This is a genomic window from Cellulomonas algicola (assembly GCF_019024305.1).
GTDB classification, from domain to species: Bacteria; Actinomycetota; Actinomycetes; order Actinomycetales; family Cellulomonadaceae; genus Cellulomonas; species Cellulomonas algicola.
Genome location: NZ_JAHKSJ010000012.1, coordinates 1 through 52,732 on the forward strand (window position 1 = coordinate 1; position 52,732 = coordinate 52,732).

The 52,732-nt window shown below is 74.3% G+C and carries 44 protein-coding genes and 1 other RNA gene; 29 read left to right on the top strand and 16 right to left on the bottom strand.

Annotated elements, in window-relative coordinates:
• Positions 1 to 20 precede the first annotated feature (20 nt).
• From KOV94_RS10375 to KOV94_RS10385, 3 genes are all read right to left on the bottom strand, one after another.
• The gene (locus KOV94_RS10375; RefSeq protein ID WP_225916479.1) at positions 21 to 1,340 is read right to left on the bottom strand and encodes an alkaline phosphatase; all 1,320 of its coding nucleotides are present in this window, start codon (positions 1,338 to 1,340) and stop codon (positions 21 to 23) included.
• A 223-nt stretch (positions 1,341 to 1,563) separates the two neighbouring features.
• Positions 1,564 to 4,902 (bottom strand): hypothetical protein, encoded by a 3,339-nt coding sequence (locus tag KOV94_RS10380; protein WP_218051980.1) that lies wholly within the window; start codon positions 4,900 to 4,902, stop codon positions 1,564 to 1,566.
• Positions 4,899 to 6,212, bottom strand: coding sequence for an SWIM zinc finger family protein (locus KOV94_RS10385; protein ID WP_218051981.1), 1,314 nt, complete (start codon positions 6,210 to 6,212; stop codon positions 4,899 to 4,901). Before KOV94_RS10385 ends, KOV94_RS10380 begins: the two co-directional genes overlap by 4 nt.
• 196 nt (positions 6,213 to 6,408) lie before the next feature.
• Between KOV94_RS10385 and KOV94_RS10390 the strand changes: the two genes are divergently transcribed.
• The 4 genes from KOV94_RS10390 (at position 6,409) to KOV94_RS10405 (ending at position 11,040) form a co-directional block, all read left to right on the top strand.
• A complete protein-coding gene (locus tag KOV94_RS10390; RefSeq protein ID WP_218051982.1) occupies positions 6,409 to 7,941 on the top strand; it encodes an MmgE/PrpD family protein in 1,533 nt (510 codons plus the stop codon).
• Positions 7,941 to 8,834: a methylisocitrate lyase gene (prpB, locus tag KOV94_RS10395; protein ID WP_218051983.1), complete on the top strand. Its 894-nt coding sequence runs from the start codon at positions 7,941 to 7,943 to the stop codon at positions 8,832 to 8,834. Before KOV94_RS10390 ends, prpB begins: the two co-directional genes overlap by 1 nt.
• Positions 8,835 to 8,888: 54 nt before the next feature.
• On the top strand, positions 8,889 to 10,019 hold the full coding sequence (locus KOV94_RS10400) for a bifunctional 2-methylcitrate synthase/citrate synthase (RefSeq protein ID WP_218051984.1): 1,131 nt from the start codon (positions 8,889 to 8,891) through the stop codon (positions 10,017 to 10,019).
• Between the two features lie 139 nt (positions 10,020 to 10,158).
• On the top strand, positions 10,159 to 11,040 hold the full coding sequence (locus tag KOV94_RS10405) for an endo alpha-1,4 polygalactosaminidase (protein ID WP_308160482.1): 882 nt from the start codon (positions 10,159 to 10,161) through the stop codon (positions 11,038 to 11,040).
• A gap of 137 nt (positions 11,041 to 11,177) precedes the next feature.
• Here the strand turns inward: KOV94_RS10405 and KOV94_RS10410 are convergent, their stop codons facing one another.
• Entirely contained in the window at positions 11,178 to 11,330 is a 153-nt protein-coding gene (locus KOV94_RS10410) for a hypothetical protein (RefSeq protein ID WP_200829714.1), read from the bottom strand.
• A gap of 217 nt (positions 11,331 to 11,547) precedes the next feature.
• Between KOV94_RS10410 and KOV94_RS10415 the strand changes: the two genes are divergently transcribed.
• On the top strand, positions 11,548 to 13,221 hold the full coding sequence (locus KOV94_RS10415; RefSeq protein WP_218051985.1) for a hypothetical protein: 1,674 nt from the start codon (positions 11,548 to 11,550) through the stop codon (positions 13,219 to 13,221).
• Between the two features lie 172 nt (positions 13,222 to 13,393).
• Here KOV94_RS10415 and KOV94_RS10420 read toward each other — a convergent pair whose 3' ends face one another.
• The 5 genes from KOV94_RS10420 to KOV94_RS10440 form a co-directional block, all read right to left on the bottom strand.
• On the bottom strand, positions 13,394 to 14,230 hold the full coding sequence (locus KOV94_RS10420) for an HpcH/HpaI aldolase/citrate lyase family protein (protein WP_218051986.1): 837 nt from the start codon (positions 14,228 to 14,230) through the stop codon (positions 13,394 to 13,396).
• Positions 14,227 to 14,700 (bottom strand): MaoC family dehydratase, encoded by a 474-nt coding sequence (locus KOV94_RS10425; RefSeq protein ID WP_124343024.1) that lies wholly within the window; start codon positions 14,698 to 14,700, stop codon positions 14,227 to 14,229. The genes KOV94_RS10420 and KOV94_RS10425 overlap by 4 nt, the downstream gene beginning before the upstream one ends.
• The gene (locus KOV94_RS10430) at positions 14,697 to 15,881 is read right to left on the bottom strand and encodes an acyl-CoA dehydrogenase family protein (RefSeq protein ID WP_124343023.1); all 1,185 of its coding nucleotides are present in this window, start codon (positions 15,879 to 15,881) and stop codon (positions 14,697 to 14,699) included. Before KOV94_RS10430 ends, KOV94_RS10425 begins: the two co-directional genes overlap by 4 nt.
• Positions 15,878 to 18,244 (bottom strand): ATP-binding protein, encoded by a 2,367-nt coding sequence (locus KOV94_RS10435; protein ID WP_218052009.1) that lies wholly within the window; start codon positions 18,242 to 18,244, stop codon positions 15,878 to 15,880. The genes KOV94_RS10430 and KOV94_RS10435 overlap by 4 nt, the downstream gene beginning before the upstream one ends.
• A 61-nt stretch (positions 18,245 to 18,305) precedes the next feature.
• Positions 18,306 to 19,913, bottom strand: coding sequence for a carboxyl transferase domain-containing protein (locus KOV94_RS10440; RefSeq protein WP_218051987.1), 1,608 nt, complete (start codon positions 19,911 to 19,913; stop codon positions 18,306 to 18,308).
• 79 nt (positions 19,914 to 19,992) lie between these two features.
• Here KOV94_RS10440 and KOV94_RS10445 point away from each other — a divergent pair, with 79 nt between their 5' ends.
• The 11 genes from KOV94_RS10445 to KOV94_RS10495 all read left to right on the top strand — a co-directional run bounded on the left by KOV94_RS10445 (position 19,993) and on the right by KOV94_RS10495 (position 32,375).
• Complete coding sequence (locus KOV94_RS10445) at positions 19,993 to 20,607, top strand: SACE_7040 family transcriptional regulator (protein WP_218051988.1); 615 nt, start codon at positions 19,993 to 19,995, stop codon at positions 20,605 to 20,607.
• A gap of 126 nt (positions 20,608 to 20,733) precedes the next feature.
• A complete protein-coding gene (gene pdhA / locus KOV94_RS10450) occupies positions 20,734 to 21,924 on the top strand; it encodes a pyruvate dehydrogenase (acetyl-transferring) E1 component subunit alpha (RefSeq protein ID WP_218051989.1) in 1,191 nt (396 codons plus the stop codon).
• A complete protein-coding gene (locus KOV94_RS10455) occupies positions 21,921 to 23,012 on the top strand; it encodes an alpha-ketoacid dehydrogenase subunit beta (RefSeq protein ID WP_162351460.1) in 1,092 nt (363 codons plus the stop codon). The genes pdhA and KOV94_RS10455 overlap by 4 nt, the downstream gene beginning before the upstream one ends.
• The gene (locus KOV94_RS10460; protein ID WP_218051990.1) at positions 23,009 to 24,634 is read left to right on the top strand and encodes a dihydrolipoamide acetyltransferase family protein; all 1,626 of its coding nucleotides are present in this window, start codon (positions 23,009 to 23,011) and stop codon (positions 24,632 to 24,634) included. The genes KOV94_RS10455 and KOV94_RS10460 overlap by 4 nt, the downstream gene beginning before the upstream one ends.
• Positions 24,635 to 24,673: 39 nt before the next feature.
• Positions 24,674 to 25,453: a CoA transferase subunit A gene (locus KOV94_RS10465; protein WP_218051991.1), complete on the top strand. Its 780-nt coding sequence runs from the start codon at positions 24,674 to 24,676 to the stop codon at positions 25,451 to 25,453.
• Positions 25,450 to 26,112 carry a CoA transferase subunit B gene (locus tag KOV94_RS10470; protein ID WP_218051992.1) on the top strand — a complete coding sequence of 221 codons (663 nt, stop codon included), beginning with the start codon at positions 25,450 to 25,452 and terminating at the stop codon, positions 26,110 to 26,112. The genes KOV94_RS10465 and KOV94_RS10470 overlap by 4 nt, the downstream gene beginning before the upstream one ends.
• Positions 26,109 to 27,302, top strand: coding sequence for an acetyl-CoA C-acetyltransferase (locus KOV94_RS10475; RefSeq protein WP_218051993.1), 1,194 nt, complete (start codon positions 26,109 to 26,111; stop codon positions 27,300 to 27,302). The genes KOV94_RS10470 and KOV94_RS10475 overlap by 4 nt, the downstream gene beginning before the upstream one ends.
• A gap of 165 nt (positions 27,303 to 27,467) precedes the next feature.
• Positions 27,468 to 27,872: a hypothetical protein gene (locus tag KOV94_RS10480; protein ID WP_218051994.1), complete on the top strand. Its 405-nt coding sequence runs from the start codon at positions 27,468 to 27,470 to the stop codon at positions 27,870 to 27,872.
• 134 nt (positions 27,873 to 28,006) lie between these two features.
• The gene (locus KOV94_RS21250) at positions 28,007 to 28,975 is read left to right on the top strand and encodes an HNH endonuclease (RefSeq protein ID WP_218051995.1); all 969 of its coding nucleotides are present in this window, start codon (positions 28,007 to 28,009) and stop codon (positions 28,973 to 28,975) included.
• 220 nt (positions 28,976 to 29,195) lie between these two features.
• Positions 29,196 to 31,964, top strand: coding sequence for a GDSL-type esterase/lipase family protein (locus KOV94_RS10490; protein ID WP_218051996.1), 2,769 nt, complete (start codon positions 29,196 to 29,198; stop codon positions 31,962 to 31,964).
• Positions 31,965 to 32,375 (top strand): hypothetical protein, encoded by a 411-nt coding sequence (locus KOV94_RS10495; protein ID WP_218051997.1) that lies wholly within the window; start codon positions 31,965 to 31,967, stop codon positions 32,373 to 32,375.
• 7 nt (positions 32,376 to 32,382) lie between these two features.
• Here KOV94_RS10495 and KOV94_RS10500 read toward each other — a convergent pair whose 3' ends face one another.
• Positions 32,383 to 32,859: a CoA-binding protein gene (locus tag KOV94_RS10500; RefSeq protein WP_218051998.1), complete on the bottom strand. Its 477-nt coding sequence runs from the start codon at positions 32,857 to 32,859 to the stop codon at positions 32,383 to 32,385.
• Between the two features lie 113 nt (positions 32,860 to 32,972).
• Positions 32,973 to 33,401, bottom strand: coding sequence for an NAD(+)--rifampin ADP-ribosyltransferase (arr, locus tag KOV94_RS10505; RefSeq protein WP_218051999.1), 429 nt, complete (start codon positions 33,399 to 33,401; stop codon positions 32,973 to 32,975).
• Between the two features lie 174 nt (positions 33,402 to 33,575).
• On the opposite strand from arr, the gene KOV94_RS10510 reads away from it, so the two are divergent.
• From KOV94_RS10510 to KOV94_RS10525, 4 genes are all read left to right on the top strand, one after another.
• The gene (locus tag KOV94_RS10510; RefSeq protein WP_308160483.1) at positions 33,576 to 34,193 is read left to right on the top strand and encodes a TetR/AcrR family transcriptional regulator; all 618 of its coding nucleotides are present in this window, start codon (positions 33,576 to 33,578) and stop codon (positions 34,191 to 34,193) included.
• Between the two features lie 34 nt (positions 34,194 to 34,227).
• Positions 34,228 to 35,946 carry a ubiquinone-dependent pyruvate dehydrogenase gene (gene poxB, locus KOV94_RS10515; RefSeq protein WP_218052000.1) on the top strand — a complete coding sequence of 573 codons (1,719 nt, stop codon included), beginning with the start codon at positions 34,228 to 34,230 and terminating at the stop codon, positions 35,944 to 35,946.
• A gap of 111 nt (positions 35,947 to 36,057) precedes the next feature.
• Positions 36,058 to 37,065, top strand: coding sequence for a type IV toxin-antitoxin system AbiEi family antitoxin (locus KOV94_RS10520; protein ID WP_218052001.1), 1,008 nt, complete (start codon positions 36,058 to 36,060; stop codon positions 37,063 to 37,065).
• Positions 37,034 to 37,831, top strand: a complete 798-nt coding sequence (locus KOV94_RS10525; protein ID WP_218052002.1) for a nucleotidyl transferase AbiEii/AbiGii toxin family protein — start codon at positions 37,034 to 37,036, stop codon at positions 37,829 to 37,831. Before KOV94_RS10520 ends, KOV94_RS10525 begins: the two co-directional genes overlap by 32 nt.
• A 63-nt stretch (positions 37,832 to 37,894) precedes the next feature.
• On the opposite strand, the gene ssrA is transcribed toward KOV94_RS10525, so the two are convergent.
• Positions 37,895 to 38,263, bottom strand: a transfer-messenger RNA (tmRNA) gene (gene ssrA / locus KOV94_RS10530).
• 187 nt (positions 38,264 to 38,450) lie between these two features.
• Here ssrA and KOV94_RS10535 point away from each other — a divergent pair.
• Positions 38,451 to 39,101 (top strand): DUF6318 family protein, encoded by a 651-nt coding sequence (locus KOV94_RS10535; RefSeq protein WP_218052003.1) that lies wholly within the window; start codon positions 38,451 to 38,453, stop codon positions 39,099 to 39,101.
• A gap of 203 nt (positions 39,102 to 39,304) precedes the next feature.
• A complete protein-coding gene (locus KOV94_RS10540; RefSeq protein WP_218052004.1) occupies positions 39,305 to 40,012 on the top strand; it encodes a hypothetical protein in 708 nt (235 codons plus the stop codon).
• Positions 40,013 to 40,129: 117 nt separating this feature from the next.
• Here the strand turns inward: KOV94_RS10540 and KOV94_RS21255 are convergent, their stop codons facing one another.
• Both KOV94_RS21255 and KOV94_RS10550 read right to left on the bottom strand, forming a co-directional pair.
• The gene (locus KOV94_RS21255) at positions 40,130 to 42,364 is read right to left on the bottom strand and encodes an alpha/beta fold hydrolase (protein ID WP_308160485.1); all 2,235 of its coding nucleotides are present in this window, start codon (positions 42,362 to 42,364) and stop codon (positions 40,130 to 40,132) included.
• A 190-nt stretch (positions 42,365 to 42,554) separates the two neighbouring features.
• Positions 42,555 to 43,643: a class I SAM-dependent methyltransferase gene (locus tag KOV94_RS10550; protein WP_235843480.1), complete on the bottom strand. Its 1,089-nt coding sequence runs from the start codon at positions 43,641 to 43,643 to the stop codon at positions 42,555 to 42,557.
• A 116-nt stretch (positions 43,644 to 43,759) separates the two neighbouring features.
• On the opposite strand from KOV94_RS10550, the gene KOV94_RS10555 reads away from it, so the two are divergent.
• Complete coding sequence (locus KOV94_RS10555; RefSeq protein ID WP_218052005.1) at positions 43,760 to 46,486, top strand: helix-turn-helix transcriptional regulator; 2,727 nt, start codon at positions 43,760 to 43,762, stop codon at positions 46,484 to 46,486.
• 11 nt (positions 46,487 to 46,497) lie between these two features.
• On the opposite strand, the gene KOV94_RS10560 is transcribed toward KOV94_RS10555, so the two are convergent.
• Both KOV94_RS10560 and KOV94_RS10565 read right to left on the bottom strand, forming a co-directional pair.
• Positions 46,498 to 47,058 (bottom strand): GNAT family N-acetyltransferase, encoded by a 561-nt coding sequence (locus KOV94_RS10560; RefSeq protein ID WP_162351443.1) that lies wholly within the window; start codon positions 47,056 to 47,058, stop codon positions 46,498 to 46,500.
• 109 nt (positions 47,059 to 47,167) lie between these two features.
• Entirely contained in the window at positions 47,168 to 48,799 is a 1,632-nt protein-coding gene (locus tag KOV94_RS10565; RefSeq protein WP_218052006.1) for a S1C family serine protease, read from the bottom strand.
• Between the two features lie 263 nt (positions 48,800 to 49,062).
• Here KOV94_RS10565 and KOV94_RS21260 point away from each other — a divergent pair, with 263 nt between their 5' ends.
• The 6 genes from KOV94_RS21260 (at position 49,063) to KOV94_RS10595 (ending at position 52,696) form a co-directional block, all read left to right on the top strand.
• The gene (locus KOV94_RS21260) at positions 49,063 to 49,386 is read left to right on the top strand and encodes a DUF6507 family protein (RefSeq protein WP_124343769.1); all 324 of its coding nucleotides are present in this window, start codon (positions 49,063 to 49,065) and stop codon (positions 49,384 to 49,386) included.
• A complete protein-coding gene (locus KOV94_RS10575; RefSeq protein ID WP_218052007.1) occupies positions 49,368 to 50,759 on the top strand; it encodes a hypothetical protein in 1,392 nt (463 codons plus the stop codon). Before KOV94_RS21260 ends, KOV94_RS10575 begins: the two co-directional genes overlap by 19 nt.
• Entirely contained in the window at positions 50,756 to 51,055 is a 300-nt protein-coding gene (locus KOV94_RS10580; protein ID WP_124343771.1) for a hypothetical protein, read from the top strand. Before KOV94_RS10575 ends, KOV94_RS10580 begins: the two co-directional genes overlap by 4 nt.
• A gap of 203 nt (positions 51,056 to 51,258) precedes the next feature.
• Positions 51,259 to 51,528 carry a hypothetical protein gene (locus KOV94_RS10585; RefSeq protein ID WP_124343772.1) on the top strand — a complete coding sequence of 90 codons (270 nt, stop codon included), beginning with the start codon at positions 51,259 to 51,261 and terminating at the stop codon, positions 51,526 to 51,528.
• Positions 51,525 to 51,806 (top strand): hypothetical protein, encoded by a 282-nt coding sequence (locus KOV94_RS10590; RefSeq protein ID WP_200829773.1) that lies wholly within the window; start codon positions 51,525 to 51,527, stop codon positions 51,804 to 51,806. The genes KOV94_RS10585 and KOV94_RS10590 overlap by 4 nt, the downstream gene beginning before the upstream one ends.
• A gap of 101 nt (positions 51,807 to 51,907) precedes the next feature.
• Positions 51,908 to 52,696, top strand: coding sequence for a hypothetical protein (locus KOV94_RS10595; protein ID WP_124343773.1), 789 nt, complete (start codon positions 51,908 to 51,910; stop codon positions 52,694 to 52,696).
• The last annotated feature ends 36 nt before the right edge of the window (positions 52,697 to 52,732 follow it).

Below are 52,732 nucleotides of genomic sequence, written 5' to 3' on the forward strand. Positions count from 1 at the left end.
GCGGCCGAGGGGGTCAGCCCCTACCGCCGGCCGCCCATCGCGTCGCGCAGGACGACGAAGACGTCGGTGTTCGGCTGCGACCGTGCGAGCCGCTCGGCGCTCGGTCCCTCCGCCGTCAGCGGCGTCGCGCCACCGGTGTGACCGCTCGTCGTCCAGTCGACCGTGAACTGCAGGTCCGTCCCGGCGACGGGGAATGGCCCGTCCTCGAGGCTCTGCAGCACCTCGGCCGACGTGCTCGCGGGGTCGCCGCTCTCGTCGTCCGCGTCGACGTTCTCGATGGCCAGCCCGCCGGTCTCGTGGTCGCCGACGACCACGACGAGCGTGCCCGGGTGCCGCTTCGCGAACGCGTGCACGACCGCGACCGTCTCGTCGAGCGCCTGCCCGGCCTCGAGCGTGAGGCCCGCGTTGTTGGCGTGCGACATCTCGTCGACGCCCTCCTCCTCGACCATGAGGAAGAAGCCCTGCCGGTCGCGCGAGAGCACGTCGAGCGCCTTGCGGGTCATGTCGACGAGCGGCACGACGGGGGCGTACTCGTCGCCCTGCCCCTCGGGCGCCTGCTCGAACATCTCCTCGTTGGCGAACAGCCCGAGGATCCGCGGGGCGCGCGTCGCGGCGAGCTCGTCGGCGGTCGTCACGTACGCGTAGCCCGACGCCTGCGCGCGCTCGACGAGGTTGCCCTGGTCGCTGCGGCTCACCTCGGGCCGCGGGTCGGCGGGGTCGTCGGGGTACGCGCCCTCGTCGCCCGCGGGGTACCACCAGTCCTCGCCCCCGCCGAGGATGACGTCGGGCCGCGACTCCTCGATCAGCTGCCGGGCGATCTCGGTCTGGTCGCCGCGGTCCGGGACGTGCGCGCCGAACGCGGCGGGCGTCGCGTCGGTGACCTGGGCGGTCGTGACGACGCCCGTCGACTTCCGCAGCGACTTGGCGTGCTCGAGCAGGGTGCGGACGGGGTTGCCGTCCACGTCGACGCTGACCGCGCCGTTGTACGTGCGGACGCCGGTCGCGAACGCGCTCGCCGCGGCGGCCGAGTCCGTGACCGCCTCGTCGGGGTCCAGCGAGTCCGTGTGCGTCCACCCCGCGTAGCGCAGCGAGTCCATCGCGGTCTCGCCGTCCTTGCCGACCGTGCTGAGCCGGATCGCCTCGCGCGCCGCGATGCTGAGGCCGTCGCCGACGATCAGCACGACGTTCTTCGCCGTGCGGGAGGAGCCGCCGCGATCACCGCCCGTGACGTCCTGGTCGCCCGTCGTGAGGCCGCTCGTGACGAGCCCCCCGGTCGTCAGGCCCGCCGCGATCGCGGCCGCCCCGCCTGTCGCCATCCACCGTCGTGCGTGCGTGCGCATGGTGCCCCCTCGAACCTCGTCGTCCTCGGATGAGCCGGGCCCGTCCTCGGACCCGAAGCGCCCATGCTGGGCCGGATCTATCCGTCGCGCATCCGCTGCACGTCGGGTGGCGCGGCCGGCGGGGCGCCGGACCACGACCGCCGACGCGGAGAGCGCAGCGTCGAGTCCGACGCCGGCACCGTGCCGTCGAGCGGCGGAGGTCGCGCCGGCGCCGGGCGTCGCGTCAGGCGGGCAGCACGCGCGCGAGCAGGTCGCGCGCCTTGCCCGGCGCGGCCCCACCCCTGCGGGCGGCGACGTCCGCCAGGCCCGGCCAGGCCGCCGCCTCCGCAGGCAGCAGCCCACGACGCGCGGCCTCCCGCAGGTGCGCGGCGTGCACGAGCGCCACGTCCAGGACCCGGTTCAGCCACCGAGGGGGAGGCGCCTCGACCGACGCCGCGTAGCGGACCGACTCGACCAGCACAGGCCACAGCACGGGGAGCGTCGTCGGATCGTCTTCCATCAGCCGGACGACGCGCGCGGGGCTGAAGTCGGCATGCGGCAGGAGCGCCCGCATCGCGACCGTCACCGCGGCGGAGCCGACGACACCCTCGCCGACGATCTCCCGGACGTGGTACCGCGGCGGGTCGTCGTGGCACATCGACGCGAGCACCACGGCGACCATCGACGTCGTCAGAGGCGGCACCGGCGCGCCCCCGCGCTCCACGGGCCGGTCGCGCCCTGCCAGCCAGTCGCGGTGCGGCATCGCGACGAGCCGTCCCGCGGACTCGTCCCAGTGCAGCCACGCGTCGTGCGTGCCCGACCCCGACGCTGACGCCTGCCCGGCGGCCGACACCGCTGCGCACTGCCCCTCGCGCTCGAGGTCGTAGAACCAGGTCTTCGCGACGCGGTACGGCCCGGCGGGGTCGCCCGGCAGGTCGATGTCGACCGCGAGCATCCGGCTGGACCCAGTCCGCGCGACCCACGTCGTCGTGAGCGTCGCACCGTCGACCACGGCAAGGAGCGTCCCTGCCCCGGGGGCCCACACCTCGTCGAACGCCCGGCCCGGCGGCTCGTCGAGCACGACCAGCTCGGCGGGACCGGTCGTCCCCTCGACGCTCGCCGGCGCCGGCAGGAGGTCCACGACGGCGCGCGCGGCGACCACCGCCCGGGAGGACCCCGACCGGGCCGCGAGCGCGCGGGTGCCCGGCACGCCGAGCACCGTGGCGTCGGCGTCCCCGCGCGCGACGGCCGCGAGCACCGCCGGCGCGAGCGCGCGCATCGTCCCGGCGACCTCGGACGTGCCCACGAGCAGCCGCGACGACCGCAGCGACACGGCCAGCACGTCGTCGAGGACCGGCCACACGACGCTCAGCAGGCCTTCGCCGGCGAGCTCGGCGCACGCGCGCGCCAGGGCCGCCAGGTTCGACGGCGTCTCGGTCCAGTCCAGCAGCCGCACGTCCGCGACGCCGGGGCGCAGCAGCCCGCGCTCCCACGCCTCCCGCACGGCCGCTGAGCCGTCGGCCGTCGCCTCCGCGTGGAAGCCTCGCTGTGCGCCGACGAGGTTCACGGCCAGGCCCGGCGTCAACGGGGTGGCACGTCGGGCGGCCTGCCGCAGCCGCAGCCCGACGTCGGCCGACTCGGACGACGACAGCCCGGTCGCCGCGGCGTCGCCCCAGGCGGGGAAGACCTCGGGACCGACGCGGTCGTAGGAGCTCGCGTCGCGGAGCCGGGGCGGGAAGGCGCGCAACGACTCCGGCAGCGCGAGCGGCTGCGGCGCCCAGTGCCGCCACGAGCCCTCGACCGCGAGCGCCGGCTCGCGCACCGGGTCGGTCAGGTAGGCGCGCGCGGCGGGTCCCGCCGTGAACGCCGCGGGCTTGCCGTCCTGGAGCACGACCGGCACCGGGAGTGTCTCGAGCGCGGCGAGCACGTCGTCGGTGACGAGCGCACCGTCCGTCCGCGTGAGGGCGAGGAAGAGGTCGGCCTCGCTCGCCACCGCACCCACGGCCGCGTAGGTGGTGAGGCGGTCGACCAGGTCCGACGGGTCGATGCGCAGGTCCACCCACGTCGGTGTCGAGAGCAGCACCGGGACCTCGCCGAGCCGGCGCACCACGGACGCCTCGCGCGCGTCGCACGGGTCCCAGACGACCCTCCCCCAGCCGTCCGACCCGCCACGGCGGTCGAGCAGGTCGGAGTCCTCGCCGCGCACCCACGCGGGGACGCAGCGCAGCCCGCCCACCCACGACGGCCTGACTCCGCCGAGCGCCGAGCGCGCGGCCTCGCGGTCGGTCGCCGCGACGGCGGTGGCGAGCGCGAGGAGCCGCTCGACCTCGAGGTCCACGACACCCTCGGGACGGCCCGTGAGCGCCGCCGCCGCGTCGGTGAGCGCCGCGGCCGAGGCCTCGCCGACCGCGAACCTCGGCACCTCCCACACGGGCGGCGTCGCCTGCCAGAGCCCGATCGAGGGAGCGTCGTCCTCGGGCTCGGCCGGCCCGTCCGCGATCCCCCACGCGTCGGCGAGCGCCTGGGCCGCGCGGGCGAGGGGGCGGTCGTTCCCCGCGACATGCTGCCGGACGAGCGGCGCGACGCCCTCGACGACGTCGCCGCCGGGTCGCGGTCGCGCGGCCGCGGCCGTGAGGAGCGCGAGCACCACCTTCTTCGTCCGCACGGGCAGCGTGACGGCGAGGACGTCGCCGAGCACGTCGTCGCCGGCGCGCGCGATCAGCCGCGGCGCGAACGCCTCGACCACCGGTCCGTCGCCGCGCGCGAGCACCCCGACCAGCACGTCGGCGTGCGCCACGAGCTCGTCGTCGGTCAGCGCGAGCGGCCCCGTCAGCACCTGCGTCCACGCCTTGCGGTCCCCCGGACGCTGCGCGGCGTCGAGCGCCGTCAGCACGAGCTCGACGGCCTCCGCGCGGTCGAGCCACCCGCGCGCGACCCCCGCCGCGGGCACGCCGCCGAACGGGCCCGTCGCCGGCACCCCGACGGCCACGGCGGCGCGCACGTGCTCGGCGAACCGCCGCTCGACCACGTCCGCGCCGCACGGCTCACGCTCCGCGCGGACCAGCTCACCGACGCCGGTGAGCACGATCGACGCGTGCACCGCCCAGTCCTTGAGGTACTCGACGCTGTGCGGCACGGGCAGGTCGTTCCGGTCGACGAGCCGCACGGTGACCCCGCCGAGCGCGCTCGTGCTGTGCTCCCACGCACGGCCCGCGCGGTCGGCCGCCTCGACGAACCGCGCCGCGTACGCGTCGCCCCGCGCCGACACCAGACGCGTCAGCAGCTCGTCCCCGCCGGGCGCCGAGACCAGCAGCCGGGCGGCCCGGCGTGCGTCGACGCCGACGCGCACCGCGAACAGGCGGAGCATCCCCTGGTCGACGTCCGTCCAGGGGATCCAGCCCCAGGTGTTCTCGCTCGTCCGCCCGAACTCGCCCCACTCGCCCGACGCGAGCCCGTCGCGCGCCACGCGCTGCTCCTCCGGGGTCCCGAGCGGCAGCTGCTCGACGTCCTCGACGGACGCGGTCGCCCACCCGAGCGAGCGGAAGACCTCGATCGCGGCGGCCTGGCGGGTCGTGAGCGTCATGCGGGGGCCTCCGAGGCGATCTGGACGGCGAGGACGTGCGCGCACGGCCCGCGGCCGGTGCCGTGCGCGAGGAACCAGGGGCAGGTGCACCGGCCGCCGACGGCGACGCGGTGGTCCGGACCGCCGCTCCGGCTGCGCACCGTCCACCCGTCGGCGGCGGGCGCGACGCCGCCGTCGGCGACCAGGCGGCGTGCCGCGACGAGCCGCGGGTTGTCCTTCTCGACGCGGTCGGGGTCGTGCGGGAGCTCGCGGTGGAACCACGCCTCGTCGTGCGTGTCCCACCCGACGCGCCCGTCGGCGGCCAGCACGGCGAGCGCGGCGCGGACGCGCGGCTCGGCGAGCCTGGCCTCGCGGGCCAGCCGCGGGATCTCGATCACCGGCTCGAACGCGAGCAGCGCGCTCACGAGGTCCGCGTCCTCGGCGACCGTCTCCCCCGCGAGCGCGGTGAGCAGCGACCCCTCGCCCGAGTGCCCGCGCCACGCCTCGTCGGTCAGCCCGAGCACGAGGCGTGCGCCGGGCACGTCGAACGCCACGACGACCGGCCCAGGATCCGCGTCGCCGTGCACAGTCATGCCCGTGACGTGCGGCAGGAGCCGCTTGACGGCGCTCAGCCGGTGCAGCCCGGACACGAGCACGCCGCCGTGCACGGGCCGCGCGGACACCCGCACGCCGGCCCGGTCGGCGACGAGCCAGCCCGTGCGCGCCGCGCTGGTCGCCGCGGGGAGGGCCGCGACGAACGCCCGCGCGGGCACTGCGCCGACGGCGAACGCGTGCGGCACACCGTGGTGCAGCTCGGCCACGTTCCCGAACGCGCGCACCCACCGCCCGGGCATCTCGACCGGCCGCTCGACGGCGGTCGCCTCGGGGCTCGACACGGTGAGCCCGTCGCGCCCGACGTCGAGGTGCAGCAGGCGCCCGCGGCCGACGCGCGACAGGGCGGTGCGCGTCTCGAGCCCGATGTCGACGTTCGTCGTGCCGTGGCCGACCTCCCCGGAGTCGAACCCGTCGGGCAGCAGGTCGAGGCGCGCGTAGACGCTGTTGCACGCCGAGAAGCACTCGGCGCGCAGGCGGTCGCCGTGGGCCGTGAGCACCGGGTCGCGCAGCGTCGACGGCGTGTACTGGAAGTACCGGGTCGCGGTGACGTCGGCGAGCGTGAGGAGCCCGCGCGCGAGCACCTGCGGGTGCGTCGCGAAGCCGTGGAAGAAGCTCGGGTCGTCGACGACGCCGGCGGGTGTGAGCGCGGGCGCGAGACCGAGCGTCAGCCCGTCCTCGCCCAGGTGGGAGGCGGTCGCGAACGCTCGGGTGGGCACGGCGCGGAGTCTAGGTCGCGCGTCCGACAGCGTGGCCGGGCCCGGGTCGACGTCACCCGGACGACGGGTCGCTCCGGGTCGGCAGCGGGCCGTGCGCCGTCCCGCCGGATAGCCTCGTCGTGGCCGACCGCACCGCAGCGGTCGGCGTCGTCGTGGCCTACGGGCCGCGGCACGCCCGACGAGGGACGGAGGCACGTTGCCCCGCACACACCACCTGCGCGTGCACCCGAGCGCCGACCGCCTGGCGCGCACCGACCAGCTCGCGTGGGCGATCGCGGAGGTCGCCGCAGACCCGGTCCCGGTGCCCGACGACGTCGTCGACATGGTCGTCAACCGCGTGATCGACAACGCCGCCGTGACCGCCGCGTCCCTCACCCGCTCGCCCGTCGTCGCCGCGCGCGCGCAGGCCGTCGCGCACCCGCACGCCGCGTCGTCGGCGCGGCACGGGTCGACCGTCTCCGGCCTGGCGCCCGACGTGCGCGTCTCCCCGGAGTGGGCCGCGTGGGCCAACGGTGTCGCGGTGCGCGAGCTCGACTACCACGACACGTTCCTGGCGGCGGACTACTCGCACCCGGCCGACAACATCCCGCCGCTCGTCGCGGTCGCGCAGCACGTCGGCCGGTCCGGCGCGGACCTCGTGCGCGCGATCGCCACGGGGTACGAGATCCAGGTGGACCTGGTGCGGGCGATCAGCCTGCACGCGCACAAGATCGACCACGTCGCGCACCTCGGCCCGTCGGTGGCCGCTGGCCTCGGCACGCTGCTGGGCCTCGCGCCCGACGTCACGTTCCAGGCCGTCGGGCAGGCGCTGCACACGACGACCGCGACGCGGCAGTCCCGCAAGGGCGAGATCTCGTCGTGGAAGGCGTACGCGCCCGCGTTCGCGGGCAAGGTCGCGATCGAGGCCGTCGACCGGGCGATGCGCGGCGAGGGCGCGCCGAGCCCGATCTACGAGGGCGAGGACGGCGTCGTCGCATGGATGCTCGACGGTCCGGACGCGTCGTATGACGTGCCGCTGCCGGGCCCGGGCGAGCCGAAGACGGCGATCCTCGACACGTACACCAAGGAGCACTCGGCGGAGTACCAGTCGCAGGCGCTCATCGACCTGGCCCGCCGGCTGCACCGGGAGCGCCCCGACCTGGCGGACCCGGCGAACGTCGCGTCGATCGTGCTCCACACCTCGCACCACACCCACCACGTCATCGGGTCCGGCGCGAACGACCCGCAGAAGTACGACCCGACCGCGTCGCGCGAGACGCTGGACCACTCGATCCCGTACATCGTCGCGGTGGCGCTGCAGGACGGGCGCTGGCACCACGTCGACTCGTACGCGCCGTCGCGCGCGGCCCGCCCGGACACCGTGGAGCTGTGGCGCAAGATCACGACGACCGAGGACCCCGCGTGGACGGCGCGCTACCACTCGACCGACCCCGCGCAGAAGGCGTTCGGCGGGCGTCTGGAGATCACGACGACCAGCGGCGAGGTGGTCGTCGAGGAGATCGCCGTCGCCGACGCGCACCCGCTCGGCGCGCGCCCGTTCGCACGCCCGCAGTACGTCGAGAAGTTCCGCACGCTCGCGACCGACGTGCTGGGCGAGGCCGAGGTGGAACGGTTCCTCGACGTCGCGCAGCGCCTGCCGTCCCTGGGGCCCGACGAGCTCGCGGGCCTCACGCTCGTCGCACCCGCCGCGGTCCTCGACGCCGTCCGTTCCCCGGGAGGACTCTTCTGATGCTGTACGCGACGACGACCGCGGCGGAGAAGCGCGTCGCCCTGCGCGAGGCCCTCGGGTCGGGGCGGCTGCTGCGTCTGCCGGGAGCGTTCAACCCGCTGTCGGCCCGGCTCATCGAGTCCAAGGGGTTCGACGGGGTCTACGTGTCCGGAGCCGTGATCTCGGCGGACCTGGGGCTGCCGGACATCGGCCTGACGACGGCGAGCGAGGTGACGCTGCGGGCGGGTCAGATCGCGCGGCAGAGCAACCTGCCGTCGCTCGTCGACGCCGACACGGGCTTCGGCGAGCCGATGAACGTCGCGCGCACGGTCCAGGGCCTGGAGGACGCGGGCCTCGCCGGCTGCCACATCGAGGACCAGGTCAACCCCAAGCGGTGCGGGCACCTCGACGGCAAGGACGTCGTCGACGAGGAGACCGCGCTGCGCCGCATCCGCGCCGCGGTCGACGGCCGTCGCGACCCGAACTTCCTCGTGGTCGCCCGCACCGACGCACGTGCCGTCGCCGGGCTGGACGCCGCGATCGACCGCGCGCACGCGCTCGTCGACGCCGGTGCCGACGCGGTCTTCCCCGAGGCGCTCACGAGCCCCGACGAGTTCGCGGCGTTCCGCGACGCGCTCGACGTCCCGCTGCTCGCCAACATGACCGAGTTCGGCAAGGGGAAGCTGCTCACCGCCCACGAGCTCGACGACCTCGGCATGAACATCGTCATCTACCCCGTCACGCTGCTGCGGCTCGCGATGGGCGCCGCGGTCGCCGGCCTCGACGAGATCCTCGCGACCGGCACGCAGGAAGGGGTGCTCGACCGCATGCAGACGCGGGCCGAGCTGTACGACCTGCTCGACTACTCCTCGTACAACCGGTTCGACGAGGGCGTGTTCAACTTCAGGCTGTAGCGCCCGCGCACCGGGCGTCCGTGCAATTTCCGTCAACGGCGATGGAGGCTGTGCATGACCGAGATCCACAAGGGGCTCGCGGGCGTGGTCGTGGACACGACCGCGATCTCGTCCGTCGACCCCGACAGCAACTCGCTGCTGTACCGCGGCTACCCCGTCGACCAGCTCGCCGAACGCTGCCTCTTCGAGGAGGTCGCCTACCTGCTCTGGCACGGCGAGCTCCCGAACGCCGACGAGCTCGCCGCCTTCCAGGGCCGCGGCCGGTCGCAGCGCACGCTCCCCGAGCCCGTCGTCGAGGCCGTGCTCGCGCTGCCCACGACGTGCCACCCGATGGACGTCGTCCGCACCGCCGTGAGCGTCATCGGCGCGCACCACCCGCGCGCCGAGGACCCGTCGCCCGAGGCGAACCTCGCCAAGTCGGTCCAGCTGCTCGCGCAGCTGCCCGCGGTCGTCGCGATCGACCAGCGCCGGCGCCGCGGCCAGGAGCCGATCCCCGCGCGCGACGACCTGCCCTTCGCCCAGAACATCTTCTGGATGACGTTCGGCGAGGTCCCCGACCCCGTCGTCGTCAAGGCGTTCGAGGTGTCGCTCGTCCTCTACGCCGAGCACTCCTTCAACGCGTCCACGTTCACCGCGCGCGTCATCGCCTCGACCCTGTCCGACCTGCACTCCGCCGTCACGGGCGCCGTCGGCGCGCTCAAGGGCCCGCTGCACGGCGGCGCGAACGAGGCCGTCATGGCGACGTTCGCCGAGATCGGCTCCGCGTCACGCGCCGCGTCGTGGCTCGACGAGGAGATGGCCGCCAAGCGCAAGGTCATGGGGTTCGGGCACCGCGTCTACAAGCACGGCGACTCCCGCGTCCCCACCATGCGGCGCTGGCTCGAGCAGCTCGTCGCGCACTACGACCGGCAGGACCTGCTCGACCTGTACGTCGCGCTCGAGGACGCCATGACGGCGCGCACCGGCATCCTGCCGAACCTCGACTACCCCACCGGCCCGGCCTACCACCTCATGGGGTTCGACACCCCCACGTTCACGCCGCTGTTCGCCGCCGCGCGCGTCGTCGGGTGGACCGCGCACGTCATGGAGCAGCTCGCGTCGAACTCCCTCATCCGCCCGCTGAGCCGGTACGACGGCCCGGCCCGCCGCGACGTGCCCGCACGCGACGGGACCGCGTCCGCCTAGACCCGACCTGAGGCCGGGCCGCCCGTAGAGTGCACCGGCGAGCAGACGGACGTCGCAGGGGTCCCACCGACAGGCGGCGCGCGGGAGAGGCGGGGCGTCGAGGGTGAGACGAGGCAGCGGACGCGCGAAGGCCGTCCTGGTGGCGGTCGCGCTGACGCTGACGTCGGCGTGCACCGGTGAGCCCGCGAGCCGCGGCCCTGCGCTCGACCCCTCGGACACGACCCGGTCACCCGCCGCGGTCCCGCAGGTCTCCGCCGCACCGCTGCCGAGCGACGCGGCACCGCCGGCGACGGCTCCCCGTCCGGGACCGCCCGCGGGCGTGGTCGTCGACTACCAGCTCGGCGGCGGCTACGCGCCCCCCGCAGGGATCGGCGGGGTGGTGCGGGACGTGACCGACACCCCCGCGCCGGGGCTGTGGTCGGGCTGCTACGTCAACGGCTTCCAGACCCAGCCCGACGCACGCGACACGTGGCTCGGGCAGCACCCCGACCTCGTGCTGCAGGACGCGGCGGGCGACCCCGTCGTCGACCCGGGCTGGCCGGACGAGCTGCTGCTGGACACGTCGACGGCCGCCAAGAGGGCTGCGATCGCGGAGGTGGTCGGCGCGCAGGTGACCGCGTGCGCGCAGCGCGGCTTCGACGCGGTCGAGCTGGACAACCTGGACTCGTGGACCCGTTCGGACGGCCGGCTGACGATGGACGGGGCGCTCGACCTCGCGGCCCGTCTGGTGATCGTCGGGCACGCCGCGGGACTCGCGGTGGGTCAGAAGAACGCGCCCGAGCTCGGAGCGCGCGGACGCGACGAGGCCGGGTTCGACTTCGCGGTCGCCGAGGAGTGCCGCCGGTACGACGAGTGCGCGGCCTACACCGACGTGTACGGCGCGGCGGTGATCGACGTGGAGTACGACGTCGACGCGTGGACGGCCGCGTGCGCCGACCCCCGGCAGCCGGTCTCCACGATCCTGCGCGACGTCGAGCTGCGCACCCCCGAGGACGACGGCTACGTGCTGAGAACCTGCTGACCGCGGCGCGCGTGGGCGGCGTCGCGCTCGTGGGCGTCGGTCGATACCGACATGGCTGCCGTCCACGGCCTCCGCACAGCATCCATGTCGGTCTCGACGTCGTCCGTGCGGCGTTGGCGCGCGCGGACCGTCGACTGTCAGTCGGTCGGTCCGGCCGCCGGGGCCTCCGGGTCCTCCTCGGGCTCGAACGTGTTCGGCTCTCCCGAGCCGACGCCCACGCCGCCGCCCTCGGCCAGCTCCTGCGTCTCGTCGTCGCGTCCTGCGTCGCCCTGCTCGTCGGTGGTGCTCATGGGGTCCTCCCCCGGGTCCGTGCTCACCCCCGCCGCTGCCCCACGGGTTCTCCGACGGTAGGCGTGGTGGACGGCACCTGCAGCACGTCCGGCACGCGCGTCGGCGCGGCCCGGTCTCGGGCGCGACGGCCCGCTCTCGACGGGGCCTGTGGATGAACCTGACGGGCCCGTCGCCGGGCTCCCTACCTTTGGCCCCGATCACTCCAAGGGGGCCCGAATGCGCCGTGTCATCGCTCTGCTCTGCCTCGTCCTCGGGACGGTTCCGCTCCTGCTGGGGACGGCGGCCGCTGCCGTCGTCGGACCGGACGACCGTGCCGACCTCCGCCCGCTCGCGGCGCCCGCAGGCGTCCGCGCCGTCGTCGTGCCGCACGACCTCGTCCCGCTCAGCGGGGTGACCTTGCACGTCGAGGCGCACGCCGACCGCGGCGACGTCCTCGTGGGCGCGGCGCACCCGGTCGACGTCGCCTCCTACGTCTCGACGACCCGACGCTTCGTGGTTCTCCGTGCCGGTACCGACGGCCGACCGGCGGGTGAGGTGCGCGGACGCATGGACGACGCACCTGGCGACCTCACCTCCGCGACCTTCTGGGCAGCCGACGACCGCGGGGCCGGCACCCGGGAGCTGGACGTCGTGCTGACCGACGACCCGGTGGCGGTCACCGCGGTCGCGGCCGAACCCGGGGCCCGTCTCGACGTCGTCGTGGGCGTGGAGGTGGCGTCGGCCTTCCTCGTCGCCACCGCGACGGCCGTCACGGGAGGGGCCCTCGTCGCGGTCGGGATCTTCCTGCTGCGCCGTCGAGGTCCGCAGGGCTCGCCGGGCGGGGTGGGGTCGGACGAGGTCAGCGCGAGTGGTCGGGGCGTCGTCGGACGCTCGCGCATCGCGGCCGCGGCGCACGTCGCGAGGCGGTCACGGGTCACCGGTCTCGCCTCGGTCGTCGCGGTCGCGACCGCCATGAGCGTGACCGGCTGCGTCGCACGACCAGGCGTCGCGATCCGTCCGTCCGAGCCCGAGCGGCTCGCAGTGACGGACACCGAACGCGACGCACCCGACCCGAGCCCGCACCCGTACAGCGTGGCCGCGGCGGCGGCTGCCGCGGGCGATCCTGCCGCGTGGGCGGCGGTGCTCAGCGGCCCGGAGCTCGAGGCGCAGCAGTTCGAGACACGCGTGGAGCTCGCGCGTGCGGCACAGGACGGCACGCCCGTCGACGGCTCGACGTACGGGCTGACGACGCTCGAGGAGCTCAACCCCTCGTTCGCGCGCTACCCGCTGTTCCACGTCGAGGTCACGCGCAAGGAGGGTGACGCCACTGCGCCGCCGCTGCTGCGGCTGTCCGAGCGGCGCGACGTCCTCGACGGCTGGCACGTCCTGGCGGAGACGACCGTCACGGAGGGCACCGTCCTGCACCGGGGCGACCAGGACGCGCCGCACGCGCCGCAGGAGGCCGACCTGGCCCGCGCGCAGGACGGTCTCGCGGCGGTGCAGCACTACGTCCGGACCGGCGAGACCGGCCCGATCGCGGAGCTCGGGGCGCTCGACGACGTGCGCAGCGACCTTCTGCTCGGGGATCTCGGCGCGGTCGTGCAGTCGGTCACCGTCGACCCGTGGGGAGACCGGGCCGATCCGTTCGGTCCAGGCGGCGCCTCTCGCACGTTCGCCGTGGAGGGCGGCAGCGTCGCGGTGCTCTCCCTGGACGCCGACGTCACGATCTCCTCGATGTCGGCGGACGATCCCCTGCGGTTCGTCGACCCCGTGGTCGCGGACCTGGTCGGCCAGCCCGGGTGGCGCACCGCGCTCCGGGTGCGGGCCGTCGTCATCGTCGCGGTCGCGGTGTCGTCGTCGGGCAGCGTGACCGTGCTCGGCGCGTCCGCGAAGCCCGTCGACGGCGCATGAGACCGCGCCCGACGGTGTCGGTCTGCTGCGCGCCGGGGCGGCGCGGGTGGTGATCGCGGTCGCGGTCGCCGGGGTGCCGCAGTGCGCCATCGCCGGTGCGGGACGACGTCGTCGTCGTGCCGGCACGGCCGTCGTGGTGCCCGCCGTCGTCGCCTGGATCAGTGTCCGGACGCTACGGGCGCGCGCGGCGCAGGACGTCCTCGGCGTGACGGAGGACCGGGGCGTCGACCATGCGGCCCTCCCAGCGGAACGCTCCTCGCTCGCCCTGTGCAGCGGTGAGCACCGCACGCGCCCACGCGACCTGCGCCTCGGTCGGGCGGTAGGCGGCGCGGACGACGTCGACCTGCCGCGGGTGCAGGCAGGCCGTGCCGGTGAAGCCGCTCGCGGCGGCGTCGGCGGCCTCCGCGGCGAGGCCGTCGAGGTCGTCGAGGTCGACGTGCACCGCGTCGATCGCGGCCTTGCCGTGCGCGCCCGCGGCGAGCAGGACGGTCGAGCGGGCGTGCCGGGCGACGTCCCGGTACGTGCCGTCGGGTCGCCGGGTGGACGTGCCGCCGAGCGACGCGACAAGGTCCTCGGCGCCCCACATGAGCGCGACGACGTTCGCCTCGGCCGCGATGGCGTCGGCGTCGACGACGCCCTGGGCGGTCTCCACCAGCGCGACCACGTCGAAGGCGGCGACCTCGCGCACGTCGGCGCGGTCGGCCGTCTTCGCGAGCATGAGCGTCCGGTAGGGCGTGCCCGCGAGCGCGTGCAGGTCCTCGACGAGGTCGGGGGTGCCGGCCGCGTTGACGCGGACGATCGTGCGCTCGGGGTCGAGCGGCGTCGCGCGCAGCGCGTCACGGGCTCCGGGCTTGGCGTCGGGCAGGACGGCGTCCTCGAGGTCGAGGATGACGGCGTCGGCCCGCGCGGCGGCCTTGGCGTACCGGTCGGGCCGGTCCGCGGGGCAGAACAGGATCGCCGGGCCGAGCGCGAAGCTTCTGGTCCCCCCGCGCCCCGGGTCGAGGTTCACGGCGCCGCCTCCTTCGTCCAGAACAGGACGGTCCGGGTGGCCTCGGCGACGACGGCGCCGTCCTGGTTGCGGCCGGTGTGCGCGAGGGTGACGACGCCCTGGCCAGGCCGTGAGGTCGAGGGCCGCTTCGCGACGACGACGGTCTCGGAGTACAGCGTGTCGCCGTGGAAGAGAGGGTGCGGGAACCGGACCTCGGTGAACCCGAGGTTCGCGACGATCGTGCCCTGCGTGAGCTGCGTGACGGACGCCCCGACGAGCACCGCGAGCGTCATCATCGAGTTGACGAGCCGCTGCCCGAACGGCTGGTCCGCGGACCACGCGGCGTCGAGGTGCAGCGCCTGCGTGTTCATCGTCAGCGTGCTGAACAGCACGTTGTCCGCCTCGGTCAGGGTGCGTCCGGGGCGGTGCAGGTAGCGGGTGCCCGGTTCGAGCTCGTCGTAGTACAGCCCCCGCTGCACGACGTCGGTCACCGCGTGCTCACCCCCGAGCCGGCGAACCCGAGCTCGCGCGCGATGACCATGAGCTGCACCTCCGTCGTGCCCTCGCCGATCTCCAGGATCTTCGAGTCGCGGTAGTGCCGCGCGACCGGGTTCTCGTTGAGGACGCCGTACCCGCCGAAGATCTGCGTCGCGTCGCGCGCGTTGTCCATCGCCGCCTCGCTGCCGAGCAGCTTCGCGAGACTCGCCTCGAGCTTGAACGGCTGGCCCGCGACGAGCAGCCGCGCGGCCTCGTACCAGGCGAGCCGTGCGGCGTGCACGCGTGCCTCCATGCGGGCGAGCTTGAACGCGATGTGCTGGTTCTCGCCGATGGGGTGGCCGAACACGTTCCGGCTGCGGGCGTACCGCATCGCCTCCTCCAGGCAGCCCTGCGCGGCGCCCGTGCAGAGCGCCGCGATCGCGACGCGACCCTCGTCGAGCGCCTGGATGAACTGCGCGAACCCGCGCCCGCGCGTCCCGAGCAGGTTCTCCTCGGGGACGCGCAGGTCCTCGAACCGCAGCGGGTGGGTGTCCGACGTGTGCCAGCCGACCTTGTCGTAGGCGGGCAGGACCGTCAGCCCCGGCGTGCCGGCGGGGACGAGGATCGCCGACAGCTCCTTCGCGGTCGTGCCGTCGTCACGCGTGCGCTCGCCCGTCACCGCCGTGATCGTCAGGAGCCGCGTGATCTCGGAGCCGGAGTTGGTGATGAACTGCTTGCTGCCGTCGATGACCCACTCGCCGCCCTCCAGACGAGCCGTCGTGCGCGTGCCCGCCGCGTCCGACCCGGCGTCGGCCTCCGTCAGCCCGAACGCCGCGAGCCCGCGGCCCGACGTGAGCGTCGGCAGCCACTCCTCCTTCTGCGCGTCCGTCCCGAACCGGTAGACGGGCATGGCCCCGAGCCCGACGCCCGCCTCGAGCGTCACGCCGATCGACTGGTCGACGCGCCCGAGCTCCTCGACCGCGAGGCACAGGTCGAACATGTCGCGGCCCTGGCCGCCGTGCTCCTTCGGGAAGGGCAGGCCGAACAGCCCCATCTCCCCCATCTGCGCGAGGATCTCGTACGGCAGCTCGCGCTTCGTGTCGTACTCGTACGCGGCCGGCGCGACGACGTGGTCGGCGAAGTCGCGCACCTCGTCGCGAAGCTTGCGCTGCTCGGGGGTGAGGTCGTGGCTCATGGTGCGGTCCCTTCGTGGGGGGTGACGGTCGCGACCACGTGGTCGAGCTGCACCCGGTCGGCCGGTCGAACCGTGAGGGTGACGACGCCGTCGCGGGGGGCGGCGAGGCGGTGCTCCATCTTCATCGCCTCGATCGTGAGCAGGGGCTGACCGGCGACGACCTCGTCGCCGGTCGCGACGTCGACGGCGACGACGACGCCGGGCATGGGCGCGCGGACCTCGGGGGCGCTCGGGCCGTCGCCGCCCGGGCCTGCCGTGCGCGCGTCGGCGAGCTGCTCGGCCCGGCTGCGGACGCGGACGTCGTGCGTCGCACCGTCGACGGCGACCCAGGTGACGTCCCCGGCGACGGCGACGCGGACCGGGTGCACGACGCCGGCGATCTCGACGTCGGCCGCGTCGGGGCCGGTCCGGACGCACCGCACGCGCTGCCGCGGCGGGCCGCCGTCGGCCGAGCCGGTACCTGCGCCCGCGCCTGCGCCAGCACTCGAGCCCAGGCCCGCATCTGCGCCCGTCCCCGCGCCAGCGCCTGCGCCGGTGCCGGCGTCCGTCGCGTCGCCGCGGACCACGCCCGCGGCCATGGCCGCACCCGGGCGGAGGTCGACGGTGACGTCGGCGACGAAGGAGACACGTGCGGGCGAGGGAGACGCCTCGGTGTCGCCGTCACCGGGCGATGTCGCCGGTGCCACCGTCACGGCGAGGACGCCGGTGTCGGTCGCCACGCCGTAGGTCCGCGCGCCCGCGCCCGCGAGCCGCCAGCCGTCCGACCGCCAGGGTCCGGCCGCGCGCGCCGCTCCCCCGCGAGCGGCTCGGGCCTCGTCCGCGTCGGCGGGCGGGCGCGGGTCCGCCGCCTGACGTCCGACCGCGTGCCGCCACAGGACAGCGGCGACGCAGGCCGTCAGGTCGGGCCGGACGTCGCCCGCGGGCCGCTCAGGTTCGTCGTCGTCGACCGGTCCGGGCAGGAGGCGTCCGAGGAGGCCGGTGTCGAGCCGACCGGCGCGCACGTCGGGGTCGGCGAGCACGCGGCGCAAGAACCCGACGTTGGTGCGGACGCCCAGCACGACGGTCCCGGCGAGGGCCGCGTCGAGCCGGCGCAGCGCCTCGGCCCGGTCCGCGCCGTGCGCGACGACCTTGGCGAGCATCGGGTCGTACGTCGTGCCGATCTCCAGCCCGGGCCGCAGCGCGCTGTCGACGCGCACGCCGTCGCCGGACGGCTCGTCGAGGACCAGGACCGTGCCGGTGGTCGGCAGGAAGTCGCGCGACGGGTCCTCGGCATAGACGCGCGCCTCGACCGCGTGCCCGGACAGGTGGACGTCGTCCTGCGCGAACGTCAGCAGCCCGCCCGCGGCGACGCGCAGCTGCTGCTCCACGAGGTCGAGCCCGGTGACGAGCTCGGTGACGGGGTGCTCGACCTGGAGCCGCGTGTTCATCTCCATGAAGAAGAACTCCGTGGGCGCCTCGTCCGAGACGAGGAACTCGACGGTCCCGGCCCCCACGTAGTCGACGCTGCGGGCGACGTCGCACGCGGCGGCACCGATCCGGGCGCGCGTGGCCTGGTCGAGCAGCGGCGACGGTGCCTCCTCGACGACCTTCTGGTGCCGCCGCTGCAGCGAGCACTCGCGCTCACCGAGGTGGACGACGTGCCCGTGGGAGTCGGCGAGCACCTGCACCTCGATGTGCCGCGGCGCCGTCACGAGGCGCTCGATCAGCAGCGTGTCGTCGCCGAACGCCGCGGCGGCGACACGGCGGGCCGCGACGAGCGCGTCGACGAGGTCCTCGGCCCGCTCGACGACCGTCATGCCCTTCCCGCCACCCCCGGCGGACGGCTTGACGAGCACCGGGTACCCGACGCGGTCGGCGGCCGCGCGCGCGTCGTCGTCCGTCGACCCGGCGAGCGAGGCGCCCGGGATCACCGGCACCCCGGCCGCGGCGACGTGGTCCTTGGCGCGGATCTTGTCGCCCATGACGTCGAGCGCACGGACGCCCGGCCCGACGAAGACGATCCCGGCGTCCGTGCAGGCCCGCGCGAGCTCGGCGTTCTCGGACAGGAACCCGTACCCGGGGTGCACGGCGTCGGCACCGGCGACGCGCGCTGCCCGCACGACGGCGTCGACGTCGAGGTAGCTGGCACGCGGCTCCGCGGGTCCGAGCCGGACGGCGGTGTCCGCGAGCGCGACGTGCCGCGCGTCGCGGTCGGCGTCGGAGTACACGGCGACCGACCGGATGCCGAGGCGTCGCAGCGTCGCGATCACGCGGCAGGCGATCTCCCCACGGTTGGCGACGAGGACGGACCCGAACAGCGGCGCCGCGGACGGTCCCGCGTCGGCAGCCGCCGGTGACGCGTGGTGGGACGTCGTCCTGGACAGGTCCGTCGCCGTCGACGCGGTCGCGGTCGTGGCGCCCGAGGGTTCGGTCGTGGTCACGGCGTCACATCCGGAACAGCGCGGGGCGGGGCGCGTCGAGCGGGACGGTCGCGCACACGTCGAGCGCCATGCCGAGCACGCGGCGGGTGTCGAGCGGGTCGATCACGCCGTCGTCCCAGAGCCGCGCGGTCGACCAGTACGGGCTGCCCTGCGTCTCGTACTGCGTCCGGAGCGTGGCGCGGAAGGCGTCCTCGTCGGCGGCGTCCCACGTGCCGCCGCGAGCCTCGACCTGGTCGCGCCGGACGGTCGCGAGCACCGACGCGGCCTGCGCGCCGCCCATGACGGAGATGCGCGCGCCGGGCCACATCCACAGGAAACGCGGCGAGTACGCGCGCCCGCACATCGAGTAGTTCCCGGCTCCGAACGACCCGCCGATCACGACGGTCAGCTTGGGGACGCGCGTCGTGGCGACGGCGGTCACCATCTTCGCGCCGTGCTTGGCGATCCCCCCGGCCTCGTAGTCGCGCCCGACCATGAACCCGGAGATGTTCTGCAGGAACACGAGCGGGACGCCGCGCTGGTCGCACAGCTCGACGAAGTGCGCGCCCTTGAGCGCGGACTCGCTGAACAGCACGCCGTTGTTCGCGACGATCCCGACGGGGTGCCCGTGCAGCCGTGCGAACCCGGTCACGAGCGTCTGGCCGTACTCGCGCTTGAACTCGTGCAGCGCGGAGCCGTCGACGAGCCGGGCGATCACCTCGCGCACGTCGTAGGGAGTCTGCAGGTCGGTCGGGACGACGCCGTACAGGTCGTCGGGCGCGACCGCCGGCGGGTGCGCCTCGATCACGTCCCACGCGGTCGTCGTCGGTCGCGGCAGGGTCGCGACGATGTCGCGCACGATGGTGAGCGCGTGCGCGTCGTCCTCGGCGAGGTGATCGGTCACGCCGGACGTGCGGGCGTGCAGCTCGCCGCCGCCGAGCTCCTCGGCGGTCACCACCTCGCCCGTCGCGGCCCGGACGAGCGGCGGCCCGCCGAGGAAGATCGTCCCCTGACCCCGCACGATGACGGTCTCGTCGGACATCGCCGGCACGTACGCGCCGCCCGCGGTGCACGAGCCCATCACGCACGCGACCTGCGGGATCCCCTCGGCGGACATGCGCGCCTGGTGGAAGAAGATCCGGCCGAAGTGGTCGCGGTCGGGGAACACCTCGTCCTGCATGGGCAGGAACGCGCCGCCGGAGTCGACGAGGTAGACGCACGGCAGCCGGTTCTCGCGCGCGATCTCCTGCGCCCGCAGGTGCTTCTTCACCGTGAGCGGGTAGTACGTGCCGCCCTTCACGGTCGCGTCGTTGGCGACGACCATGACGTGCCGCCCGGCGACGAGCCCGATCCCCGCGACGACCCCGGCGGCGGGCGCGTCGTCGCCGTACACGCCGTGCGCGGCGAGCGGCGCGACCTCGAGGAACGGGCTGCCCTCGTCGAGCAGCACGTCGATGCGCTCGCGCGTGAGCAGCTTGCCGCGGGCGACGTGCCGCTCGCGCGACGCGGGCGGACCGCCGAGCGCCGCGGTGGCGAGCCGGTCGCGCAGGTCGGCGACGAGCGCACGCTGCGCGGCGGCGTTGGCCGCGTGGTCGGGGGCGCTCGGGTCGGCCGCCGCCCGGAGGGTCTCCATCGACGCTCCTTGAGTTAACGATCGCTAACTGAAATGACGCTACTGTTCGACCAGCGACTTGTCCACGACAGGAGGGCGGATGTCCGGGCACGCCGTCGACGACGACGCCCCCACCACCGCGCGGGGGCGGGCCAAGGCCGAGCGGCGGGACGCGATCCTCGCCGCCGCCGCGCGCCTGTTCGCGCGGCACGGGTTCGACGGGGTGTCCCTCGACGACCTCGGCGCGGCCGTCGGCGTCCGCGGCCCTGCCGTCTACCGGCACTTCCCCAGCAAGCAGGCCGTGCTGCTCGCGCTGCTCGCCGGCACCAGCGAGCGCCTGCTCGACGGCGGCCGCGACGTCGTCGACCGCACCCCCGACCCCGTCGACGCGCTGCGCGCGCTCGTCCGCTTCCACGCCGACTTCGCGCTCACCGAACCCGACGTCATCCGCGTGCAGGACCGCGATCTCGCGGCCCTCGCCGCGCCCGACCAGGAGGCCGTCCGGGTGGTGCAGCGCCGCTACGTCGAGGCGTGGGTCGACGTGCTCGCGCGCCTCTCCCCGACCGCGGACCGGCCCGAGCTGCGGCTGCGTGCCCAGGCGACGTTCGGCCTGCTCAACTCGACGCCGCACAGCGCGCGCGGCCTGTCGCCGGCCCGCACCCGGACCCTCCTCGAGGGCATGGCGCTCGCCGCGCTCGGCCACCCGTCCGGCTGACCGGCGGCGCGCGCACCGACCGCGGGTGATAGGCGAAAGGTCCCTTGCGGATCTAGCCTGGCGGGACATCAGGCAATGGGGCCACCGCTTCACAAGAGCACGGCTCCGCCGACGACGGAGCGGAACATGTTGCGTTCAGATGTGTCAGCCGGGCATGCCCGGGAGGGTGCGGAGCAGCGGACGACGGGGTCCTCGAGCGGCCCCGCACGACCACGAGCAGGCGACGGCAGCGACGCCGACGACGGTCTCGTCCGGCTCGTGACGACCACGGGCGACCGGGTCGAGGACCCGGTCCACGACCCCTGGGTCGCCGACGTCGACGACGACGCGCTCGTCGCGCTGTACGAGGACATGGTCGTCGTGCGGCGGTTCGACGTGGAGGCGACGGCCCTCCAGCGGCAGGGGCAGCTCGGGCTGTGGCCGCCGCTCATCGGCCAGGAGGCCGCGCAGGTCGGCTCGGCCCGCGCGATGCGCCCCGACGACTTCGTCTTCAGCTCCTACCGCGAGAACGGCGTCGCGTACTGCCGCGGCGCGGACCCGACCGACCTGGTGCGCGTCTGGCGCGGCACCACGCTGTCCGGCTGGGACCCCTGGGCGCTGCACATGGCGACGCCGCAGATCGTCGTCGCGTCGCAGGCCGTGCACGCCACGGGCTACGCGCTCGGCTGCCGGATGGACGGCTCGGACGCGGCGGCGGTCACGTACTTCGGCGACGGCGCGACCAGCAAGGGCGACGTGCACGAGGCGATGGTGTTCGCCGCGAGCGGCGCCGCCCCGGTGGTGTTCTTCTGCCAGAACAACCAGTTCGCGATCTCCGAGCCGGTCGGTCTGGTGGCCACCCGCCCGCTCGCCGACCGCGCCCCCGGGTACGGGATCCCGAGCGTGCGCGTCGACGGCAACGACGTGCTCGCGGTCCTCGCCGTCACGCGCGCCGCGCTCGACCGCGCCCGCCGCGGCGACGGCCCGACGTTCGTCGAGGCGGTCACCTACCGTCAGGGCCCGCACACCACGTCGGACGACCCGACGCGCTACGTCGACACCGCCGTGCACGCGAGGTGGGCCGAGCGCGACCCGATCCTGCGCGTCGAGCGCCTCCTGCACCAGCGCGGCGCCCTGTCCGAGGAGCGCACGCACGACGTCAAGGAGAAGGCCGAGGAGTTCGCGCACCGCATGCGCGAGGGCTGCCTGGGCCTCGAGGCACCACCGCCGCTCAGCCTGTTCGACCACGTCCTGGTCGAGCCCACGGCGACGCTGCGGCGCCAGCGCGAGGAGCACGCCGCCTATCTCGCGATGTTCGACGACGAGGCGGTCCGATGAGCACCATGACGCTGGCCGGGGCGCTGAACGCCGGGCTGCGCCGGGCGCTCGCCGACGACGACCGCGTCGTCGTGCTGGGCGAGGACGTCGGGCGCCTCGGCGGCGTCTTCCGCGTGACCGACGGGCTGCAGCGCGACTTCGGCGCCGACCGCGTGCGCGACACCCCGCTCGCCGAGTCCGGGATCCTGGGCGTGGCCGTCGGGCTCGCGTACCGCGGCTACCGGCCCGTCGTCGAGATCCAGTTCGACGGGTTCATGTACCCGGCGTTCGACCAGATCGTCACGCAGGTCGCGCGCCTGCACTACCGGACCGGCGGCGCCGTGCGCATGCCGATCACCGTGCGCATCCCGTTCGGCGGCGGCATCGGTGCGGTCGAGCACCACTCCGAGTCGCCCGAGGCGTACTTCGCGCACACGCCGGGCCTGCGCGTCGTCTCCCCCGGCGGACCGCAGGACGCGTACGCGATGGTGCGCCAGGCGGTCGCGTGCGACGACCCGGTCGTGCTGCTCGAACCCAAGCGGCGATACTGGGTCAAGGGCGACGTCGACGAGTCGCTCGACGACGCGCTGCCGCTCGACCGGGCACGGGTCGTGCTGCCCGGCGACGACGTCACGGTCGCCGCGTACGGCCCGCTCGTGCTGACGGCGCGCGACGCGGCGCTCGCGGCCCGCGACGAGGGCGTCTCCGTCGAGGTCGTCGACCTGCGGTCGCTCTCGCCGCTCGACCTCGACACGCTCGAGGCGTCCGTCCGACGCACCCGGCGGCTCGTCGTCGCGCACGAGGCGCAGCGCAGCGGCGGGCTCGGCGCGGAGATCGCCGCGTCCGTGACCGAGCGCTGCTGGGACGTGCTCACCGCCCCCGTCGCGCGCGTCACCGGGTTCGACGTCCCCTACCCGCCCGCGAAGGTCGAGGAGCACTTCCTGCCCGACCTCGACCGGATCCTCGACGCGGTCGACCGCGTGCTCGGACGGCCGCACTCGCTCAGCGGGTTCGTCCCGTCGGTGCGGGCGGACGACGAGCCACCCGAGAGCGCCGTCGCCGACGCCGAGCACGCCCGCGGTGCCGCACCCGTCGGGAGCGCGTCATGAGCGCCGACCGGACGGTCCGCACCGTCACGCTGCCCGACCTCGGCGAGGGCCTGACGGAGTCCGACCTCGTCGAGTGGCTCGTCGCCGTCGGCGACACCGTCACGCTCAACCAGGTCGTCGCCGAGGTCGAGACCGCGAAGGCGCTCGTGCAGCTGCCCTCACCGTGGGCGGGTGTGGTCGAGGCGCTGCTCGTCGAACCCGGCACCACGGTCGCCGTCGGCGGCCCGCTCCTGACGATCGCCGTACCCGACACCGCCGCGACCGGCGACCGGTCGCCGTCGGCCACCCCGGCCGACGCGGCCCCCGACGTGGCCCCCGCGCCCGAGGCGCACGTGCCCGAGACGGCGGCCGACGTCGTCCCCGCCGGGTCGACCGCCCCGCTCGCGCCGGCGACGGCTGCGCGCATCGGGGCGCCCGCGACGGAGTCGGCGGAGGTTGCCGAGCCCGCCGCGCAGGCCGTCCCCGAGCGGACGTCGGTGCTCGTCGGGTACGGCCCGCTCGTCGAGGCGTCGGCCCGGCCGCACCGCCGACCGCGCTCCGCGGCCTGGCTCGCGGCGCACGCGTCGACGAACGGCCACGGCAACGACCGGACGCACGCGCACCCGGCGGACGCCGTCGTCGCCGGCGAGCCCGGCGGCACCGTCGCCGCTCCCCCGCGCCCGACCCCGCCCGTCCGCAAGCTCGCGCACGACCTCGGCGTCCACCTCGAGCGGGTCCAGGGCACAGGCCCGTCGGGGCAGATCACGCGCGACGACGTCCTGCGCGCGCTCGTCCCGACCGGCACGACGCCCCCGCGGGGGACTCCGTCGGTCTCGGTCGCGCCCCCGACGGCCGCGAGGACGTCGTCGCCGGAGCGGGTGCCCGACCGGTCGTCGTCCGCCGCCGTCGCCTCCCCCGCACGCGCGGCGACGACCCCGTCGCACGACGACGTCCGGGTCCCGGTCACGGGCGTCCGCAAGCAGACGGCGGCCGCGATGGTCGCGAGCGCGTTCACCGCCCCGCACGCGTCCGTGTTCCTCACCGTCGACGTGACGCCGACGACCGCGCTGCTCGCGGACCTGCGCGCGGACCGGGCGATGGACGGCCACCGCGTCACGCTCCTCGCGCTCGTCGCCAAGGCCGTGACGCTCGCCGTCCGCGACCACCCGGACCTCAACGCGCGCTGGGACGAGCCCGCAGGCGAGATCGTCCGGCACGCGCACGTCGGCCTCGGCATCGCGGCCGCGACGCCGCGCGGGCTGCTCGTCCCGGTCGTCCACGCGGCCGACACGCTGCGCCTGCCGGACCTCGCCGACGCGCTGCGCGCCCTGACCGAGTCGGCGCGCGCGGGCACGACCACGCCCGCCGACCTGTCCGGCGGCACGCTCACGATCACGAACGTGGGCGTCTTCGGCGTCGACGGCGGCACGCCGATCCTCGTGCCTGGCCAGTCGGCGATCGTCGCGGTGGGGGCGGTCCGCCGGCAGCCGTGGGAGCACGAGGGCGCGGTCGCGCTGCGCGACGTGCTCACGCTCACGGTCTCGTTCGACCACCGCGTGGTCGACGGCGAGCAGGCGTCGCGCTTCCTGGCCGACGTCGGCCGCGTGCTCGCCCGGCCCGCGTCGGTGCTCGCGATGGTCTGACGGCACCGGGAGCAGGGACCTCTGGAGGGAAGGGGCACGATGGACAAGGTCGTCCGCTCGGCCGCCGACGCGGTGGCCGACATCCCCGACGGCGCGACGCTCGCCGTCGGCGGGTTCGGTCTGTGCGGCATCCCGAGCGTGCTGATCCGCGCGCTGCTCGACGCCGGCACGCAGGACCTCGAGGTCGTGAGCAACAATTGCGGCGTCGACGACTGGGGCCTCGGGCTGCTGCTCCAGGAGCGGCGGCTGCGGCGGGTCGTCGCGTCGTACGTCGGCGAGAACAAGGAGTTCGCACGCCAGTACCTCGCGGGCGAGCTCGAGGTCGAGCTGACCCCGCAGGGCACGCTCGCCGAGCGGCTGCGCGCGGGCGGCAGCGGCATCGCCGCGTTCTACACGCGCACCGGTGTCGGCACGCAGGTCGCCGAGGGCGGTCTGCCCTGGCGGTACGACGCCGAAGGCGGCGTGGCGGTCGCGTCACCGCCCAAGCCCGTCGAGCGGTTCTCGATGCGCGGCGAGGAGCACGAGTACGTGCGCGAGGAGGCGATCACCGCGGACTTCGCGCTGGTCCGCGCGGCGGTAGGCGACCACGCGGGCAACCTCGTCTTCCACCGGTCGGCCCGGAACTTCAACCCGCTCTGCGCGGCCGCCGGTCGCGTCGCGATCGCCGAGGTCGAGCACCTGGTGCCCGTCGGTGAGCTCGACCCCGACGCGATCCATCTGCCCGGCGTCTTCGTCGACCGCGTCGTCCCGCTCACGCAGGCCGAGGCCGCGGACAAGCGCATCGAGCGGCGGACGCTGCGGGCCGGAGGTGCGTCGTGACCCTCACACGTGAGCAGATGGCGGCACGCGCCGCCCGCGAGCTGCCCGACGGCGCCTACGTGAACCTCGGCATCGGCCTGCCGACGCTCGTCCCGAACCACCTGCCGCCGGGCGTCGAGGTCGTGCTGCAGTCCGAGAACGGCGTGCTCGGCGTCGGCCCCTACCCGACCGACGACGAGGTCGACCCCGACCTCATCAACGCCGGCAAGGAGACCATCACGCTCTCGCCGGGGGCGTCGTTCTTCGACTCGGCGACGTCGTTCGGCATGATCCGCGGCGGCAAGGTCGACGTCGCGGTCCTGGGCGCGATGCAGGTCTCCGCGGGCGGTGACATCGCCAACTGGATGATCCCCGGGAAGATGGTCAAGGGCATGGGCGGCGCGATGGACCTCGTGCACGGCGCCCGCCGGATCGTCGTCCTCATGGAGCACGTCGCGCGCGACGGCTCCGCGAAGATCCTGCCGTCGTGCACGCTGCCCCTGACGGGCGTGGGCGTCGTCGACCGGATCATCACCGACCTCGCCGTCCTCGACGTGACCCCGGACGGCCTGCTGCTGCGCGAGTGCGCGCCCGGCGTCAGCGTGTCCGACGTCGTGGCCGCGACCTCCGCGGTCCCCCTGCTGACCAGCGACGACGTGCGGGAGATGGTGCTGACATGACCGGTCGCGACGCGGTGCTCGTCTCGTTCGCCCGCACGCCCATGACGCGCCTGGGCGGAGCCCAGTCCACCCTGACCGCGGCCGAGCTCGGCGCGGCCGCCATCCGCGGCGCCGTCGAGCGCGCGCGCATCCGCCCGACCGCCGTGGACGCCGTCCTCATGGGCCAGGTCGTCCTCGCGGGCTCGGGCCAGAACCCCGCGCGCCAGGCGGCGCACCTCGCCGGCCTGCCCTGGACGGTCCCGGCGACCACCGTGAACAAGGTGTGCCTCTCGGGCCTCACCGCGATCATCGACGCGGCCCGCCTGATCCGCTGCGACGAGGCCGACGTCGTCGTCGCGGGCGGCCAGGAGTCGATGAGCCTCGCGCCGCACCTGCTGCCCGGCTCCCGCCGCGGCTGGACGTACGGCGACATCACCGCCGTCGACTCCCTCGCGCGGGACGGCCTGACCGACGCCTTCGACGGCGAGTCCATGGGCGCGTCGACCGAGCGTGGCAACGCGGCGCTCGGCATCACGCGGTTCGCCCAGGACGAGGTCGCGCTCGCGAGCCACCTTCGCGCCGCCGCCGCGGTGACGTCGGGCGTCTTCGCGGAGGAGATCGTGCCCGTCCCCGTCCCGCAGCGCCGCGGCGACCCCGTCACCGTCGACGCCGACGAGGGCATCCGCCCCACGACGACGATCGAGTCCCTCGGTGCCCTGCGCCCCGCGTTCGCGCCCGACGGCACGATCACCGCCGGCAACGCGTCACCACTGACGGACGGCGCCGCCGCCGTCGTCGTGGCCGCGCGCGACGTCGCCGAGTCCCGCGGCTGGCCGGTCCTGTGCACCGTCGGCGCGTGGGGCCAGGTCGCCGGCCCCGACACGTCGCTGCACTCCCAGCCCGCACGGGCGATCGAGGCCGCCGTGAAGCGCGCCGGGTGGGACGTCGGCCACCTCGACCTCGTCGAGATCAACGAGGCCTTCGGCTCGGTCGTCGCGCAGTCCCTGGCCGACCTCGACTACCCGCTCGAACGCACCAACCTGCACGGCGGCGCGATCGCGCTGGGCCACCCCATCGGCGCGTCCGGAGCCCGCCTCGCCGGCCACGCCGCCCTCGAGCTCGCCCGCCGCGGTTCCGGACGCGCGGCCGTCGCGCTGTGCGGCGGCGGGGGCCAGGGCGAGGCGCTCCTGCTGCTCCGCGACCGCACCTGACCGCGGCCGCCCCGCCGGGGCGAAGCGCCGAGCGGGCTCCGGCTGGACGGCGGCACCCCCCAGCGGCCGTCCAGCCGGTCGCCGCGCGGTCGGCCTCGCCCCGGTTGCGACCCGACCCGGACGGCAGTCCAATGCCAGGACCGGTCTCCTCGAGGAGGTACCACCATGGACACCACCGGCTGGATCATCGTCGCGATCGTCGCCGTCCTGCTCCTGGTCGTGGTCGCCGTCGTCCTGAGCCGGCGCCGCGGCGCCCGCAAGGTCGAGGCCGACCGCGCCCGCGCCCAGAAGATCCGCGAGGAGGCGGCCGCCCACCAGGTCGAGGTCCAGCGCCGCGAGGCCGAGGCCGCGCGCATCGACGCCCAGGCACGCCTCGCCCAGGCCGAGGCCGACGCGCGCGCCGCCGACGCCGCCGCGATGCAGAACGAGGCCCGCGCCCGCGCGAGCGAGGCCACCGACGCCCGCGCCGAGCTCGACGAGCGCCTCGGCCAGGCCGACCGCATCGACCCGGACGTCCGCACCGACAACGGCACCCGCACCGACCCGAACCGCCCGGAGCCTCGCGTCTGACGCCGCGGAGCCCGCCAGCGGCGCCTACGGCACGCCGCAACCGGTGGAGCAGCGGGCATGGCTCTTGATCGGAGCGCCCGGGTCTGCTGAGCTCGGACCGTGCGCGGGAGCCGGCTCGGGACATGGAGGTCGCCGTGACCTCGCCCGAACGCGCCGCCTGGAGCTGCTTCACGAACGCCGCCGAGGAGCTGCTCGGCATGCCGTACGCGGACGAGCTGGGCCGCAGCTACGCCTACGACTCGAACGTCGTGAACCACAAGCAGGTCCGCGTCGGCGACATCCTGGTGGTCCGCGACCGTCAGCTGGTCCTGGGTTTCGGGACGGTCGACGACATCGAGACACGCGCGGCCGAGAAGCCGATGCTCCGGTGCCCGCGGTGCGGTCGCTCCGGCCTGGCTCAGCGCGCGAAAGCGCTCCCGCGCTTCCGCTGCAACGACTGCGGACACACGTTCGACGAACCGGTCGTGGTCCCGAAACACGTGACCGCGTACGTCGCTCATTACGGGGCATGGTGGATGCCGTTCGAGTCACCGGCACCGCTGCGTTCGCTCGACGGGCTCTACACCGGCAAGGATCAGCAGAACGCCATCCGGCGACTCGACCCGTCCTCCACCCTGGCGTTCCTCGAGTACCAGTCGTCCGGCGAGGGAGCTGTGCACGCGCAGATCCTCCGCGGCCCCCTCGCGATCCAGGGCGGTCTCGTCGAGGCCGTCGTCCGGCGCCGGATCGGCCAGCAGCAGTTCCGTCGACACCTGCTGGACCGCTACGGCTCGGTCTGCGCTGTCACCGGCACGCAGCCGGAACCGGTGCTCGACGCGGCGCACCTTTACACGTTCGCCGAGCGCCCCGAGCACGACGACGACGGCGGGTTGCTGCTGCGCGCGGACGTCCATCGCCTCTTCGACCGCCTGCTCCTGACGTTTGACCCTGCGACCTGGAGATCGCGCGTCGCACCCGCCCTCCTCGACAGGCACGAGCGGCTCCGGTCGCTCGACGACGTGGCGATCTCCGTCCCCGACGGCCTTCTGCCGTCCGAGGACCTCGTGGCGCGGCACCACGACTCTGCCCGAGCCCGTTGGCGCGAGCTGGCCCCCACGTCCTAGCGATCGGCCGCCCGGCCGGGAGGCCGGCATCGGAAGGCCCCGCGACGAGGGTCGGGCCTGGGGCCGCCCCGACACCCGCGCCGGGAAGGTCGGCACCAGGGTGCGGGGCCGCGCGGGTGATGTCCCCCGGCGGACGGGTGACGATCGCCCGTCTCGTCCGAAACCGGACAGATCGGGCGTTAGCGTCGCGGCTGCTCCACTCCCCTGCGAAAGGCCCCCGATGCGTCCGCGACGCCTGCTCCTCCACCGCGCCACGGCTGCGGTGACCCTCGCCGCCGTCGCGGCCTCGCTCCTGGTCGCGGTGGGGCTCGCACCCGCGCAGGCGGCGCCGACGGGCGACGCGATCAAGGTCGTGCAGATCGGCGACTCGTACTCGGCAGGCAACGGTGCGGGCGCGTACTACGGGCCGGCGGACTGCTACCGGTCGCACGACAGCTGGGCCGCGGAGTACAGCGAGTGGCTGGCGGACCAGGGCAACCACGTCACGTTCGTGACGCGTGCATGCTCGGGCGCGGTGTCCCAGAACGTGCTGAGCGACCGCAAGATGGACTCGCACCTGGCCTACGTGCCGGGCGGGACGATCGGGCGGACCCAGGAGGAGGGCCTCGCGGCGGCCAAGGCCGCGAAGGTCTGCTCGACGAAGTACGTCGACGAGGAGTACTTCGAGTACTCGGTCGCGATCTGGGACACGGTGCGCGGCACGTTCGCGGTGGACTGCCAGCGGTACCTGCGCGCCCAGATCGAGGCGGTCGGCCGGGACACCGACGTCGTGGTCTTCACGATGGGCGGCAACGACCTGGGCTTCGCGGACATCGTGAAGCAGTGCTTCGCGGTCGGCTTCCGCGACCCGGGCGACTGCCGGGAGAAGGTCACGGACGCGCGCGCCGGGATCGGCCAGCTCGAGGACGACCTGACGGACCTCCTGGGCCGCCTGCGCGACCGGATGCGTCCGGACGCGAAGGTCGTCCTGCTCTCCTACCCGTACCTGTCGAACACGGACTCGTTCGTGCTGCGCAGCCTGCGCGACCGGCTGCCGTTCGTGTCCGGCGACACCTACGACATCGGGCACGAGGTGCGCGCGCTGGGCGACGAGGGTGACGCGGCGCAGCGGGCCGCCGTCGCGCGGGCCAACACGGCCGCGGGGAGGCCGTTCGTGTCCTACGTCGACACGGTCAAGGAGCACTTCGCGGGGCACGAGCCCGACCCGTCGGCGACGAACCGCAACGACGACCGGTGGATCCACGAGTTCGACTCGGTGACGATGGCCGAGTGGTACCACCCCACGACGAAGGGCCACTACGAGGAGTCGACGCTGCTGCGGTCGTCGAGCGTCCCGGGGCGCGTCCCGTCGGCGTCGGCGGGGAGCATCGACCTCGTGTTCGCGATCGACACGACCGGGTCGATGGACTGGGTCCTGCAGTCGGTGAAGGACACCGCGACGCGCATGGTCGACCACCTCGCGGCGAGCTCCGGCTCGTACCGGTTCGCACTCGTCACCTTCCGGGACGACCCCGTCTACACCGGCTGGGACGGTGACTACGCCGCGCGCGTCGACCTGCCGTTCACGTCCGACCCCGACGCGATCCGCACCGCGCTCGCGGGCATGGTGGCGGACGGCGGCGGGGACTGGCCCGAGACCGCGCTGTCCGGCATGCAGGCCGCGATCGACCTGCCGTGGCGGCCGGGCGTCAAGAAGGTCCTGATCCCGATCAGCGACGCGCCCGGGCACGACCCTGAGCCGATGAGCGGCCTCACGTCCGCGACGGTGATCGCGAACGCGCTCGCGGTCGACCCGGTCGAGGTCTACCCGATCGACGTGGGCACGGGTGCGTTCGCGCCGAGCGTCGAGGCCGTCGCCGCCGGGACGGGCGGGTCGACCACGACGTCGCTCGACGTCGCCGAGACCCTCCTGGACACCATCTCGACCGCGATGGACAAGCCGTACGCATGGGTCCAGGGACCGTACGTGGCGCGCGTCGGCGACACGCTGCGCCTGGACGCACGCGGTTCGTACGCGACGACCGGCGACCTGGTCTCGTTCGAGTGGGACCTCGACGGCGACGGCTCGTACGACGTGACGACGTCGACCCCGACGCTCGAGCACACGTTCGGCGCGCTCGTCGACGCGTACCTCGCGGTCCGGGTCACCGACTCCGCGGGCCGCGCGAGCATCGCGACGACACCGCTCGCGATCACGGACGACGGCGACGAGACGCCTGCGGACGTCGACGTCTGCCCGACGGTGGCCGACCCGGGTCAGGAGGACCACGACGGCGACGGCGTCGGCGACGCGTGCGACCCCTCGCCGTTCGTCCTGGAGACGGACCCGGAGGTCGTGGTGTTCGAGGCCGACGACCCGGGAGCGGTGGCGTCGTCGACGGTCTCCGGCGTGGTGTTCGAGGACGCCGACGGCGACGGCCTCCGGGAGGCGGGCGACGCTCCTGCGGCGGGCGTGACGGTGACCCTCACGGGGACCGACGCCGGCGGGGCACCCGTCACGGCGGGTGCGGTCAGCACCGCCGACGGCTCGTGGTCGGTCACCGGCCTGCTGCCCGGCACGTACGTGCTGCGCGCGGCGGGGGCCGTCTCGGCCCGGTCCGGTGCGCCCGTCGCGGCGTCGGGTGCCGGCACCGCAGGCGGGACGGTCGTCGGGACGTCGCTCGAGTCGGTCGTCCTGTCCGGCGTGGGTGCCGGCGTCGAGGCCGTCGGCTTCGGGGTGCGGCCCGTGTCCGGGCCGGTGTCGCCGACCGCTCCTCCGACGGGCGCGCCGACGCCGGGCGGCCCCGTCGCCCCGCCGGCCCTGTCCGCGAGCCCCGAGCCGGACTCGGAGGTGCTGGCCGCTGGGCCGTCCGGGTCGTCTCCGCTCGCCACGACGGGCTCCGACGCCGGCGAGGTCCTCCGCTGGGCCATGCTGGCGGTGGCCGTCGGCGCCCTGACCGTCCTCGGGGCGGCCGCGGCGGCCCGACGGACACGTCGTCAGGAGGACTGAGTGCACGCCACGTGGCGCCGCGTGACCGCGACGGTCGTCGCCGTCCTCGCGCTCGCAGCGCTCGTGGCGTGCTCGTCGGGCGACGGGACGCTCGCGCGGCTGCAGTCGGAACCGGTGTGGACGCTCGCGGTGCCCGGCACGACCGTGCAGGACGTCGTGACGCGCGACGGCGGCTCGTCGCTCGGCCAGCGCGTCGTCGCGAAGGCGGCGAAGACGCTCGTGCCCGAGGACGGCACCACGGCGACCGACGTCGTCGCCGCGCTGACGGCGAGCGCCGAGGACTCCGGCTGGTCGGACCCGAGCGCGACGGACGGCTCGGTGACCTGGACCAAGGTCGTCGACGGCGTGACCTGGTCGCTGTACGTCGGCGAGCAGGACGACGGGGTCCGACTGTCCCTCGACGCCAGCTGACCTGCGCTCAGACCTCGCGCGGGACCCGTCGCGTGAGCGTCATGAGGCGGCACATCACGCGGTGACCGCGGTCCGCGGCCCGCCCGTACATGAGCGGGCAACCGCCGTCGATGACGGTGAGCCCGTGCTCGCGACCGAGCCGCGTGGCGTCGTCGTCGACGCTGCCGCGGTCCACCGAGCGGTGCATCCACACCTGCCCGACGCCGAGGTCGATCGCCTCCTGCACGGTCGCCCGGGCGTGCTCGGGCCGGGTCGCGACGACGACCGCGTCGACGCCGCCCGGGATCGCGCCCAGGGTGTCGTACGCGGGGTCGCCCTCGACGCTGGTCGCGTTCGGGTTGACCGCGAACACCTCGTACCCGACCTCCCGCAGGCGTCGGTACACGACGTTCGCGCCGTGGCTCTCCGGTGTCCTGGAGACGCCCGTGACGGCGATGCGCCGGGAGTCCAGGAACGTGTCGGCTGCTTCCTTGATGCTGGTCATGGTCGCTCCACCCCGAGTCGTCGTCTCGACGCTAGTGACGCAGGGGGTGCCGCGGTCCGGGACCATCGGCCCGACCTGCGGCCGCCCGGGGCGATGTCACGCGGCGTGCGGCGTCAGTCCTCGATCGCCTCGACGCCCTGCCGGTCGAGCTCGTCGAGGTGCGCGCGCATGGTCGCCAGCTGCTCGGGCGGGTGCCCGACCCAGTCGACGATCTCCCCGACGACACGCACAGGCTCGCGCGTGCGGTACGACCGCGTGGGATTCCCCGGGAAGCGCTGGTCGGTGACGTTCGGGTCGTCCTCCAGGGCGCCGGTCGGCTCGACCACGTAGATCCGCCCGCGTCCCTCGCCCGCGGCGAGCTCGGCACCCCAGGTCGCGGCGTCGAGCGTCTGCGTGACGTAGACGAACCCGGCGGCGCGGCCCACGCCGTAGTTCGACCGTCGACCGGTCTCGACCAACGACCCCACGTCCAGGTCGGCCTTGGTGCCGTGCAGGTAGGCGCCCGACTCGTGGACCTCGAACGGGACCGGTGCGTCGGGCATCGAAGTCTCCTCGTCGTCGTCGCTCTCGAGTGCACCTTGGCACGTCCGGCGCGGGTGCGCGTGCCTGCCGCGTGCCTGCGCCGACGTGGCGCTCCGGGGGCACCGTCGTCGGGGTGTCGTGACGTCGACCACGTCGGCGCGCCGTACGCACGACACCGGCTTATAGTGGACAACGTGTCCAGTAATTCGACGGCACCGCGCGCCGGACGCCCCCGCTCCGAGCGGACCCGGCACGCGATCCTCGACGCCGCGACCGACCTCGCGCTCGAGGGCGGCCGGGTCCCGACGATCGACGCGGTCGCGTCGCGCGCCGGCGTCTCCCGGACGACGATCTACAAGTGGTGGCCGTCACCGGCCGCGGTGCTCGCCGAAGGGCTGCTCGACCGGTTCCACGAGAGCATCGAGTTCGACGACGCGCTCCCCGTCCGCGAGGCGCTGACGCTCCAGGTCGACGCCCTCGTCACGCTGCTGCGCGACACCCCCGCCGGGCAGCTCGTCCGCCAGCTCCTCGCGGCGGCCGCGAGCGACCGGGCCGTCGGCGTCGCGATGCTCGAGCGCTGGCTCGAACCACGCCGCGCGACCGCGGCGCACCACCTGGAGCGCGGCGTCCAGCAGGGCGGCGTCCGCGCCGACGTCGACACCACGCTCGTCGTCGACGTGCTGTTCGCCCCCGTCTACCACCGGCTCGTCTGGGGCCACGCCCCGCTCGACGACGACCTCGCCCGCCAGGTCTGCGACCTCGTCTGGCCGGCCGTCGCCGCGCCGACCACCGCACCCACCGCCGCGTCCTGACCTCCGCGACGACACCACCACCGAGAGAAGGACCATGACCACCGTCGCCAAGAACATCGTCGACACCCTCGTCGCCACGGGCGTGAAGCGCGTGTACGGCATCCCCGGGGACTCGCTCAACGGCTTCACGGACGCGCTGCGCGGCTCCGGCATCGACTGGGTGCACGTGCGCCACGAGGAAGCCGCCGCGTTCGCCGCCGGGGCCGAGGCCGCCCTCACGGGCGAGCTCGCCGTCGCGGTCGGCAGCGCCGGCCCGGGCAACCTGCACCTCATCAACGGCCTCTACGACGCGCAGCGCTCGCGCGTCCCCGTCCTGGCGATCGCCGCGCACATCCCCACCGAGGAGATCGGCAGCGGCTACTTCCAGGAGACGCACCCGCAGGAGCTGTTCCGCGAGGCGTCGGTCTACTCCGAGTACGTCTCGTCGCCCACCCAGATGCCGCGCATCCTGCGCACCGCGATCCAGACCGCGCTCGAGAAGCGCGGCGTGGCCGTCGTCGTGATCCCCGGCGACATCGCCCTGTCCGAGGCGCTCGACACCACCGCGACCCCGGTCCGCGCGACGCGCCCGCGCGTGCTGCCGTCGTCGTCCGAGCTCGACGAGGCGGCCGCGCTCCTGAACGACGCCAAGCGCGTGACGATCCTCGCGGGAGCCGGCGCCGAGCACGCCCACGACCAGGTCGTCGCACTGGCGGGCACGCTCGCCGCGCCCGTCGTGCACACCCTGCGCTCCAAGCAGTTCGTCGAGCACGACAACCCCTACGACGTCGGCATGACCGGCCTGCTGGGCTTCGCCTCCGGGTACAAGGCGATGGAGGCCGCCGACACGCTGATCATGCTCGGCACCGACTTCCCCTACCGGGCGTTCATCCCCGAGAAGGCGAAGGTCCTCCAGATCGACCTGCGCGGCGAGCACCTCGGCCGCCGCACGCCGCTCGCCCTGGGCCTCGTCGGGGACGTCGCCGAGACCGTCGACGCGCTCCTCCCCCTGCTCCCGCAGCAGGCCGACCGCGAGCACCTCGACGAGGCCCTCGCGCACTACGCCAAGACGCGCACCAAGCTCGACGACCTCGCCACCCCGCGCAAGGGCACGCAGCCGCTGCACCCGCAGTACGTCGCCCGCGTGATCGACGAGCTCGCCGCCGACGACGCCGTCTTCATCCCCGACGTCGGCTCCCCCGTCATCTGGGCCGCCCGCTACCTGCGCATGAACGGCCGCCGCTCGCTCATCGGGTCCTTCATCCACGGATCGATGGCCAACGCGCTCCCCCAGGCCGTCGGTGCCGCCGCCGCGACCGGCCGTCAGGTCGTCGCGCTCTCCGGTGACGGCGGCGTCGCGATGCTCCTCGGCGAGCTCCTGACGCTGACCCAGAACCGTCTGCCCGTGAAGGTCGTCGTGTTCAACAACGCGTCCCTCAACTTCGTCGAGCTCGAGATGAAGGCCGCCGGCTTCGTCACCAACGCCACCGACCTCGAGAACCCGAGCTTCGCCGCGATCGCCGAGGCCGCCGGGCTCAAGGCGTTCCGCGTCGACGCGTCCGCCGACCTGCGCGGGGCGCTGAAGGAGGCGTTCGCCTACGACGGGCCCGCGCTGATCGACGTCGTCACCGAGCGGCAGGAGCTCACCATCCCGCCGTCGGTCAAGCTCGACCAGGCCAAGGGCTTCGCGCTCTACGCGCTCCGCACCCTGCTCTCAGGCCGCGGCGACGAGCTCCTCGACCTCACCCGCGCCAACCTCCGCCAGGTCTTCTGACGCGCGGGGCTCGTCCCGGACGATCGGCAGCGGCCTCGGTCGCACCTTGCACGGGCGTTCGAAGTCGTTCAAACTTGACGCATGTTCACCGGAAATGAACACGATCACAGAGTGAACAGCCTGCTGGACGCGGCGATCGACGTCCTCGCGCGGTGGGAGATCCGCGCGCTGCGCGAGGGCGACGTCCCCGCCCGGTTCGACGCGGTCCTCACGCTCGACGCCGGCACACGCGGCTCCGCGCGCTTCCCGACCCTCGTCAAGCTCGGCCAGGTCGACCGTCAGCGCGCCACCGCCCTGCCGCTCCCCGGGGGTTTACCCGTCCTGGTCGTCGCCCCCTACGTGCCTACAGCCGCCGCCGAGGTGCTGCGCAAGCGCGGTGTGGCGTTCGTCGACGCGGCGGGGAACGTGAGCCTCGCGTGGGACGGGATGTCGCTCGACGTGCTCGGGCAACGGCCCGCGACGCCCGCTCCGCCGCGCAAGGACCCCACGGCATCCAGGGCGTTCACCCGCTCAGGAGCACAGGTGGTCTTCGCCCTCCTGGCGTGGAAGGACCTCGTCGGTCGGCCCGTGCGTGAGATCGCGGCCGCCAGCGGGGCGTCGATCGGCACCGTGCACTCGGTGATCGGCGCACTGTCCGACGCCGGGTACGTCGTCGGTTCCGGACAGGACACCGCCCTGAACCGCGCCGGTGAGCTCCTCGACCGTTGGGCCGAGTCCTACACCGTGAACCTGGCACGCAAGTTGGAGCTCGGCTCGTTCGCCCTGCCGGACACCGGCCGGGCCGACGCGCTCGAGCACGCCCTCCTCGGCCACGGCGCACAGCTCGGCGGCGAGTTGGCGGCCTCCCGCATCGACGACCACCTGCGACCGGCGACTGCCACCTTCTACGTCGACGCCGTACCTGCTTCACTCGTCGCCGCCTTCCGGCTGCGGCCCGACGACGACGGACCGGTTCGCCTCCGGCGACGCTTCTGGCGCGTGCCGGACGACTCCGCGGGCATGGTCTCGTCACCGCTCGTCTACGCCGACCTGGTGTCGTCGGGCGATCCGCGGCAGCGCGAGCACGCAGAGAGGATCAGGGCTGTCGATGATCGACTTGTCGAGCTCGACCGAACCTAGCCTCGGGATCGCCGCGCTGGTGCTGGCCGAGATCCAGCCGCTCGCTGACCGCCACAGCGTCCCGCTGATGGTCGTCGGCGCCACCGCACGCGACATCCTGGCCGCGGCGACGGTCGGCACGCAGCCCGCACGTGCGACCCGTGACGTCGACGTCGCGGTCGCCGTCGCGTCCTGGGCCGCATTCCGGACGATGGCCTCGCATCTGACCCCCGACGGTCGCGCACGGCACAGGTTCCGCGTGTCCGGTGTCCCGCTCGACGTCGTCCCCTTCGGCGGGGTCGAGACGCGCGGGCGCGTGCTCGACTGGGGTGACGGGACGCGCATGAGCGCGCTCGGGCTCCGTGAGGCGCACGCCAAGGCTGAGACCGTGCTGCTCCCCGGTGGGCTCGAGGTGCTGGTCCCCACCGTCGCCGGGCTGACCGTCCTGAAGCTGTGCGCGTGGTCCGAACGACGGCTGGAGACCCGACGCGACGCCGTCGATCTGCAGACGATCCTCGACTGGCAGACGAGCGGCCCAATCCTCGACGCCTCGTACGACGACGTGGCGGTCCTGGAGTCGTACGACTTCGACCCCGAGCTCGCGTCGATCCACCGGCTCGGGCGCGGCATGGCCGAGCTCCTCGACCAGGAGGCCGGATCGATCGCCGCGCTCCTGGATGACGAGGCGGTCGCCAGGCTCGTCGCCGACATGCCGTCGACCGTTGCGAACCAGCGGCACAGAGTCCTTGCCCTCCGCCGCGGGCTGTCCGACGGTACGCCCGCCTGACACGGGGTCGTCCGGCCGCACGACGAAGGCCCGCCCTGCAGAGCAGGGCGGGCCTTCGTCGGTACGTGGAGGTGGCGGGAATCGAACCCGCGTCCGATGACGTGGAACCAGGGATTCTCCGGGTGCAGTCCGTGATGGATTTTCTCGGCCTCCACCACTCCCACGGACGAGAAGGTGGACAGGCCCAGTCAGCTAGAAGTCCCGATCCTCACACTGACGATGAGGACCAGCAGTGGCTCTCTAGATGACGCCGGGAACTAAGTCGAGAGCGTACTTAGGCCGACGGACTTCGAGGCTCGCTCAGGCGGCGAGGGCGAAGTCGGTGCGCTTGTTATCGGCACCTATGATTTGCACGGAGCGTTGACGAGATAACCGTGCGTCCTCGACCCGCTTCTCCTGGCTCGACGATCACCGTCGAAACCGATCACCCCCATGTTCAGTTTTCAAGCTGCCGACCCGAGGCGCACCTGCGGAGCGGCACAGTCCAGCCTACTGCCCAAACGCCGCCCCCGTCGCACTCATTCCCGGGCGCATGGCTGCTGCCCATACTCGTCACCTGGGGTGCCCGGGCTGCGGATGAGGTCGTCGCCGAGATGTCCGGTTCGACTACCTTCGCCCCATGTCGAACCGCGCACGGGGGCACGGCCGCATACGCACGGCCGTCGCGGCAGCAGGTGTCGCACTGATCGCCGCTGGCGTAACGAGCTGCACAAAGGAAGACGCGAGACGCGACGCGTCCGCGAGCCCTAGCCAGTCGGCGACGTCCTCAGGGGCACCGAGTGTCGCTGCGGCTCCGACGCCGACCACGCCGGGCACGATCGCGGCGCTACCGGACGGAGTGAAACCCTCTCGACCTCTGGCACTCGACGCGGCGCCGACTGTCGAGTCCGCACAGGCAGTCCTCACCTACTGGTTGCAGTTGCTCCCCTACGCCCAGCAGGCGGGCGACGTCACCGAAGCGAAGGCCATGAGCCATCCCGAGTGCGAGTTCTGCAACAGCATCACTGGCTCCATCGAGGAACTTCTGTCCAAGGGCGACCGGTCGGTTGGCGGCGGCTACACGATCTCTGATCAGTTCGGAACCGAAGTCGTGCTCGGCAACTGGTACTCCCTCAAGCTCACTCTCGTCGAAGCGCCGTCCTCAGAAGTAGACAAGTTCGGCACCACCCTCAAGACGTATCCGGGCCACACCTACTCGATCGATGCGATCGTGCTCCACGAGTCGGGGGCGTGGTCTATCCGCGGTGTGTCGTACGAGGTCCTCGCGTGAGGCGTGCCGCGACTGTCGCGATGCTCGCGACGGCGGTTGTCGGAGTGACGACCGCTCCGTCGCACGCTCTGGAGATCACGGACGAAGCAGAAGACGACTCGATCGTGATGACGGCCTTTCGAGCGGAGCAGGAGTTCCGACGAGGGCGCGACGCCGATCCAGCGCGTGCCACCACGAGGTACGCGCGAGCCCCGATGTGCAACATGGCGACCGGGGCTGTCGCCGAGATGGGCGACGCCGACGACGTGTTCGGTGAGGGCGACAGCGATGGGGACGGCCGGATCGCATGCGGGCCGTCGAACACCACGGTGCCCGTCCCCGTCTGCGTCGACGGGCCACCCGTCCTGCCACTGTGGCGGCAGACGCGGGCCGAGTTCACCGACCCGTGGCCGGCTGAGTGGACGCTGGCGCTGGGCTACTCGTGTCCCGAGGATGCCGTACCGACGATGACGGCGGCGGACTTCCGGCGGTTGCCGCTGGCGGCGCCCGTGCTGCGGTTGCAGCCCGATCGGGGGTGGGTGCTGGTCAACAAGGAGACGATCGTCATGACCGATCCCGCCGAACAGACGTTGCGGACGGATCTGCTCGGGTACGGGGTCGACGTCGTCGCGACGCCGGCGAGCTACCGGTACGACTTCGGCGACGGGTCCCCCGACCTGATCACGACCAGCCCGGGGCACGAGTGGCCGAACCACGACACGTTCCACTTCTACGAGCGGCTCGGCACGGTGCAGGTGACGCTCACGACCACGTGGCAGGGCCGCTACCGGGTCGACGGCACGACGGTGTGGCGCGATGTCAACGGCACGGCGACGACCGCGACGACGAGCGCACCGTTCACCGTCGAGGAGCGCCGTTCGCGGCTGGTCGACGACCTCTGCACCGACATCCCCAAGCCCGATGACTGCTGAGGTCGCTCGGGCGCGGGCCGACGCTCGCCGTCCCGCCGGTGCCGCCGGGCGGCGCGGACCGAACGGCGTCTGAGAGCAGGGCGCGTCGGTCAGGCGTCTGCGAGCGGGTCGTGTCGGTCAGACGAGGTCGGCGAGGAGGTCGGCGGCGCGGGCGGCGCCGTCGGTCTCGACCGGGCGGTACGCGACCTCGCGGCCGGCCTCCTTGGCGATGGCCTCCGCCAGGGCGTCGGGGTCGACGGCCTCCTCGTAGGGCAGGTGGCGGCCGGCCTCGTAGCGGTCGAGGCGGGCGCGGACGTGGAACGACTGCTCGAAGTGGTGGCGGAGCGGGACGTACACGAACGGCTTGCGCAGGGCGGTGAGCTCCATGCAGGTGGTGAGCCCGCCCTGCACGACGGCGACGTCGCACGCGGCGGACAGGCGGTAGAGGTCGGGGACGTAGCCGAGCACGGTCGCGCCGTCCGGTGCGGAGAACGATGCGGGGTCGATGCGCGGTCCGGCGACGACGACGAACCGCAGGTCGGGGGCCAACGACCGGGCTGCGGGGACGGCGTCGAGCACGCGCTGCAGCATGGGGCCGCCGACGCCGGAGCCGCCGACGGTCACGACGCACAGCCACTCGTCGGGTCCGACACCGAGTTCCGCGCGCACCGCTGGCGCCTCCACAGCGGCAGCGGCCGGGTCGAAGCCCGTCACGTAGCCGGCGAACGAGAAGTTCGCCGCGGTCCAGGACCGGATCGACGGCAGGTCCGGGCCGAAGGGCTGGTCGACGACGTCGTCGGGCGAGCCGACGAACACCGACCTGTCGCGCACCCGCGCGAACCGAGCACGTTGCTCGATCATCTCGGCGTTGTAGTCGGCGGTCAGCGCGGCCTCGTGCGCTCCTCCGTCGGGCATCGGCAGCCAGCCGACGAAGTCCGTCATCCACGCGAACGCGAACCGCTTGAGCTCGGGGTTCTCGTGCAGGAAGTAGTCGACGTCCCACGCCTCGTCCCCGACGACCAGGTCGTAGTCGCCGCCCTCGACGACGTCGGAGAACACCATGAAGTTGTGCACGAGGATCTCGTCCATGCGCCGAATCGCCTGGAACGCGTGCAGGTCGTGCTCGCCGGCCTCGTGCTCGACGTGCCCGGACTCGTTGCGCAGCCACGCGGACGCCGGGTGGACGCGCTCACCGTGCTCGCCCAGGACGCGGGTCACGGGATGCTGCGCGAGCCAGTCGATCTCCATGTCAGGACGCCGTTCTCGGAGCGCGGCGGCGATCGCGACGTCACGCTGGGCGTGCCCGAGGCCGATCGGGGACGACAGGTAGAGCACGCGACGTCGACGGTTGCGGGCACGGGTCCAGGTGCGCCGGACGAGGGCGTCCGCGGCTCCGGCTCCGGCGACGCGGGTCGGCGCGGCGCGTCCGTCGTCGGCGGGGCCTGTCCGGGACCTGTCGGCGTCGACTGCCGACCCGACGGACGACGCGGACGGGATCACCACGGGTCCTTCGACGCGCGGTGCGCCGGAGGGGCCGGCGACGCGTTCGACGAACGAGCGGATGAGGTGGTTCGTCTTGACGGGGTCGCGGGCGGGCGGGCCGTGGCCGGCACCGTCGAGGATGACGAGCGACCCGCTGGTGAGCTCGGCGAGCCGCTCGCCGAACGCGAGAGGACGGATGCGGTCGTCCGACCCGTGGACGACGAGCACGGGGCAGGTCACGGCGCGCGTGAGCGGCACGATCGACTCGCACACGGCGCCGTCGCACCCGAGCCGACCGGCCGTCGTGTCGGCCAGCACCGACGGCGTGATCTCGTGCGCCCACCCGACGCAGTCCTCGATCTGCTTCGTCGAGTGCGGTTCGGGGAACATGCGCCGGAAGAAGAAGTCGACGAAGTCGTCATACCCGCCGCCGAGCCAGTAGTGCTTGTTGTACTTCGCCCAGCCGTGCGTCGTGTCGAGGGGACGGTCCCAGGGCACCTCGTCACGACCAGGGGTCGCGACGACGAGCCCGCACGACGGGGCGATCGCGACGATGCCGCGCACGCGTGACGGGTGCCGGGCGGCGTGGTGGACGGCCCATGCGGCACCGCACGACAACGTCACCAGCACGGGCGCCGGTGTCGACGTCGCGTCGAGGACCGCGAGCAGGTCGGCCGCGTACTCGGTGTCGGTGTAGGCCGCGGCACCGGCGGGTCGCGACGACGCGCCGCTCCCCCGCCCGTCGAACGTGACGACGCGGAAGTGCCGGGCGAGGTAGCCGACCTGCAGCTTCCAGAACCGCGACGGCACGATCGACCACGTCGGCACGAGCACCACGGTCGGGACGGACGCGTCGTGGTGGTCGCCGTAGACGGCCCAGGCGATCCGCACGTCGCCGCGCGTCGCGACGCCCTCGACGTCGGGATCGGCGGCGCGGCTGGGGTGGTGCCCAGGCGTGGCCCGGGGCCGTGGCTCACAGACGCAGTCTGCGCCGCCACGGCCCCCAGGTCACCCCCTCGCCCCGGACCGACCGCACCCGCGGCCCAGGGCGCACCCGACGGGCGTGGGGCTCGCGGACTGCTCACGGCCGGATCTCGAACACGTTGTTGAACGGCGTCGCAGCAGCGGTCCGGAAGGAGCCACCGAACCCACCGGCGGTCGCGACGTCGCGGATGCGCGCGGGTCCGGCCTGCGTGCCGAGCGCGAGGCCGACGTCCTGCGACAGCGACGCGGGCGTGCACAGGAGCGTCGAGAAGCCGTAGTACGTGCGGCCGACGGGGTTGAGGTTGTCCTCGACGCGGTCGCCGGCCTTGGGCTCGACGACCATCCAGGTGCCGTCGTCGGCGAGCGCCTGGCGGACGTACCGCGCGGCGCCGACGGGGTCGCCCATGTCGTGCAGGCAGTCGAACATCGCGACGAGGTCGAACCCCTGCCCGGTGAACTCGGTGGCCGACGCGACCTCGAACGTCACGCGGTCCGCGACGCCGGCCTCCTCGGCCCGGGCCCGCGCGACCGCGATGGACGCCGCGTGGTAGTCGGACCCGACGAACGTCGAGCTCGGGAACGCCTGCGCCATGAGGATCGTCGACGCACCGTGCCCGCAGCCGACGTCGGCGACGCGCGCCCCGGCGGTCAGCTTCTCCACGACGCCGGACAGGGCCGGGAGCCACTCGTTCAGCAGGTGCCCGTTGTACATCGTGCGGAAGAACCGCTCGCACCCGTGGTGCACGTCGGCGTTGTGCGCGTGCCACCCGAGCCCGTCGCCGTCGGTCGCGGCGGTGAGGATCTCCGGCGCGTCACGGACGGTGCCGGCGGCGAGCTGGAAGAACCCCGGCAGGTACGCGGGGCTGGTCGGGTCGGCGAGCGCGGCCGCGTGCTCGGCGGGCAGGGTGTAGCGGCGCGTCGACGGGTCGTACTCGACGTAGCCGCCGGCGGCCTGCGCCGACAGCCACTCGCGCGCGTACGGCTCGGCGGTCGCGGTGCGCTCCGCGAGCGACGCGGGGGTGATCGGCTCGCCGTCGGCCATCGTGCGGTAGTAGCCGAGCTTGTCGCCCATGACGACGAGCGCGGTGTTGAGCGTGGCGCCGACCTCGTCGACGGCACGGAAGACGAAGGACATGAGCTTGTCGGGGTCGATGGTGCGCTGCGGCGCGTCGGCCTGGAGGGTCACGGTGGTGCTCCTTGTTCGAGAGACGTCGTGGACGGGAATGTCCGGGTTCGAGACTTGCGGGGCGCACGACCGCGTCGCATCAGGGGGTCCCCCTGGGGTCTCCCTAGAGTGGGACGGTGCTGGTCGGCCGCGAGCACGAGCGCCAGGTGATCCGCTCCCTGGCGGCCGGCGCGCGCGTCGGGCGGGGCGGCACGCTCGTCGTGGTCGGCGAGGCGGGCATCGGCAAGTCGGCGCTGCTGCACGACGCCGCCGACGACGCGGCCGCGCACGGCATGACCACGCTGCGCGCGCAGGGCGTCGTCGGCGAGCGCGACGTCCCGTTCGGCGGCCTGCTGCAGCTGCTGCGCCCGGTGCTCGACCACCTCGACGGGCTGCCCGCGCCGCAGGCGGACGCGCTCGGGGCGGCGCTCGCGCTGCGGCCCGGGTCGGCGAGCGAGCGGTTCGCCGTCGGCGCGGGGGTCCTCGGTCTGCTGAGCCGGGCCGCGGAGGACGCGCCACTCGCGCTCGTGGTCGACGACGCGCACCTCCTCGACGCACCGACCGCGCACGCGCTCACGTTCGCGGCGCGCCGCCTCACCGCGGACCCCGCCGTCGTCCTGCTCGCGATCCGGGCGGGGCAGCCGTCGACCGTCATGGAGGCCGGCCTGCCGACGATGACCCTCACGGGGCTCCCGGACGAGGACGCGGACGCGCTGCTGCGCAGCGTCGGTCGCCGGCTGCCGCTGCCGGAGCGCGAGCGTCTGCTCGTCGCGACGGGCGGCAACCCGCTCGCGTTGCTCGAGCTCCCCGACGACAGCACGCTCGGCGCACTGCCGGACGGGGCTCCCATCCCGGTCCCGGCGTCCCTCGCGCGTGCGTTCGCGGCCCGTGCCGACGCGCTGTCCCCGGCAGCCCGGACCGCGCTCCTCGTCGCGTCGGCGGCCGCGGGCGAGCCCGTGGCGACGGCGGCCGCGTGCCTGCATCTCGGCGTCGACGTCGCCGACCTCGACGGCGCGGCGACGGCCGGGCTGGTCACGGTCGACGCGGGACGCGTCGCGTTCCGCCACGACCTCGTGCGGTCGGCGGTGTGGACGGAGGCGTCGCCCGTCGAGCGTCGCGAGGTGCACCGCGCGCTCGCCGCGGTCGTCCCGCCCGGTGACCTGGACCGACGGGCCTGGCACCTCGGCGAGGCCACCACGACGCCCGACGAGGCCGTCGCCGCGGTCCTGGACGCGGCCGCGACGGCCGCCCGCGACCGTGGTGCGCACGCCGTCGCCGCCGCCGGCTTCGAACGTGCGGCCACGCTGACCCCCGACGCCGCCGATCGCGCGCGACGTCTCGTCATGGCCGCCGAGTCGGCCTGGCGGGCGGGCCAGGCGGAGTTCGCGCTCGACCTGCTCGCGGCGTCGTCGGCCCTCCCCCGCACGCCCGACCTCGTGCTCCGTGCCGCGGCGCTCGAGGGGGCCGTCACCGCACGGACCGGATCCGTCGAGCGCGCGCGCGACGTGCTCGTCGCGGCCGGGGCGACCGCGCAGGACTCCGACGTCGCCGTGCCGCTGCTCGCCGAGGGCGTCCTCGCGGCGCAGTTCGCGGGCGACATGGCGACCGCCGCCGACGCGGGCCGACGCATCGAGGGCCTGCTGCCGGACCTGCGCACGGACCGCGCGCGGTGGCTCGGGTCGATGGCCGTCGGCGTCGCGGACATCCTCACCGGGACGGGCGGCCCCGACCGTCTGCACGACGCGACCGCGCACGTCGCGGACGACCCCGCGCTGCTCGAGGACCCCGCGCTCGCGCCGTGGCTCGTCATCGGGCCGCTCTACCTGCGCGAGGAGGGCACGGCGCGGGCCGTCATCCCGACCGTCGTCGCGCACCTGCGCCGCCGCGCCGACCTGGGCGTGCTGCCGATGCTGCTGTTCTACGTCGCGCGCGACCAGGCCACGACGGACCGCTGGAACGACGCCGCCGCCACGTACACCGAGGGGGTGGGGCTCGCGCGCGAGGCCGGGCAGGCGTCGGACCTGGCCGCCGGGCTCGCGGGCCTGGCGTGGCTCGAGGCGCGGCAGGGCGCGGTCGACGCGTGCCGCGCGCACGCCGCCGAGGCGCTCGACCTCGCGACCTCGCTGCACCTCGGCTTCTTCCGTGCGTGGGCGATGGCCGCGTTGGGCGACCTCGCGCTCGGCACCGGCGACGCGCAGGAGGCCCTCGACACGTACCTGCGGCTTGTCGCGCTGCTGGTCGAGCTGGGCTTCGGGGACGTCGACGTGTCACCCGCCGCGGACATGGTCGACGCGCTCGTCCGTCTGGACCGCGTCGCCGACGCCGTGCCGGTCGCGGACGACCTCGCGCGCCGCGCGCAGGAGAAGGGGCAGCCGTGGTCCGTCGCGCGGGCGGCACGCGCCCGCGGGCTGGTCGCGGCCGACGCCGAGGTCGACACGTGGTTCGGGGCCGCACTGGCCGCGCACGCGCGGACCCCCGACGTCTTCGAGACGGCGCGCACGCAGCTCGCGTACGGGTCACGCCTGCGTCGGGCACGTCGGCGGACCGACGCGCGCACGCACCTGCGTGAGGCGCTCACGACGTTCGACGCGCTCGGCGCCGCACCGTGGGCCGATCAGGCGGTCGCCGAGCTGCGCGCCACCGGGGCGACCGCGCACCGTCGCGACGTCACGGGCCTCGACCACCTGACGCCGCAGGAGCTGCAGGTCGCCCGCACGCTCGCCGCGGGCCGCACGACGCGCGAGGCGGCGGCCGCGCTGTTCCTCAGCCCGAAGACGATCGAGTACCACCTGCGCAACGTCTACACGAAGCTCGGTGTGCGGACCCGTGCGGACCTGGCGACGGCGCTCGCCGACCGGGCGTGACGGCGCCCCACTCAGAGCTCGCGACGGACGACCACGCGCGGACGGCCCCCTGACCGCCCCGAGGTGGGCGCGACGACGACGAAGCCGCCCGCCTCGAACAGCTCGACGCTGCCCACGTACCCGGAGATCAGGTCGACGCGGCTGCCCCCGGCCTCGATCGGGTAGCCCTCGACGACCTCTGCGCCGTGCGCCCGCGCGTGGTCCACCGCACCGGCGAGCAGGACGTGCATCAGGCCGCGCTTGCGGAACGGCGGCCGGACGACGAAGCAGACGACGCTCCACGGGTCGCGGTCGTCGACGAACGGGATCGTCCGCGAGCGCATGAGCCGCCTGTACGTCGAGCGCGGAGCCACCGAGCACCAGCCCGCGGGCTCGTCGTCGACGTACGCGAGGACGCCCGGCCCGGGATCCGTCGCGCACTGCTGCCGCATGTAGTCCGCACGCTGGTCGTTCGGCACCGACGAGTCGCGGTACGCGGTGCACCAGCAACCGCCGGCGGTCGGGCTCTTCGTGCCGACGACCAGGCGGAAGTCCTCGAAGCGCCCGTGCGCGGGGCGGACGTCGGTCGTCATCGCCCCAGGGTAGGGACGACGTCCGACGCGCGCGCCGACGGGCGGTGCCGTCCCCTCCCGCGGCACCGCCCGTCCTCTGCGCCGGCCGACCGGCATCGGCCGTCCCCGGTCAGCCGACCGGGCCCTGCGCCAGCGTGACCGCGGCCTCGGTCGAGGTGCCCGTCGCGACGGACGTCCACGTGAGCGTGACCGTGTCGCCCGGCGCGTGGCCCGCGAGCGCCGCGGCGAGCGCGTCGGCGCTGGTCACCGCGGTCCCGTCGACCGCCGTGATGACGTCGCCCGCCGCGAGCCCGGCCGTGGTCGCGGGGGTCCCGTCGAGCACGCCCGCGACGCGTGCGCCCGTGCCGTCGTCGGCGCCGAGGCCGATGCCGAGGAACGCCGGGTAGCCGAGGACGACGCCGTCGCCCGCGTGCCCGGCCTCGATCTGCTGCACGACCGCGACCGCGTCGACGATGTCGACCGCGTACGCGACCGTCGCCGTGCCGCCGACCGAGGCGGCCGTCGTCATGCCCACGACCTCGCCCTCGTCGTCCAGGACCGGGCCGCCCGAGTCGCCGCCGACGACGGCCGCGGAGAACTCCAGCAGCCCGCTCAGCGTCTCGGAGCCGCCCGACGAGGACGTCGACGCGGTCATGGTCTCGTCAGTGCCGGTGACCTCGCCCGACGCCGCCACGAGGTCGCCCGTGCCCTCGGCGTTGCCGACGGCCGTGACCGTGTCGCCGACCTGCACGCCGCCGTCGTCGTCGAGCGTGACCGTCGCCAGCCCCGAGGCGTCCGCGAGCTGCAGCAGCGCGACGTCGGCGGACGCGTCGTATCCGACGACCGTCGCCTCGTACGACTGCCCCGTCGACTCGACGGTGACGCTGATCGACGTCGCACCCTCGACGACGTGGTGGTTCGTCAGGACGAGCCCCTCCGTCGTCAGCACCATGCCGGTGCCGGCCGACTCGCCGCCCTGGTAGCCCAGCGTGCTGGTGATCGTCACGACGCCGACCTGCTGCGCGTCGCTCGCGGGGGTCGCGGTCTGCGCGCTCGTCGTGCCCGTGCCGCTGCCGTCGTCGCTCGCACCCGGACCCGTGCGACCACCCGGCGCCTGGCCGTCCGGCAGGTCGGGCATCGTCGGTCGCGCACCGTCGGACCACGGCCGCGACGGCCACTCGGCGTCCGACACCCGGGTGCGGTCGTGCCCGTCCAGCACGCTCGTGATCCCCCACGCCGCGCCCCCACCGACCACCAGACCGAGCGCGAGCGCGCCCGCGACCACACCGGCGGCGGCGCCGCGGCGCACGCTCAGCGGCGGCTTGGGCGTCCGGGGCCCGCCGGGCGCAGCGGCGGTCGGTGCGCGGAACGGCCCGAAGCTGGCCCCCGGCGGGTACGGACCGGCCGGGGCGGCCTCTGTCCCGGCCGGGTAGCCCGCAGCGACCGGCACGGGGGTAGGTGCACCCTCGGGCGCGACGGGTACCGGCGCAGGTCCGCTCGCCGGTGCGGCCGGCACCCGCGCGGGTGCGCTCACCGGAGCGGCGGCTTCCGGCGCGGGTGCGTCCGTCGGAGCGGCGTGCTGCGACGCTGCCGCCGTCGTCGGCCGGTCTTGCGTGGTGCTCGTCTCGGGCACCGTGGGCCCGGCCGTGGTGCCGGTCCTGTCGGGCGCCGTGCCCTCCGTCGCCGGCTCGGGGCTCGCGCCCTGCGCCGGTCGGGGCGTCTCGTCGCCAGGCGTGCCGCCGGTGCGGGTCGTGTCGTCCATCGTGTCCTCCTCGGCTCACGCGTCGTTCGTCGTCGAGGACCACACAACGCCCCGAACCCGGACGGGCACTGGAGCGCACCCGTGCGCCACCTGTGAGACGGGGACCTGTGCACAACTCCGACGAGCGGGGGCGCGACTCGGGCACGCTCGGCGCTCGACGGGGACGACGGTCGGCCCGACGGGACCATGCAGGGGGACGCGATGCGCACGACGCGAGGCACGACGACCGACCTCCCGGCCACGGCCGCGCGAGGACGAGCCCGGTGACGGGGTGGCGGATCGACCCCGCGGGCGTGGTCGGCGTCCTCCAGCGCGTCGACACGGCGTCGACGGACCTCGCCGCCGTCGCCGGGCGGGCGACCGACACGTGCGTCGAGGTCATGGACGCCACGCACGACGCCCTCGTCGCGACCGAGCTCGTCGCGTTCGTCGAGACGTACACCGCCCAGACCGCCGCGAACCTCGCACGCGTCGCGGCCCTCGCGAGCGCCGCCTCGGACGCGTCCGCGCTCTACCAGGCGGGCGACGAGCAGATGGCCGGCGAGACCCTGCGTGCCGCGCAGACGACGTGGGGCTGGACGTCGTGACGGTGTACGCGGGCATCGACCCGGACGCGATCCCCGGCCGCGACCTCCAGCCCGACGACCTCGAACGGCTCGCCACCGACCTCGTCGGCTCGTCGCGCGCGTTGCGCGCGGGCGGCGCCGACCTCGTGGACCGCTGGCGCGCGCTGTCGGCCGTCTACGAGGCCCCCGAGGCGCCCACCCTGCTCGACGGCATCCTCCCCGTCGAGCCCGCTGCTGCGCGCTACGCCGACGCGCTCGCGCAGGTGGCGTCCGCCGTCCGCGAGTACGCCGAGACGATCCGCCCCCTCCAGCGCACCCTCTCCGGCCTGCGCGACGACGCCCGCTCCTTCCGCACCCGCGCCGCGGCGAGGGAACGCTGGGACGGCGACCAGGACCTCGTCGACGAGAACACCCGGCTCGTGCACGCCGTCGGCGTCCAGCAGTCGCTGCTCGACGAGGCAGCCCGTCAGTGCGCCCTCCGCATCCGCGCCGCCACGCGTGGCGACAGCGCCCTGCGGGAGTGCACCCCGGACGGCCTGCACCTCTCGCGCGCGACGACGCTCCCCGCCGACGACCAGCCGTGGGGCCACGTCGTCCGCCGCCACGACCCCTGTCCCAAGTCCGCCGCCGTCCAGATCAAGCACTTCCTCTGGGACGGCATCGCCGTCGACGGCGTCTGGGCCGGCGTGACGGGCAGCAGTGGCTACTACGGGCTGGACACCAGGACATGGGAGTTCAGCCTCGCTACCGCGCGGACGACCTGGGCCTCGATGCCCGACGTCTTCCGGGCCGACGAGCTCGGCTCGGACGTGCGCTACGAGGCGGCGAAGTCCCTGTTGGCGTGGGACACCTGGTCCGAGGACCCGGCACGCGCAGCCGGAGCAGTCGTCTTCACCTTCGTCCCGGGCGCGATCGGCCTCGCCGGGACCGCGATGAAGGGCACACGCGCTGCCGGCGTCCTCGGGCGAGCAGGCACCGCCCGGCCTTCGGCGGCCACGCAGCCCCGCGTCTGGCCCGACGCACCTGAACCCGGCACGTGGGAGCATTCGCTCGGCCACGACCCGAGCACGAAGCGGTGGCGTCCCGTCGAGTACCGGACGGCGATTCGGATCATGGAGGAACGAGGAGTGCGTCTCGAACGGGCCGGGAAGGACGAGCGCTACGACTGGATCGACGCTCGCGGAACGACGTACGACGCTGTCGGCGGTCAGGACGGTGCGTTCCTCCAGACGCAGCGCCAATGGAGCGACTTCCTCCAGCAGATCGACCTGCACCTCGACAAGGCGGATCTGATACCGGTCGACGTCTCGGGCTTCAGTGCTGAGCAGATCGCTCGCATCCGCGCGTACGTCGCGCCGCTCGACAACCGCTATTTCTTCGTAGGAGAACCATGAGTGGGACGATCTTCGGTCTGAACGACACGATCTGGCACGGCTCCAGGAGCATGTTCTTCTGGACGCTGGAGTCTGTCGCTCGACGCACGGAGCACGATCGGGTCCGGGACTACCTGCTCGAGCTCTCGGAGGCGGGCGTGAACTGGCTCAACTTGGAGGACTTCACAGAACGCGAGCACCTGGAGGTCCTGCACCTCCTCCACGCGACGGCTGACGTCGGACGACGCGAGCTCGAACCTGACGCCCACCTCGACGCCCTCGTCGAGCAGCTCGAGGAACTGAGAGCGCTCGAGTAGCCACACGAACGGCGGATGCGTCAGCGACGGCGCGATCCGTCGCCGTCGCGGTCGTCCCCCGAAGGCGACGACAAGGGATCCGAGGAGGACTTGCCATGAAAGGTGCTTGGCCTCGCCGAGGACGCGGGCTGCGCGGTCATCGCGATGAGGATGCTCCGCCTGCAGGGGACACGACGACGACCCCCTTGCTCTCGGAGCAGCCGATGACGGGTTGGCTGCTGTGGTGTCCCGGCTACGACCAGGGCTTGATCCGCCCCGTGCTCACCGAGTCCGGGCACGTGGTTCTGCTGTGCGACGAGGGAAGCGAGGTCTGGCTCCATCCTTCCGAGGTCTCAGAGAAGTCGTGGATCGATCCGAACCCGCCCACGTGGCGAGTCGCCGACGGCGTCTCCGTCGCGCCCCGCACGACCCGATGGGCGCGCCGGGAGCAGCTCCCCGCATCGTGGGGCGCGGTCGAGTGGCACGACGGGTGACCGCGGTCTCGATGCTGTGGCTGAAGGAGTGCCCCCACGACGACCAGGGACTGGTCTGTCCCCTCGTCACCTCGACCGGTGACGTCGTCCTGTTCTGCGACAGCGGCGGCGAGGCGTGGCTCGACCCCGCCGAGGTCTCCGAGGCGTCGGCGATGTTCCCGCGACAGCCGGACTGGCGAGTGACGGACGACGTCTCGGTCACGCCGGGGACGACGCGATGGGCGGACGCGCGCGACCTGCCCGACGCGTGGCGCGCCTTCACCTGGCACGACTTCTGATCCCGACCGTCGAAGGGGGCCGACCTGATGACGGCTCTCTCCCAGGTCAGGACGAGGCCGACGTTTCTGATGTCCTGCACGTCCAGCACCTAGGAGAACCGATGCCCGACCGCACGTTTGAGAGTCGCACCGACCTGCTGGTCGAGGCTGTCCGCGAGCATCCCGCTGCGGTGGGGTTCGTGCTGCTCGGCTCCGCCGCGCGGTCCGAGGCCGCCCGGCGCGACGAGTGGTCCGACCACGACTTCTTCGTGATCGCGGCGGACGGGAAGGGCGAGGAGGTGCGCGACGTGCGCTCGTGGCTGCCGGACCCGGAGCGGGTCGTCACCGTCGCGCGCGAGGGTGCGATCGGGTTCGCAGTGCTCTACGACGACGGGCACCTGATGGAGTTCGCGGCGGCCACGGGTGCGGAGCTCGGCGGCGCGACGCTCGTGCACCACGACGTCGTGATCGACGAGGACGGGACGCTCGCGGCGCTGGTCGAGTCGTCCGGTCGACGTGCCGCGGACGAGCCGCAGCCGGATCCCGCGAACGACGCGGCGCTCGTCCTGGTCAAGCTGATGGTCGGTGTGGGTCGGGCCCGGCGCGGGGAGGTGCTGAGCGGCGGCGAGATGGTGCGCCAGTGGGCCGTGAAGCATCTGGTGCTGGCGATCCGCGCGCGCGTCCCGACGGAGGTGCGGGACCGCGAGGCGATCGACCCGGCGCGTCGGTTCGAGGCGGCCTACCCGCAGATCGCGCCTCGGCTCGCGGCGGCACTGGCGGCCCCCGTCGAGGAGGCCGCGCGGGCGCTGCACGCGCTGGCGCGGGACGTGCTGGAGCCGGGCTGGGAGGAGTTCCCGTCGGCGACGGCAGACGTGGTGGCGGCCCGACTCGGCTGGGCCTCGACCACCTAGATGTACTGACCACGACCGTTGTTGACGTAGCGAGAG

Bases quoted from the DNA above. Each gene is read 5' to 3' on its own strand.
- arr (WP_218051999.1), bottom strand. From the start codon at position 33,401: ATGCCCGACGCACCGGTCCCGTTCGAGGTCCACGAGTCGGGCGCCTAC.
- KOV94_RS10500 (WP_218051998.1), bottom strand. From the start codon at position 32,859: ATGACCAGCATCAAGGAAGCAGCCGACACGTTCCTGGACTCCCGGCGC.
- KOV94_RS10455 (WP_162351460.1), top strand. From the start codon at position 21,921: ATGAGCACCATGACGCTGGCCGGGGCGCTGAACGCCGGGCTGCGCCGG.
- KOV94_RS10535 (WP_218052003.1), top strand. From the start codon at position 38,451: ATGTCGAACCGCGCACGGGGGCACGGCCGCATACGCACGGCCGTCGCG.
- KOV94_RS10540 (WP_218052004.1), top strand. From the start codon at position 39,305: ATGGCGACCGGGGCTGTCGCCGAGATGGGCGACGCCGACGACGTGTTC.
- KOV94_RS10585 (WP_124343772.1), top strand. From the start codon at position 51,259: ATGACGGGTTGGCTGCTGTGGTGTCCCGGCTACGACCAGGGCTTGATC.
- KOV94_RS10465 (WP_218051991.1), top strand. From the start codon at position 24,674: ATGGACAAGGTCGTCCGCTCGGCCGCCGACGCGGTGGCCGACATCCCC.
- KOV94_RS10480 (WP_218051994.1), top strand. From the start codon at position 27,468: ATGGACACCACCGGCTGGATCATCGTCGCGATCGTCGCCGTCCTGCTC.
- KOV94_RS10565 (WP_218052006.1), bottom strand. From the start codon at position 48,799: ATGGACGACACGACCCGCACCGGCGGCACGCCTGGCGACGAGACGCCC.
- prpB (WP_218051983.1), top strand. From the start codon at position 7,941: ATGCTGTACGCGACGACGACCGCGGCGGAGAAGCGCGTCGCCCTGCGC.
- KOV94_RS10400 (WP_218051984.1), top strand. From the start codon at position 8,889: ATGACCGAGATCCACAAGGGGCTCGCGGGCGTGGTCGTGGACACGACC.
- KOV94_RS10580 (WP_124343771.1), top strand. From the start codon at position 50,756: ATGAGTGGGACGATCTTCGGTCTGAACGACACGATCTGGCACGGCTCC.
- KOV94_RS10430 (WP_124343023.1), bottom strand. From the start codon at position 15,881: ATGAGCCACGACCTCACCCCCGAGCAGCGCAAGCTTCGCGACGAGGTG.
- KOV94_RS10415 (WP_218051985.1), top strand. From the start codon at position 11,548: ATGCGCCGTGTCATCGCTCTGCTCTGCCTCGTCCTCGGGACGGTTCCG.
- pdhA (WP_218051989.1), top strand. From the start codon at position 20,734: ATGTTGCGTTCAGATGTGTCAGCCGGGCATGCCCGGGAGGGTGCGGAG.
- KOV94_RS10595 (WP_124343773.1), top strand. From the start codon at position 51,908: ATGCCCGACCGCACGTTTGAGAGTCGCACCGACCTGCTGGTCGAGGCT.
- KOV94_RS10475 (WP_218051993.1), top strand. From the start codon at position 26,109: ATGACCGGTCGCGACGCGGTGCTCGTCTCGTTCGCCCGCACGCCCATG.
- KOV94_RS10525 (WP_218052002.1), top strand. From the start codon at position 37,034: ATGATCGACTTGTCGAGCTCGACCGAACCTAGCCTCGGGATCGCCGCG.
- KOV94_RS10460 (WP_218051990.1), top strand. From the start codon at position 23,009: ATGAGCGCCGACCGGACGGTCCGCACCGTCACGCTGCCCGACCTCGGC.
- KOV94_RS10560 (WP_162351443.1), bottom strand. From the start codon at position 47,058: ATGACGACCGACGTCCGCCCCGCGCACGGGCGCTTCGAGGACTTCCGC.
- KOV94_RS10410 (WP_200829714.1), bottom strand. From the start codon at position 11,330: ATGAGCACCACCGACGAGCAGGGCGACGCAGGACGCGACGACGAGACG.
- KOV94_RS10440 (WP_218051987.1), bottom strand. From the start codon at position 19,913: ATGGAGACCCTCCGGGCGGCGGCCGACCCGAGCGCCCCCGACCACGCG.
- KOV94_RS10375 (WP_225916479.1), bottom strand. From the start codon at position 1,340: ATGCGCACGCACGCACGACGGTGGATGGCGACAGGCGGGGCGGCCGCG.
- KOV94_RS10445 (WP_218051988.1), top strand. From the start codon at position 19,993: ATGTCCGGGCACGCCGTCGACGACGACGCCCCCACCACCGCGCGGGGG.
- KOV94_RS10490 (WP_218051996.1), top strand. From the start codon at position 29,196: ATGCGTCCGCGACGCCTGCTCCTCCACCGCGCCACGGCTGCGGTGACC.
- KOV94_RS10380 (WP_218051980.1), bottom strand. From the start codon at position 4,902: ATGACGCTCACGACCCGCCAGGCCGCCGCGATCGAGGTCTTCCGCTCG.
- poxB (WP_218052000.1), top strand. From the start codon at position 34,228: ATGACCACCGTCGCCAAGAACATCGTCGACACCCTCGTCGCCACGGGC.